General features: G+C 46.4%; 59 protein-coding genes, 1 rRNA gene and 1 riboswitch (1 of these 61 running past the window's edge). Of the genes, 47 read left to right on the top strand and 13 right to left on the bottom strand.

Features of this window, described 5'->3' with window-relative positions; translation table 11 throughout:
- Both HP548_RS11210 and HP548_RS11205 read left to right on the top strand, forming a co-directional pair.
- Window positions 1-193, top strand: partial view of a YcdB/YcdC domain-containing protein gene (locus HP548_RS11210; RefSeq protein WP_175381674.1) — the final stretch only. The gene continues 2,207 nt to the left of window position 1, outside the view; the window shows 193 of its 2,400 coding nt (coding positions 2,208-2,400); its start codon lies beyond the left edge, outside the window; it ends in the stop codon at window positions 191-193.
- A gap of 199 nt (window positions 194-392) precedes the next feature.
- Window positions 393-1,520, top strand: coding sequence for a transglutaminase domain-containing protein (locus HP548_RS11205; RefSeq protein ID WP_175381673.1), 1,128 nt, complete (start codon window positions 393-395; stop codon window positions 1,518-1,520).
- 165 nt (window positions 1,521-1,685) lie between these two features.
- On the opposite strand, the gene HP548_RS11200 is transcribed toward HP548_RS11205, so the two are convergent.
- Together HP548_RS11200 and HP548_RS11190 are read right to left on the bottom strand one after the other, a co-directional pair.
- Window positions 1,686-3,152: an amino acid permease gene (locus HP548_RS11200; RefSeq protein ID WP_175381672.1), complete on the bottom strand. Its 1,467-nt coding sequence runs from the start codon at window positions 3,150-3,152 to the stop codon at window positions 1,686-1,688.
- A 114-nt stretch (window positions 3,153-3,266) separates the two neighbouring features.
- Window positions 3,267-3,484: riboswitch (Lysine riboswitch) on the bottom strand.
- Window positions 3,485-3,626: 142 nt separating this feature from the next.
- Complete coding sequence (locus tag HP548_RS11190) at window positions 3,627-4,769, bottom strand: virulence factor (RefSeq protein ID WP_076291247.1); 1,143 nt, start codon at window positions 4,767-4,769, stop codon at window positions 3,627-3,629.
- 226 nt (window positions 4,770-4,995) lie between these two features.
- On the opposite strand from HP548_RS11190, the gene HP548_RS11185 reads away from it, so the two are divergent.
- A complete protein-coding gene (locus HP548_RS11185; protein ID WP_076291248.1) occupies window positions 4,996-5,436 on the top strand; it encodes a hypothetical protein in 441 nt (146 codons plus the stop codon).
- Window positions 5,437-5,476: 40 nt separating this feature from the next.
- Here HP548_RS11185 and HP548_RS11180 read toward each other — a convergent pair whose 3' ends face one another.
- Window positions 5,477-6,175 carry a response regulator transcription factor gene (locus tag HP548_RS11180; RefSeq protein WP_076291249.1) on the bottom strand — a complete coding sequence of 233 codons (699 nt, stop codon included), beginning with the start codon at window positions 6,173-6,175 and terminating at the stop codon, window positions 5,477-5,479.
- Window positions 6,176-6,555: 380 nt separating this feature from the next.
- On the opposite strand from HP548_RS11180, the gene HP548_RS11175 reads away from it, so the two are divergent.
- From HP548_RS11175 to HP548_RS11155, 6 genes are all read left to right on the top strand, one after another.
- Entirely contained in the window at window positions 6,556-9,363 is a 2,808-nt protein-coding gene (locus HP548_RS11175) for an ATP-binding protein (protein WP_175381671.1), read from the top strand.
- Window positions 9,364-9,690: 327 nt separating this feature from the next.
- Entirely contained in the window at window positions 9,691-11,037 is a 1,347-nt protein-coding gene (locus HP548_RS11170; RefSeq protein WP_076291251.1) for a cytochrome ubiquinol oxidase subunit I, read from the top strand.
- A complete protein-coding gene (locus HP548_RS11165; protein WP_076291252.1) occupies window positions 11,034-12,068 on the top strand; it encodes a cytochrome d ubiquinol oxidase subunit II in 1,035 nt (344 codons plus the stop codon). The genes HP548_RS11170 and HP548_RS11165 overlap by 4 nt, the downstream gene beginning before the upstream one ends.
- Window positions 12,065-12,274 (top strand): cytochrome bd oxidase small subunit CydS, encoded by a 210-nt coding sequence (gene cydS, locus HP548_RS34090; protein WP_409347651.1) that lies wholly within the window; start codon window positions 12,065-12,067, stop codon window positions 12,272-12,274. The genes HP548_RS11165 and cydS overlap by 4 nt, the downstream gene beginning before the upstream one ends.
- A 71-nt stretch (window positions 12,275-12,345) precedes the next feature.
- Window positions 12,346-13,410, top strand: a complete 1,065-nt coding sequence (locus HP548_RS11160; protein WP_076291254.1) for an MBL fold metallo-hydrolase — start codon at window positions 12,346-12,348, stop codon at window positions 13,408-13,410.
- 215 nt (window positions 13,411-13,625) lie between these two features.
- Window positions 13,626-15,251, top strand: coding sequence for an ABC-F family ATP-binding cassette domain-containing protein (locus HP548_RS11155; RefSeq protein WP_076291255.1), 1,626 nt, complete (start codon window positions 13,626-13,628; stop codon window positions 15,249-15,251).
- A gap of 164 nt (window positions 15,252-15,415) precedes the next feature.
- Here the strand turns inward: HP548_RS11155 and HP548_RS11150 are convergent, their stop codons facing one another.
- Window positions 15,416-15,604 (bottom strand): hypothetical protein, encoded by a 189-nt coding sequence (locus tag HP548_RS11150; RefSeq protein WP_063566591.1) that lies wholly within the window; start codon window positions 15,602-15,604, stop codon window positions 15,416-15,418.
- A 292-nt stretch (window positions 15,605-15,896) separates the two neighbouring features.
- On the opposite strand from HP548_RS11150, the gene HP548_RS11145 reads away from it, so the two are divergent.
- Complete coding sequence (locus tag HP548_RS11145) at window positions 15,897-16,787, top strand: cation diffusion facilitator family transporter (RefSeq protein WP_099858571.1); 891 nt, start codon at window positions 15,897-15,899, stop codon at window positions 16,785-16,787.
- A 105-nt stretch (window positions 16,788-16,892) separates the two neighbouring features.
- On the opposite strand, the gene HP548_RS11140 is transcribed toward HP548_RS11145, so the two are convergent.
- Together HP548_RS11140 and HP548_RS11135 are read right to left on the bottom strand one after the other, a co-directional pair.
- On the bottom strand, window positions 16,893-17,396 hold the full coding sequence (locus HP548_RS11140) for a hypothetical protein (protein WP_090954767.1): 504 nt from the start codon (window positions 17,394-17,396) through the stop codon (window positions 16,893-16,895).
- A 396-nt stretch (window positions 17,397-17,792) separates the two neighbouring features.
- Entirely contained in the window at window positions 17,793-17,957 is a 165-nt protein-coding gene (locus HP548_RS11135) for a DUF1328 domain-containing protein (RefSeq protein ID WP_017692264.1), read from the bottom strand.
- 219 nt (window positions 17,958-18,176) lie between these two features.
- Between HP548_RS11135 and HP548_RS11130 the strand changes: the two genes are divergently transcribed.
- The 11 genes from HP548_RS11130 (at window position 18,177) to HP548_RS11080 (ending at window position 30,464) form a co-directional block, all read left to right on the top strand.
- The gene (locus HP548_RS11130; protein WP_076291257.1) at window positions 18,177-18,689 is read left to right on the top strand and encodes a DUF948 domain-containing protein; all 513 of its coding nucleotides are present in this window, start codon (window positions 18,177-18,179) and stop codon (window positions 18,687-18,689) included.
- Window positions 18,690-18,776: 87 nt separating this feature from the next.
- Window positions 18,777-19,289, top strand: coding sequence for a hypothetical protein (locus tag HP548_RS11125; RefSeq protein ID WP_175381670.1), 513 nt, complete (start codon window positions 18,777-18,779; stop codon window positions 19,287-19,289).
- Between the two features lie 93 nt (window positions 19,290-19,382).
- Complete coding sequence (locus tag HP548_RS11120; protein WP_064640589.1) at window positions 19,383-19,727, top strand: general stress protein; 345 nt, start codon at window positions 19,383-19,385, stop codon at window positions 19,725-19,727.
- A gap of 391 nt (window positions 19,728-20,118) precedes the next feature.
- Window positions 20,119-21,288: a PP2C family protein-serine/threonine phosphatase gene (locus tag HP548_RS11115; RefSeq protein ID WP_099858573.1), complete on the top strand. Its 1,170-nt coding sequence runs from the start codon at window positions 20,119-20,121 to the stop codon at window positions 21,286-21,288.
- On the top strand, window positions 21,285-25,004 hold the full coding sequence (locus HP548_RS11110) for a response regulator (RefSeq protein WP_076291259.1): 3,720 nt from the start codon (window positions 21,285-21,287) through the stop codon (window positions 25,002-25,004). The genes HP548_RS11115 and HP548_RS11110 overlap by 4 nt, the downstream gene beginning before the upstream one ends.
- Before the next feature lie 71 nt (window positions 25,005-25,075).
- Window positions 25,076-25,948 (top strand): CheR family methyltransferase, encoded by an 873-nt coding sequence (locus tag HP548_RS11105; RefSeq protein ID WP_076291260.1) that lies wholly within the window; start codon window positions 25,076-25,078, stop codon window positions 25,946-25,948.
- A gap of 16 nt (window positions 25,949-25,964) precedes the next feature.
- A complete protein-coding gene (locus HP548_RS11100) occupies window positions 25,965-27,641 on the top strand; it encodes a response regulator (protein ID WP_064640586.1) in 1,677 nt (558 codons plus the stop codon).
- Between the two features lie 86 nt (window positions 27,642-27,727).
- Window positions 27,728-28,066 (top strand): STAS domain-containing protein, encoded by a 339-nt coding sequence (locus tag HP548_RS11095; protein ID WP_053778980.1) that lies wholly within the window; start codon window positions 27,728-27,730, stop codon window positions 28,064-28,066.
- Window positions 28,067-28,084: 18 nt separating this feature from the next.
- Window positions 28,085-28,537, top strand: coding sequence for an anti-sigma B factor RsbW (gene rsbW / locus HP548_RS11090; RefSeq protein ID WP_175381669.1), 453 nt, complete (start codon window positions 28,085-28,087; stop codon window positions 28,535-28,537).
- Window positions 28,534-29,307 (top strand): sigma-70 family RNA polymerase sigma factor, encoded by a 774-nt coding sequence (locus HP548_RS11085; protein WP_024631358.1) that lies wholly within the window; start codon window positions 28,534-28,536, stop codon window positions 29,305-29,307. The genes rsbW and HP548_RS11085 overlap by 4 nt, the downstream gene beginning before the upstream one ends.
- Window positions 29,308-29,435: 128 nt before the next feature.
- Entirely contained in the window at window positions 29,436-30,464 is a 1,029-nt protein-coding gene (locus HP548_RS11080) for a magnesium transporter CorA family protein (protein WP_257219605.1), read from the top strand.
- A 25-nt stretch (window positions 30,465-30,489) separates the two neighbouring features.
- On the opposite strand, the gene HP548_RS11075 is transcribed toward HP548_RS11080, so the two are convergent.
- The 4 genes from HP548_RS11075 to HP548_RS11060 all read right to left on the bottom strand — a co-directional run bounded on the left by HP548_RS11075 (window position 30,490) and on the right by HP548_RS11060 (window position 32,497).
- Window positions 30,490-30,855: a DUF5665 domain-containing protein gene (locus tag HP548_RS11075; RefSeq protein WP_024631356.1), complete on the bottom strand. Its 366-nt coding sequence runs from the start codon at window positions 30,853-30,855 to the stop codon at window positions 30,490-30,492.
- 81 nt (window positions 30,856-30,936) lie between these two features.
- The gene (locus HP548_RS11070) at window positions 30,937-31,344 is read right to left on the bottom strand and encodes a YtxH domain-containing protein (RefSeq protein ID WP_099858577.1); all 408 of its coding nucleotides are present in this window, start codon (window positions 31,342-31,344) and stop codon (window positions 30,937-30,939) included.
- Window positions 31,345-31,409: 65 nt separating this feature from the next.
- Window positions 31,410-31,667: a GlsB/YeaQ/YmgE family stress response membrane protein gene (locus HP548_RS11065; RefSeq protein ID WP_063566604.1), complete on the bottom strand. Its 258-nt coding sequence runs from the start codon at window positions 31,665-31,667 to the stop codon at window positions 31,410-31,412.
- 134 nt (window positions 31,668-31,801) lie between these two features.
- On the bottom strand, window positions 31,802-32,497 hold the full coding sequence (locus HP548_RS11060) for a phosphatase PAP2 family protein (RefSeq protein ID WP_099858578.1): 696 nt from the start codon (window positions 32,495-32,497) through the stop codon (window positions 31,802-31,804).
- 179 nt (window positions 32,498-32,676) lie between these two features.
- Between HP548_RS11060 and HP548_RS11055 the strand changes: the two genes are divergently transcribed.
- Both HP548_RS11055 and HP548_RS11050 read left to right on the top strand, forming a co-directional pair.
- Window positions 32,677-33,696: an asparaginase gene (locus HP548_RS11055; RefSeq protein WP_099858579.1), complete on the top strand. Its 1,020-nt coding sequence runs from the start codon at window positions 32,677-32,679 to the stop codon at window positions 33,694-33,696.
- A 143-nt stretch (window positions 33,697-33,839) separates the two neighbouring features.
- The gene (locus HP548_RS11050) at window positions 33,840-34,565 is read left to right on the top strand and encodes a pirin family protein (RefSeq protein WP_063566607.1); all 726 of its coding nucleotides are present in this window, start codon (window positions 33,840-33,842) and stop codon (window positions 34,563-34,565) included.
- Window positions 34,566-34,642: 77 nt separating this feature from the next.
- Here the strand turns inward: HP548_RS11050 and HP548_RS11045 are convergent, their stop codons facing one another.
- Window positions 34,643-34,867: a DUF1128 domain-containing protein gene (locus HP548_RS11045; protein ID WP_076291266.1), complete on the bottom strand. Its 225-nt coding sequence runs from the start codon at window positions 34,865-34,867 to the stop codon at window positions 34,643-34,645.
- Window positions 34,868-35,026: 159 nt separating this feature from the next.
- Between HP548_RS11045 and yyaC the strand changes: the two genes are divergently transcribed.
- The 5 genes from yyaC to HP548_RS11020 all read left to right on the top strand — a co-directional run bounded on the left by yyaC (window position 35,027) and on the right by HP548_RS11020 (window position 41,249).
- A complete protein-coding gene (yyaC, locus tag HP548_RS11040; protein ID WP_246318026.1) occupies window positions 35,027-35,569 on the top strand; it encodes a spore protease YyaC in 543 nt (180 codons plus the stop codon).
- 76 nt (window positions 35,570-35,645) lie between these two features.
- Complete coding sequence (locus tag HP548_RS11035; protein ID WP_076291267.1) at window positions 35,646-36,437, top strand: alpha/beta fold hydrolase; 792 nt, start codon at window positions 35,646-35,648, stop codon at window positions 36,435-36,437.
- A 241-nt stretch (window positions 36,438-36,678) separates the two neighbouring features.
- Window positions 36,679-37,368 (top strand): DUF6483 family protein, encoded by a 690-nt coding sequence (locus HP548_RS11030; RefSeq protein WP_099858581.1) that lies wholly within the window; start codon window positions 36,679-36,681, stop codon window positions 37,366-37,368.
- 91 nt (window positions 37,369-37,459) lie between these two features.
- Window positions 37,460-38,737, top strand: a complete 1,278-nt coding sequence (locus tag HP548_RS11025; protein WP_257219607.1) for a class I SAM-dependent methyltransferase — start codon at window positions 37,460-37,462, stop codon at window positions 38,735-38,737.
- Between the two features lie 268 nt (window positions 38,738-39,005).
- The gene (locus HP548_RS11020) at window positions 39,006-41,249 is read left to right on the top strand and encodes an O-antigen ligase family protein (protein WP_175381667.1); all 2,244 of its coding nucleotides are present in this window, start codon (window positions 39,006-39,008) and stop codon (window positions 41,247-41,249) included.
- Between the two features lie 187 nt (window positions 41,250-41,436).
- On the opposite strand, the gene HP548_RS11015 is transcribed toward HP548_RS11020, so the two are convergent.
- Window positions 41,437-41,784 carry a hypothetical protein gene (locus HP548_RS11015; RefSeq protein WP_064640579.1) on the bottom strand — a complete coding sequence of 116 codons (348 nt, stop codon included), beginning with the start codon at window positions 41,782-41,784 and terminating at the stop codon, window positions 41,437-41,439.
- A gap of 160 nt (window positions 41,785-41,944) precedes the next feature.
- Here HP548_RS11015 and HP548_RS11010 point away from each other — a divergent pair, with 160 nt between their 5' ends.
- From HP548_RS11010 to HP548_RS10930, 17 genes are all read left to right on the top strand, one after another.
- Window positions 41,945-42,559, top strand: coding sequence for a DedA family protein (locus HP548_RS11010; RefSeq protein WP_076291270.1), 615 nt, complete (start codon window positions 41,945-41,947; stop codon window positions 42,557-42,559).
- Window positions 42,560-42,561: 2 nt separating this feature from the next.
- Window positions 42,562-43,131, top strand: coding sequence for a thioredoxin family protein (locus HP548_RS11005; protein ID WP_175381666.1), 570 nt, complete (start codon window positions 42,562-42,564; stop codon window positions 43,129-43,131).
- 6 nt (window positions 43,132-43,137) lie between these two features.
- Window positions 43,138-43,770, top strand: coding sequence for an MBL fold metallo-hydrolase (locus HP548_RS11000; RefSeq protein WP_099858584.1), 633 nt, complete (start codon window positions 43,138-43,140; stop codon window positions 43,768-43,770).
- Between the two features lie 310 nt (window positions 43,771-44,080).
- Entirely contained in the window at window positions 44,081-44,371 is a 291-nt protein-coding gene (locus HP548_RS10995; RefSeq protein ID WP_175381665.1) for a hypothetical protein, read from the top strand.
- A gap of 99 nt (window positions 44,372-44,470) precedes the next feature.
- A complete protein-coding gene (gene sigY, locus HP548_RS10990) occupies window positions 44,471-45,007 on the top strand; it encodes an RNA polymerase sigma factor SigY (RefSeq protein WP_240343258.1) in 537 nt (178 codons plus the stop codon).
- Between the two features lie 2 nt (window positions 45,008-45,009).
- Complete coding sequence (locus tag HP548_RS10985) at window positions 45,010-45,345, top strand: YxlC family protein (RefSeq protein ID WP_175381664.1); 336 nt, start codon at window positions 45,010-45,012, stop codon at window positions 45,343-45,345.
- The gene (locus HP548_RS10980; protein WP_099858586.1) at window positions 45,338-45,574 is read left to right on the top strand and encodes a hypothetical protein; all 237 of its coding nucleotides are present in this window, start codon (window positions 45,338-45,340) and stop codon (window positions 45,572-45,574) included. Before HP548_RS10985 ends, HP548_RS10980 begins: the two co-directional genes overlap by 8 nt.
- 127 nt (window positions 45,575-45,701) lie before the next feature.
- Window positions 45,702-46,085 (top strand): hypothetical protein, encoded by a 384-nt coding sequence (locus HP548_RS10975; protein WP_024631336.1) that lies wholly within the window; start codon window positions 45,702-45,704, stop codon window positions 46,083-46,085.
- 303 nt (window positions 46,086-46,388) lie between these two features.
- The gene (gene gatC / locus HP548_RS10970) at window positions 46,389-46,676 is read left to right on the top strand and encodes an Asp-tRNA(Asn)/Glu-tRNA(Gln) amidotransferase subunit GatC (RefSeq protein ID WP_063566618.1); all 288 of its coding nucleotides are present in this window, start codon (window positions 46,389-46,391) and stop codon (window positions 46,674-46,676) included.
- A gap of 27 nt (window positions 46,677-46,703) precedes the next feature.
- Complete coding sequence (gene gatA, locus HP548_RS10965; protein ID WP_064640573.1) at window positions 46,704-48,161, top strand: Asp-tRNA(Asn)/Glu-tRNA(Gln) amidotransferase subunit GatA; 1,458 nt, start codon at window positions 46,704-46,706, stop codon at window positions 48,159-48,161.
- A gap of 26 nt (window positions 48,162-48,187) precedes the next feature.
- Window positions 48,188-49,627 (top strand): Asp-tRNA(Asn)/Glu-tRNA(Gln) amidotransferase subunit GatB, encoded by a 1,440-nt coding sequence (gatB, locus tag HP548_RS10960; RefSeq protein WP_099858587.1) that lies wholly within the window; start codon window positions 48,188-48,190, stop codon window positions 49,625-49,627.
- Window positions 49,628-49,746: 119 nt separating this feature from the next.
- On the top strand, window positions 49,747-50,211 hold the full coding sequence (locus HP548_RS10955) for a GNAT family N-acetyltransferase (RefSeq protein ID WP_175381663.1): 465 nt from the start codon (window positions 49,747-49,749) through the stop codon (window positions 50,209-50,211).
- 33 nt (window positions 50,212-50,244) lie between these two features.
- Entirely contained in the window at window positions 50,245-50,955 is a 711-nt protein-coding gene (locus tag HP548_RS10950; protein WP_099858589.1) for an MgtC/SapB family protein, read from the top strand.
- 146 nt (window positions 50,956-51,101) lie between these two features.
- On the top strand, window positions 51,102-51,695 hold the full coding sequence (locus tag HP548_RS10945) for a hypothetical protein (RefSeq protein ID WP_099858590.1): 594 nt from the start codon (window positions 51,102-51,104) through the stop codon (window positions 51,693-51,695).
- Window positions 51,696-51,721: 26 nt separating this feature from the next.
- Window positions 51,722-53,122, top strand: a complete 1,401-nt coding sequence (locus tag HP548_RS10940) for a DUF4097 family beta strand repeat-containing protein (RefSeq protein ID WP_175381662.1) — start codon at window positions 51,722-51,724, stop codon at window positions 53,120-53,122.
- A 175-nt stretch (window positions 53,123-53,297) separates the two neighbouring features.
- Entirely contained in the window at window positions 53,298-53,720 is a 423-nt protein-coding gene (perR, locus tag HP548_RS10935; protein ID WP_024631328.1) for a peroxide-responsive transcriptional repressor PerR, read from the top strand.
- Window positions 53,721-53,859: 139 nt separating this feature from the next.
- Window positions 53,860-55,590 (top strand): glycosyl hydrolase family 18 protein, encoded by a 1,731-nt coding sequence (locus HP548_RS10930; protein ID WP_083679076.1) that lies wholly within the window; start codon window positions 53,860-53,862, stop codon window positions 55,588-55,590.
- A 127-nt stretch (window positions 55,591-55,717) separates the two neighbouring features.
- On the opposite strand, the gene HP548_RS10925 is transcribed toward HP548_RS10930, so the two are convergent.
- Window positions 55,718-56,122 (bottom strand): YgzB family protein, encoded by a 405-nt coding sequence (locus HP548_RS10925; RefSeq protein WP_053778954.1) that lies wholly within the window; start codon window positions 56,120-56,122, stop codon window positions 55,718-55,720.
- A 122-nt stretch (window positions 56,123-56,244) separates the two neighbouring features.
- On the opposite strand from HP548_RS10925, the gene HP548_RS10920 reads away from it, so the two are divergent.
- Together HP548_RS10920 and HP548_RS10915 are read left to right on the top strand one after the other, a co-directional pair.
- Window positions 56,245-57,126 carry a nucleotidyltransferase-like protein gene (locus HP548_RS10920; protein ID WP_256716906.1) on the top strand — a complete coding sequence of 294 codons (882 nt, stop codon included), beginning with the start codon at window positions 56,245-56,247 and terminating at the stop codon, window positions 57,124-57,126.
- 463 nt (window positions 57,127-57,589) lie between these two features.
- A 16S ribosomal RNA gene (locus HP548_RS10915) occupies window positions 57,590-57,671 on the top strand; the annotation flags it as partial.

Here is a 57,671-nt window from a genome sequence, read left to right as displayed (position 1 = left end):
GGCAGATGCCAGTGCAGTCAACAACAAGGGAGCTGTCTCCCTCAGCATCAAGCTGGGATTGTTGCCTTCGATTGAAGGACGATTCATGCCTGCACGCAAAGTGACGGTTGCCGAAGCGGCTCAGGTATTGGAACGTCTGGCCAAGCTTCAGGGTAAGACGGATACCTTTATGAGCGGCAATCGTTTATATTGATTTGAGTTTGTTGCATAAATGCCCGGAAGAGTCATATGATGAGGATAACGGGTAGGTTAGGTTTGTTTTACTGAAGACAGGGGGACCTTCTACGGAGGGTCTCTTTTGATGCTTTTCGACAAAACTAGAAGCCTGCCGTCAATCCCTTTTGTGATACAATGAGGCATGAGAACTTTGCAAAGAGAGGTGGTATCCTTTCATGGGCAAGCACGGAAAACGAGTGATAACCTTGCTATTGGCTGGCTGTCTCGTCGCTGTGGCACTGCCACATGCGGTTGATCTGGATCAGCTGTACGCGGCGTCGGGAACATCGGACATATCCACGAATACGGATCTGCGCGAGACGTTGCTTAATGCGATGTCCCAGCGTACAGAGGAACTTGTTTTTACATACAAAGGCAATGTGAAAGGCCTCAAAAAACAGTTGCAGAGCTCCATTGACGAAGCAATGACCAGTGATCCTTATATTCAATATACCGTTAAAAGTTACGCATTTAATTATAAAGGCTCCAATGTATCCGCAGAGGTACATGTGAAGCTGGCATATCGGGAAACGAAGGAGCAGACCGATTATGTGAACCGTAAGGTGACCAACGTGCTCAAAGAGATTATATTGCCTGGCATGACGAATCATGAGAAAGTTAAAGTCATTCATGACTGGATTGTACTTAACCTGTCCTACGATACATCCTTGCAGAAATATACTGCATACGATGGACTTGTTACCGGCAGTACCGTATGTCAGGGGTATTCATTGCTGGCTTATCGCATGCTGGAGCAGGTAGGTATAGAGAACCGGATTGTGGAAGGAACGGCTGGTGAGCAATTACACGCCTGGAACCTCGTCAAGCTGGATGGTAAGTGGTACCATATGGATACGACGTGGGATGACCCTACTCCTGACCGTAAGGGCAAGGTAAGTCACAGTTATTATTTACTCAGTGATGATGAGTTGGCAAGGGACCATGTCTGGACAGCTAAAGGCAAGTATCCTACTGCATCTGCCCCCTATCGTGAAGCTTTACAAACTTTGGTGAAGTCGGGAGGCAGCAAGGCAACCGCGTACCAGAAGCTTTATCATACGCTGGAATACTCGCTCTATGATGAAAATGATGCAGTTAGTGGTCATTCCGCGCTAAAAACAAAAGTTCAGAGTGTGCTCAAGGATGGCGGAACCTCACTGACTTTTAGATACAAAGGTACTGAGACAGGACTAGTAGAGGATTTGCAGGATCTGTATCAGCTTGGCATGAAGTCAATATCGTATTACGTGTCCAACATGGAGGATACCGTCGATCTGCGTGTGAAGATTACCTGGACCATGTGACAGCAAACTTTGTATGAATGATTATAATAGGACACACCTTATGGTGAAAAAGGACGCTCATTCATGAGCGTCCTTTTTTGCTTGAGTGATAGCTATCCCGAAAATTGGACGAACCAAATAGGCACCCTTCTTTCCAGCGGAAAGAAGGGTGCCTATGAAATAACGTTATTCGTTTGTTGTTGTAAAATCACATTCCTGTAATGGTACAACTTTTGTTTTCTTAATAAATTTATAACCCAGCCATAAGATCAGGAACAGCGGAACGCTTAAGTAAGCGACGAGGGCTCCGCTCCAATCGATCTGATCGCCCGTGAACGCCTGATAGTTCTGTCCAATAATGACGATGATACATAACACAAAAGCAAAGATCGGCCCAAATGGGAACCAGCGTGCACGGTAGGGCAGATCGTTCAAATCTCGACCTTGGGCCACATACGCACGGCGGAAACGATAATGGCTGATGGCAATGCCGAGCCAGGTGATAAACCCACACATCCCGGATGCATTAAGCAGCCAGGTATATACAATACCATCACCGAATAGGGAGGCTAGAAAAGCGAGCATACCCACCGCTGTGGTCAAGAGAAGGGCATTCATTGGAATGCCCTTTTTGTTCAGCCGACCCAGGAAGCGAGGCGCTTTGCCATCCCGGGCAAGAGCATACAGAACACGACTTGAAGCATACATGCCTGAATTCCCGGCAGACAGTACAGAGGTCAGAATAACGGCATTCATGACGGAAGCAGCAATGGCCAGCCCCGCTTTTTCAAAGACAAGAGTAAACGGACTGACTCCGATGTTGTTCAGATCACCTTTAAGCAGATTCGGATGTGTGTAAGGAATGATCAGACTGATGACTGTAATCGCCAGAATGTAGAAGATCAGAATACGCCAGAACACTTGCCGAATAGCACGAGGGACATTTTCACGCGGATTTTCGCTCTCACCGGCTGCGACACCAATGAGCTCTGTTCCTTGGAAAGAGAATCCTGCAGCCATAAATACACCCAGAACCGCAAAGAATCCGCCATGGAATGGTGCCTCTCCAACAGTAAAGTTGCTGAATCCTACCGCTTCTCCACCGATAATGCCGAAGATCATGAGCACACCAACGGTAAGGAAGATGATCACTGTAGCGACTTTGATAATGGCGAACCAATACTCCGACTCTCCATACCCTTTAACGGACAACACATTTAGGGCAAAGATTAATACGAGGAACAACAGACTCCACAACATGGATGAACTGTCAGGGAACCAGTATTTGATGAGTACGGTTGCCGCAGCGAGTTCTGCCGCAATGGTGACGGCCCAGTTGTACCAGAAGTTCCAACCCATGGCAAACCCAAGGGCTGGATCGACGAAGCGGGCCGCATACGTATTGAATGAACCGGAGTCAGGCATGAAGGTAGCCAGCTCTCCGAGACTGGTCATTAGAAAGAAGACCATGATGCCGACGGCAACGTAAGCAATCAGTGCACCGCCGGGGCCAGCATTGGAAATAGCGGTTCCGCTTGCGAGGAAAAGTCCTGTACCAATGGATCCACCGAGTGCAATCATGGTCATATGCCGTGCGCGTAATCCTTTTTTCAGGGTAGGTCCTGTGTTAGTTTGGTTGTTGCGGTCTTGCATGGAAACACTCCTTCTTTCAGCGTACTAATGGGTTCAGAACAATGGAAATAACCAAAAGACCGCAGGCATTAGCCTGCGGTCTTTATTATCAATCGTCCGCACCTCGTCCCAGATGTTTAAGATAGCTCAACACAGAAGAAATCATACCCTCCGAGGAAGGCATCATACATCTGTGACAGTTCTGCACCTTTCGGCAACAGCCCCAGCCGCGCTGGACAACGTAAGGAACCGTCCTGCGGGCTTCGGCGGGTGCACCTTTCGGCTGAATTCATAAGCGGCTCCTTAGCGCCTCCTTCAGCGTACTGATCGCACCCGCGACCTCTACCTCATCATCATGGATGAGGTGTATCTATTGTCTATGAAATTATAAATCACAGAACGTAACACTCAATGTTCTGTTTAGTAAACAGACAATCAGTATAACCCCCATGGTATTCCAGTGCAATAACAATTGTTGGATATGAATCGAAAGGACTATTCCGACGTCTTGTTACGCCCAGCCATCTGCTGCCATACGGTTCCGGCTGCCTGTTCCCCGGATTCAATCCGTTCCAGTGCCATTTTGGCTTGCAGGCTGACTTCAAACTCAGGATCTTCGGCTGCCTTCCGCAGAGCTTGCTCAGCTTCTTCAGTTCCCACTTCGTATAGGAAACGGGCTGCACGCCAGCGTACAAGCTTGCTTTTATCCGATAACGTAGCTGTCATGGCTGCAGTTGCTGCAGGATCACCGATATCGGAGAGGGTATCTCCGGCAGTCCGACGTACAGCAGGTGAACTATCCTGCAGAGCTTCGTACAGCAGTTCCATCGCTTCCGGTGTACGGATATCACCTAGATATACAACAGCCAGTCGGCGAATCTGCATTTTACTGTCATGGAGTGCATGGGCAACGAGTGGCAGTCGTTCTGCTGTAGGCTCCATACCATCAAATGCAGCGTAGCGAACATTCCAGTCCTCATTATGCAGAGCCTCTTCAAGCTCGGCACCATCCAGCTCGCGGCGACGTTCCACGAACTCTTCGGAATTGGTGCCGTGCTCAATGGCTTGTTGAATTACGCGTTCCAGACGCTCAGGGGGATATGCTGCTTCCAGCTCCTGTTCAACTTCTCTTGCGATTTCAGGCAATTCCCCGTAGCGGACGCCGTAATCACTCAGTTTCCGTTCCTTGATCAGTGTTGCGCTGGCGACTTCAGTAACGGCTTTGACGAACCGATCCGAGAGCGAAATCCGCTCTTCCTTGGCGCCGGCTTTGACCCGAATTTGCATCGGCACACCTCTGAAGAATTGAACGAATACCTGTGCTTCACCGAAGTGTTCGCCAGAGGCGTCTTCAGATTCAATCCAGTCCAAATCGATTCCCTGTTGGCCAAGACGACTTTGGACTTCGCCAAGTATGACGGACCAATCCGCATTTCCCTTGCGGTCGAGCGCTACGAAGTCGGTTGTGTGGAATACACTTTTTACTCCGGGAATATGAAGCATCTGGCGAATAAACGCCGGAGCAGATCGTTCGTTATCCAGTGTATATGTTCTGCGGATCCCGTCCTCCAGACGTTCGTCCAGATGCAGCATCATCGTATTGGGACTGGGTGTTGGTTCAATTGAAACAATATTCATCGGTTCATAACCTCCTGTACCGGATTCATTTCTTAAAGTTCCCGCAATTAGCACGGGCATATCCCTATTTTACATGAATTGTCGCAAACTGCGAAATGGGTAATGAACCTTACACAGTTTGTGAAGAAGTACGAAGATAGTTAACACTTCTTTTATGTTCATACACGAACATTTTTAAATGAAGATTGGCACAATAAGAAGAGAGAATGAACTGGAGGTTATACCTATGGAACCCATTACCGTACTTTCGGACGGAAGTCGTGGTATTGATTATGACAATATGATTGCATTGTTGAATGAATGGATAACAGACGAGCAGAGGGAGCATGCAATGAAGAGAGAAAAGAATGTGAATAACGAGGAGGGGGAGGAATGGGGCAAAGCTCATTATTGTATTGTCGATTATCAGGACGCCGGGCAAGCCGTATCAGCAGCCAATGCCATTCGGGCATTTATGCCTCAGATTCCTTTGCTGGTAATTACGGATTTCCAATCCCTGATTCGCAAGCGCCATTTGCAGCTTATTACGGGTACGGGTCTGATAAAGATGATCCTTTGGCATGAGAAGGAACCAGACAGTCTGATCGTGGAAATCCAGCGGTGGCTGCATTCTTTTGCATACAAAACAAAAACAGCTCAGCCCTCAACTCAGTCGATGAGACGATGACAGAGAGAGGACATGAGCCATTATTTCATTGCGGCGTGTACTAAATGACGTATTTATATCCCGTTCCCCAAACCGTCTTGATGTACCTTGGATTTTTGGGGTCGGGTTCAATTTTTTTACGCAGACTGGAGATATGTACATCGATTGTGCGGTCCAGATATGCCCGTTCAGAGCCTTTAATTCGATCCATGAGTTCATTGCGGGTGAACACTTTGCCGGGATTTCGGTACAATTCCTTCATGATTTCAAACTCAATATGAGTAACCTCGATTTCAAGGCCATCCACAAACAAAGTTCTTCTGTACTCATTCACACTGACATGTCCGACAACTTCAGTAGGTTTGTCCTCTTTTATCGGTTTGTCCGGGTAGAAGATAGCCGATCTGCGCAGTAATGCCTTAATACGTGCATCAAGCTCTTTCAGACTAAAGGGTTTACAAAGGAAATCATCTGCACCATTATGTAACGCTCGGAGCCGATCATTCAGCATGGTGCTGGCCGAGATCATCAATATGGGTACAGTCGAGTGCTGGCGAAACGCATCTACCAGATCATTACCGTCTGTTTCAGGCAGCATCAAGTCAGTCACTACAATATCGGGCTGGAATCGTGGGAAAAGTTGAAGTGCTTCGCGTGCATGATGAACCCGTTCAGTTATGTAACCCTCCTCCTCAAGAAAGAAAGCAATCATGTCGGCCAGATTTTTCTCATCTTCTATAAGAAGAACTTTGATAGACATTGAGGTCACACTCCTGATGAAATGAATTTGTTAAGAAACTTCTAGAAAAATGGCGTAATTTGTGTGGGAATGCTGCAAAATTTTTAATGTTTGTATTCCAGAATATAGGATGCATATGTAGTAAGTTCTATAGAGTTGAGGCCAAACTTCAGTATTTTACCATGAATGAAGCTCATTTGCCGATCATTCAAAATTTCCCAAAGCTACATCGAGTAGTAATTACAGTATAATGTATCAGAACGGTTTCAGGGAAATAAAGTAGATCTTTTGAGCTTTAATCCATAGGAGATACCAACGTTGTTGTTGAATGCAAACATAGAAATCAATCATAAGGACGGATGCCTGTGGACTACATAAGGATAAATAAGGTGTTGGAGTGGATGGTAATCAAACTCCGTATTCCGTGGTTGGGTACGGCTATACTTATTATCCTGGGTACGCTGGGAACGATATTTCCTTTGACTCTTTTTTACGGGGTACAGCTCTTGTTTGGTACAGCCGCAACGTTTATTGCCTTGCGCTTACATGGAGCCGTATACGGATTCATTGCTTTGATAGCAATCTGTACCTTGGGTGTGTTATTCGGGGGTCTAGTCCCAAATAGTTTTTTTATGATTGGCGCTCATACAATTGAATTAATCTGGATGCTGGGGTGGCAGATCCGATGGAAGAATGGAAGTGTCATGAAGGCAAATGCTGCATTCTGGGTCGCGATGTTATTGCCAGTGACCTGTTATGGGTACATTATGGGCATGAATCTTGAAGAATTAAAATATACATACATGCATGTCGCTGTGACCAGTATGGTTAACGCGCTGATTGCAGGTATTGTGGTAGACTTCTGGATTACCAATGGCGAATTGAAGTCGAAACGAACAGGAACCATTCCGCTCACACGAATTGCATTTAAATACGTCGTATCCTTTGTAGTCGTTGTCTCTCTTGTTCTGTTATCGGCCGACAGTCGGAGACAGCTGGGTCAGATCAATAACTCCATCGTATCTAATCTAAAACACGCTGCGAATGCCGTGATCAAGGATTTGAATGAACAATATCTAACCGAAGAGAACATGCACCAGAGCATGGAGCGTTATCATCATCTGCTGGATGTAAATGTCATCGTTCTGGATCCAAATAATAAAGTTGTAGCTTCTGGATTGGATACGCTTCCGCAGGGAGATTACCTGGATATCAACAAGTATCGTTTACTCAAGCCAGGGGAGAACAGTATCCTATTCCATTCCGGGGATGCTTATTATAGCGATGTGCTTACTCACTGGAAACAGGCGTCGTTTATGTATGAAGCAGATATGACCACAAGTACTCCTTATCGAGTTTTTGTTGAGACCAACTCAGCCAATTATTACAAACGTATTGAGTCGATCTATCTGAATACGCTTCAGTCTCTGTTTATCATTTTCGTGGTTTCCATGATTGTGGCTGCTCCACTTAGCAAGAAAGTCGTAAGTCCAATGAAACGCCTCACACGCATGACAGGCTCCCTTCCCAGACTATTATTTCGTAATGGTAAGATGGATTGGCCGACCAGCCACGTCACCGAAGTGCAGATTCTAATTGGCAATTTGCGCAAAATGGCCGATGTGCTCCTTGAACAATTCGAGCAGATACGTCAGGACAAGCTTACGCTGGAAGACAGGGTCAGAGAACGAACCAAAGAGCTGAAGAATAGTGAAGAAATCAAACGGGCAATCATTGATTCATCTATTGATGCTATTATTGCTGTGGATTTAAACGGACTGATTATAGAGTTTAATCCCGAAGCCGAAAGAATGTTTGGATTGAAACGGGAAGAGGTTGTTTTAGAAAAAGAGGCCCCATCCCTTTTTCAGGGAGCGAGCTGTATGGAAATTAAGGAAATGCTGAAACAATGTGAGTATATTCAGGGCAAACGGCATGTCATCGTGGAAGAAATTTCAGGCATTCGCCGGGACGGTTCGGTTTTTCCGATTGAGTACAAAATTGTAGAAATTCAGCTGGGAAATAACGAAACGCTGTACAACTTATTTATCAAGGATATTACCGAGCGGACAAGAGCTGAAGAAGACCGTGTACGTCATGCGCTGGCTCTGGAGAAGCTGAATGCGGAGTTGTTTCATGAAAAAGTTGCCATCCAGGAACAGCGGGATATCAGCGAGCATTTCATTGAATCTGTTAGGGAAGGTCTGGTCATGTCTGATCGTTTCGGCACCATCACGATAGTTAACAGAAGAATTGAAGAAATGTTTGGCCTCCGAGATTTTTCGGGCAGATCTATCGTAGATTTAGCCAATGCCATTGATACTCTTGTGTTAACCGCTGATTTCAATTTGGTGGAGCAGACTCGTGCTTTTTTAAACGGAGAACTGGCCTTTGTAGAAACTGAATTTATATTCAATGATGTGGAAAAGAGTGTATTTTCCCTGTACATGAAGCAAATGGATGTTCCCGGTAAAAACCATGGATTTCTTCTGGTGTTCCGCGATCGTACAGAGGAAGAACGACTCAATCGGATGAAAAACGAACTGATCAGTGTGGTGTCCCACGAGCTTCGTACCCCTGTAGCGACCATTATGGGCTATGTGGAACTAATGATGATGTATGATCTTCCCGCTTCACAGCGTCAGGACTTCATGGAAACCATTTCTTCGGAAGGCGCACGGCTGAGCAGTCTGCTGGATGATGTACTTGATATTCAACGTCTGGACAATGAAGGCATGACCTACCATAAGACGTATGTACCGTTGCTTGAGTTGGTTGAGGGTGTTGCTGAGCAATGGAATATGCAATCCATTCAGCGTATATATGTACATGCGTTTAATGGAGACTTTTTTGCTTACGCGGACCAGAACCGGATGGTTCAGTTGCTGCACAATTTGGTTGGTAATGCAGTCAAGTACTCACCTGGAGCAGACCGAATTGATATTACGCTGTGGGAAGAAAAAGAATGGTTATGCATCGATGTACGTGATTATGGAATAGGAATTCCAGAGAACGTGCAGGACCTGTTATTTACGAAGTTTTATCGTGTGGACAATTCGGATCATCGTCAGATTGGCGGGACTGGACTGGGACTTTACATTTCGCGCAAAATTGTAGAGGACCACCAGGGAACACTTACCTTTATATCCGCGCCGCACAAAGGAAGCACGTTCAAGGTTCGATTGCCTAAGCAAGACGAACTTTTGTAAGGCAAGAGAAGCCTTTATCTAATAGGATGCTTTTATCCTGAAATAGATAAAGGCTTTTTTTGTTTTTCAAAATTTCCCGGATAAAAAAACAACTTCTTTTGCAAACTGTCTATAGAGCCATAATTTGCATGCCATGCAAAAGGAGGACGGCAGGTCTATGTTCCGTAAACAAGAGAAAACCCTTATTATCGTCTGCTTGGTTGCAGCCGTGATCGTGCTGTATGCCGTTGTCAAAAGTATTATCCGAATTATGAGTTATTGAGGCATATTGTCACACAGGCGATATGAAGTCGTACATAACGATTAAGTGAAAGAGGAGTGTAACCCATGTCATCCCTGGACCCTGTTCTGCTCAGCCGGATGCTGACCGGTCTAACCTTGTTTGTGCACATCATTTTTGCCTCCATCGGTGTAGGCGTTCCACTCATGATTGCCTTGGCTGAATGGCGCGGACTGCGCACCAATGATATCCATTACACCTTGCTCGCGCGCAGATGGGCGCGAGGTTTCGTCATTACCGTTGCCGTAGGTGTGGTTACAGGCACCTCAATCGGTTTACAGCTCAGCCTGCTGTGGCCGATGTTTATGCGGGTAGCGGGGCAGGCCATTGCCTTGCCGCTGTTTATGGAGACATTCGCTTTTTTTGTGGAGGCGATCTTTCTTGGAATCTACCTTTACACATGGGATCGTTTCAAAAAGAAATATACGCACATGCTGCTGCTGATTCCGGTGGCACTGGGATCCTCTGCTTCTGCGATATTCATTACAACAGTGAATTCTTTTATGAACCAACCTCAGGGGTTTACCCTGATTAATGGCATCATGAAGGACATCCATCCGATTGCTGCAATGCTGAATCCAGCTACTCCGACTAAGGTATCTCATGTGCTCGCCTCGTCATACACATTGAGTGCGGGTATATTAGCAGGTATCGCTGCATTCAGCTTGCTTCGTGGGCGAGATCATGTGTATTACAAAAAGGCACTTAAGCTCACAACGGTATGTGCGCTCGTATTTGCGGTCAGCACCGTCATGATCGGAGATTCTTCTGGTAAATTTCTAGCGAAATACCAACCGGAGAAGCTGGCAGCGGCAGAGTGGCATTTCAAAACGATGACGAAAGCGCCGCTGGTCTATGGGGGAATTCTTGACGAGAACAATGAAGTGAAATATGCCATCGAGATTCCCTATGCACTTAGTATACTGGCGGGAAACAGACCGGACACGGAAGTGAAAGGGCTTGAAGAATTTCCGGCCGATCTGAGGCCGCCGTTGTCCATTCACTATATGTTTGACCTGAAAGTAACGACTGGCGTGATCATTCTGCTAATTCCGGTGCTTTATGTGTTCCGTCGCTGGCTGCCGGGGCGCAAACCTTATCCCAAGTGGCTCTTGCTCGGTATCGTCCTGCTTGGGCCCTTGGCCATGATTGCCATTGAGCTGGGCTGGATGTTCGCCGAGGTTGGCAGACAGCCATGGATATTGCGCGGGTACATGAAGGTGTCGGAAGCAGCAACAACATCATCCTCAGTAGGCTGGATGTTGGTTCTGTTTATTCTGCTGTACCTAATCCTTTGCTTCTCAGCGATTCGGGTACTCAGCAAGCTGTTTCGTAACAAGGAAGCAGAGAAGGAACTGGAGTCTCTCGGTCTGGAAGGAGGGATCGTGCATTGAGCTTTGAAATAGCGGGCATCGCGATTTTGTGGACGTTTCTCTTTGGATATCTGATCGTGGCTTCGATTGATTTTGGAGCCGGATTTTTCAGCTTTTACAGCATATTAACCGGACACGAGAACAAAATCCATAACATTATTCAGCGCTATCTCTCACCCGTGTGGGAAGTGACGAATGTGTTTCTGATCTTTTTTGTGGTTGGTTTGGTCGGTTTTTATCCGGATAGCGCTTTTTATTATGGGACAGCGCTGCTTGTTCCAGGTTCATTGGCGATTGTACTGCTTGCCATCCGGGGCGTGTACTACGCCTATAATACCTATGGGAACCATGGGCAGAACAGCCGGATCTATATGGCATTGTACGGAGCAACGGGATTGCTGATTCCGGCGGTGTTTTCCACCATTTTGGCGATATCCGAAGGTGGAATTATTGAGCAGGTGGGCGATCAGGTGTTTTTTCGCTGGCGTGAGTTTTTGACGAATCCGTATACCTGGTCTGTTGTATTGCTTGCCCTGGTAAGTGTGCTCTATATCTCCGCGATGTTTCTTTCCTACTATGCTAAGCGGGCAGAAGATGAGACTGCGTTTGAAGTTCTGCGGGAGTATGCACTCCTATGGAGTCTGCCTACGATCTTTGCCAGCTTCCTGGCATTTTTGCAAATTAACAAACAGAATCCCGCACACTTTGAGCAGATGTTAAATATCTCATGGATGTTTATCGCATCTTTTATCTGTTTTGTGATCGCCGTCTCGCTGGTATGGAAACGTAAATATTTGGGCTGGTGCTTTATCGCCGTCATGCTGCAGTTTGCCTTTGCCTGGTACGGCTATGGGCGCTCACATCTTCCATACATTCTGTATCCGTACATTAATATTTACGATAGCTTTACGAACAAGACGATGGGGATTGCGCTCATTACGGCGTTCAGCCTGGGACTGCTGGTGCTCATTCCTTCACTTGTGCTCATTATGAAGCTGTTTCTGTTTGATGCCAATTATGTGCGAGGTAATGCTGGCAAAAAGAAAGGATGAGTCCGTTCATGCTTCCCAACATGCTGTTTGTCATGATTCCACGGTTACTTCTCAGCTCTGACGCGGGAGTGACGGGTATTCCCGGTATAACGGGTTTAAGTTTTTTTGAGACCTTTACGATTATGTACGCCCCACCATTGATTATCTGTGCTGCAATTGCGTTTTTGTTCGTCTACTTGGCGAAGTGCAAAAATCCAAAGGATTGATTCGTTGGTACGTACTTTCCAATTCGGGGTAATCTTTTGTTAAGATACGAGGAGGGGAGGAGGGCCCTTTCATGCCGAAAATCCGTTATAACAACATTGATAATGTAAGTACGGACAAAACGCTGAAGGAATTCAAGCAATGGAGGGAGCAACGGCGCAGCAAAGTTAAGGATTATTCCTACACCGTGCCCAAGCACCCACCTGAACTGGATTATCTGCACGCCAACCGGGCTGAAACCACGATTACCTGGATTGGTCATTCCACATTTTTCATTCAATATCATGGACTAAACATCGTGACAGACCCGGTCTGGGCCGAAAAAATGGGATTTCAGCGCAGACTCGGTGCCCCTGGCATTCCGATTCAGGATATTCCGCCTCTGGATGTCATTTTGATCTCGCATTCACACTATGATCATTTGCATCTCGCATCGCTGCGGAAGTTGGTCACAGCCAAAACACTGCTCATCGTTCCTGATGGTCTCAAACGCAAAATGGTGCGCAAAGGGTTCCATCGGTGTCATGAGATGAAATGGTGGGAACATATTACGCTTGGCGGGGTCAAAATAACCTTTGTACCTGCGCAGCACTGGACGCGCCGAACCCTATTCGATACCAATACGTCCCATTGGGGCGGTTATGTTTTGGAACAGAATCACCCGGCACTCATTCCATCGGAGGAGAGTGCTGCGACGAGTGAAGACGAAAATCATAAAAATTCCCGAGCAGCAGGAACGGATGATCCAATAGAAACTTCGGCTGATCATTCTCTCGGCGGTCCGCCAGTGATCTATTTTGTAGGGGATACAGGATACTTCCAGGGATTCAAAACGATCGGAGAACGCTTCGACATCGGTGTTACCCTGATGCCAATCGGTGCGTACGACCCGGAATGGTTCATGACATCCCAACATGTGACGCCGGAAGAAGCGCTGCAAGGATTTGTAGAAACGGGTTCCCAGCTTATGGTTCCCATGCATTATGGAACGTTTAAGCTGGCGGATGACACACCCAAGGAAGCACTTGATCGAATGGAAGCTGAACGAGAACGGCTGGGAATTAACGAAGAGCGCATTCGAGTGCTAGGACATGGCGAGACACTCCGCATCCGGCACGAAGAAAGTAAACAAGACTAACAAAAGTGATCTGGATATGCTAATGTAAGGGTATACCCGCATGAACGGTACATTTACCAAATCTTTAACGATTAAAAAGCGGCCAATTTTCGAATTTGCCGCTTTTTTGTGTTATAATATGGTGCCAGAATAGGCTTCGGGATATTGAATCCATGATTGATGCAAGTTGCTATTCATGCAGTATGCAGAATATTAAATAAAGGATGGTATGCTTAATGATTAGTACAAGCGGCATCACGCTCCGCTACGGAAAACGTGCACTTTTTGAAGATGTGAATATCAAGTTCACGCCAGGCAACTGTTACGGTCTGATCGGCGCCAACGGAGCCGGCAAATCAACATTTTTGAAAATTTTGTCCGGTGAAATTGAAGCAAACTCGGGAGAGGTGCACATCACCCCGGGCGAACGCATGGCCGTTTTGAAGCAAAACCACTTTGAATATGATGAGTATCCGGTTCTCGAAACTGTAATTATGGGCCACAGCCGTCTTTATTCCATCATGAAAGAGAAGGACGCGTTGTATGCCAAAGCGGACTTTACTGAAGAAGATGGTTTGCGTGCAGGTGAGCTTGAAGGTGAGTTTGCTGAGTTGAATGGCTGGGATGCTGAGCCGGATGCAGCGGCACTCCTAATCGGTCTGGGTATTGAACGTGACATGCATGAGAAGAAAATGGTTGATCTGAGCGGTAACGAAAAAGTTCGTGTCCTGCTTGCACAAGCCTTGTTTGGTCGTCCAAACAACTTGTTGCTCGATGAGCCTACCAACCACTTGGACCTCGAATCCATTCAATGGCTGGAAAACTTCCTCATGGACTATGAAGGTACTGTTATTGTCGTATCCCATGACCGTCACTTCCTGAACAAAGTATGTACACACATTGCAGATATCGATTTCGGTAAAATCCAGCTGTACGTAGGTAACTACGATTTCTGGTATGAATCCAGCCAATTGGCACTTGCTTTGCAACGTGATGCTAACAAGAAAAAAGAAGAGAAGATTAAAGAGCTGCAAGCCTTTATTCAACGTTTCTCTGCGAATGCTTCCAAATCGAAGCAAGCGACTTCGCGTAAGAAACAACTCGACAAAATCACGTTGGATGATCTTCGTCCATCGAACCGGAAATATCCGTTCATTAACTTCAAGCCTGAGCGTGAAGCGGGTAAACAATTGTTGACCGTTGATCGTATCAATAAAACAATTGATGGTGTAAACATGCTGAATGATCTCAGCTTTGTAGTGAATAAAGGGGATAAGATTGCCTTTGTTGGCCCGAACGGTAATGCCAAATCGTTGTTGTTTGATATCCTTATGGGTGAAACGGAAGCGGATAGTGGTGAATACACGTGGGGTATTACTACAACTCAGGCTTATTTCCCGAAAGATAACTCCAAATATTTTGACGGAGTAGATATGAGTCTCGTAGATTGGCTTCGTCAATATTCCAAAGATCAGGATGAAACGTACCTGCGTGGATTCTTGGGTCGTATGTTGTTCTCAGGCGAAGAATCCCTGAAAAAAGCAAGTGTACTCTCCGGGGGTGAGAAAGTTCGTTGTATGCTGGCGAAAATGATGCAAACAGGCGCCAACGCCCTGATTTTGGATGAGCCAACGAACCACTTGGATCTGGAGTCCATTACCGCACTGAACAATGGTATGATTGATTTTGACGGCACTATGCTGTTTACATCCCATGACCATCAGTTCATTCAAACCATCGCTAACCGGATTATTGAAATCACGCCAAACGGCGTTATTGATCGCCAAATGAGCTATGATGAGTATCTGGAAAGTGACGAAATTAAAGAATTGCGTAACAAAATGTATCCGGTAGAAGCTTAAGATAAGCTAATCTGTCTACATTGAGTATGGTTAACGTAGTTAACTATTCGTTTTAATATAAAAAAAGAACCGCAAGCTCTCCAGAGGAGGCTTGCGGTTCTTTTTTGGTCATACAGGGTGATCCTGTAACCATAGAAACATCTCATACAAGAGCTTCTTGCGGTCTAGGATCCGCCAGTACGGCGGCGCTGATTGTTAGGCTTTTTGTTGTTTTGGCTCTTCATTGCTTTAGGGCCGCCTTCAAAATAGGCACTGGATTGGTTACCGGTGTTTGCCTGTTCTTTCTTCTGTGCCAGTTTCTGGCGTATAGCATCCTGCAAACTGACCTTTTTCGGTTCGTTATTATCGCTCATCGTTATTTCCCTCCCGGTCTTACAGTAAGCCGTCCAAATTGGACGGGATGTACTCATTTTATACGTTTTACAAAAGCCCCACAAGGGCAACCTGATAAAATGCTGAAAACCTTCACTTTTTTGACTGGGCCAACATTTTTTCTCTTTACCTACAGCCCTGCGGTCTGGCAACTTTGTTTCGGCATCCCTACAGCAATGCAGCTTGGCAACACTGTTTCTATAGACCCACACGGTACGCATTTGGTAACATGGAACAACCGTAATACGAAACGTTAAAGGAGTGTCGCCCGGTTTGAACGCCTACGAAGAAATACGCAAAGGAGAGCGCGGAGCTTGGGTCAGTATTGTGGCCTATCTGGTCTTGTCTGCTTTTAAATTGATCTGCGGATATTTGTTTGCTTCCAGCGCTTTGCTGGCGGATGGTTTTAATAACCTTACAGATATTGTTGCGTCTGTTGCGGTATTGATCGGACTCCGCATATCCCAGAAGCCACCTGATTCCGATCATGCCTATGGTCACTTTAGAGCGGAAACGGTCGCTGCCCTAATTGCTTCATTTATTATGGCCATGGTTGGCCTACAGGTATTGGTTGAAGCGGTTCGTTCCTGGTATGAAGGAAACTTTGTAGCACCAAACCTGTGGTCAGCGGCAGTTGCCGTTGTCTGTGCGCTGGTGATGCTGGGCGTATATCGTTACAATCATCGTCTTGCCAAACAAATTAATAGTCAGGCTCTAATGGCTGCGGCCAAAGATAATCGTTCGGATGCCTGGGTCAGCATAGGTGCTGCGATCGGAATCATCGGTGCACAATTTGGCCTTCCTTGGTTGGACAAAGTAGCTGCAATTGCTGTAGGTCTGTTGATTTGTAAGACAGCATGGGAGATTTTCCGTGATTCAACACATCGTCTGACAGACGGATTTGATCAGAAAGAACTCACTGACCTAAGATCATCTGTGGCGCGAGTTCCTGGTGTGGAAATGATCAAGGACGTGAAAGCACGTGTGCACGGCAGTCATGTACTGGTGGATGTGGTTATTGAGGTGGATGGAGGACTGAGCCTGATCGAAGGTCATCAGATCTGTGACCGGGTTGAAGAACGCTTGAAACGTTCACATAATATTATGCATGTACATGTGCATGTAGAGCCGAAGATGGAAGAAGGCACGACGGGAAGCCCTTGAAATCGGGAGGGACAAACCGGAAATAAACATATTTGAAATGAAAAAGAGGACAGCCGCTGCCTGCGTGCTGTCCTCTTTACTTATCGTTAGAACGATTATACGATACTATTGAATAGCAACGTGGATCCAAGCTTTACCTTTCCACGTATACACTTGTACCCATTGACCACCATCGAATCCATCTACAACTTCACCTGTCGTATCAATGACTTGGGAACCCAGTGCACCGATTGGTTTGCCATTAGGTGCATCATAGAACCATGTGCGCTCCAACAGGTTGAGCAGCATTGTAGGGACCAGAACCTCATCTCCTGCTTTCACAACAGGCTCATCAAAGATTTTGTCATCCTTTGTTGAAGTTGTTGTTTCAGTAGTCGTTGAAGTACCTTCTGTACCCGTTGTGTCTACTGTTGTGCCAGTTACGGTCTCAGCTGTGCCTTCTACAGTGTCTACAGCAGGTTTGTTCACTTCAACAGCCGGCGTTGTTGTGGTTGTGGGAGTTCCCGTTTCTGGAGCTACCGTTCCGGTAACCGCTTCCTCAGCACCTGCGGCAGCAGCCATGGAACCCATCAAAGTCAGAGCAGCGGCAAAACTTACGATTTTTTTCATTTGTTTTTCCTCCTCGGTTAGGTATGTAGTTTGTTGTCCTGTGTTAAAAGTAACCAAGCAAGCTTACTTATGAATCACAAATTATAACAATATTTTCTTGGATTCTCCAGTGTCAACTGGAGCATATGTGGGTATAAGGAGAGCCTGTAAATATCATACTTCGGTGGGAGAAAACCGGGTTGGCTATGTCATAATGGTCCTGTTTTTATGATGTAATCGGGGAGAAGCGATGGAATAGACCAGAAGGGAGCGTAATACATAATAGAGATAAGTCGTAATGTGCGGGGGGAGAATTGTTGCAAAAAGAGATTATGAACGCACAAAAGCCTACCGGCTTTTGCAAGCTCGATAGGCTTTTGTATGTATCGAATGCTGTTCATAATTTGGAAGCGTCATTCATCGCATTCGGCTGCGTCCCGTAATCAGGGAGATGACGAACAGTACAACAAAGATGAAGAAGAGTACTTTGGCAATCGAAGCAGCTGCCTCAACAATACCGAAGAATCCAAAAATACCTGCAACAAGAGCAATAATTAGAAATAGTACCGACCATTTCAACATGGGTATCATCCTTTCGTTTATAGAACTTGGTAGCGAGAAGTGTTCGTCTCACTGCCGTGTGTAGTTGTTCTTTAACCGAGGCCTATCGGGTTGAAACATTGCGATATTTTACCAGGAAGAGTTGTTTTTACAGTTCATATCCTATTTGTTTCGCCTCGGAATGGGTCGGGTAACTAAGCAATAACAAAACCGATTTATACTGGAAAGTGAGGTTCTTTTATGATCTATCAAATTAGTGTGGCTTTAATTGCAATTGCATTTGCAGTACTTGTATTCTTCTTAATTCGTACCTTGAAGTCCGCTCAGGGTTCACTCGACAATGTGTCACAGACACTGCAGGAAGTTCAGAAGACCATTGATGAGCTTAGTTATGAAGTCAAACAGACAGTAAGGCATGCCAATGATATTACAGTTGATGTGCAGCACAAGATGAAACAAATTGATCCTGTTATGGAATCTGTACAGAATCTGGGTGAAGTGCTGAACGAAGTGACGGAAGCAGCAAAGCAGGTGTCATCCACTTTGATGGCCAAGTTTCAGACGAAACGCAGCAGCACTGAACAGAGTAAGCGCTCAGAAGTAGCGAATGTAGTACAGACACCGCCTGCTACACCGACAGATCGGACACTGCAATCCTATGAAGCTACATATCATGATGATGCCAAAGGAAGCAAAAGCTGGCTGAAATATGTGGATGTAGCTGCTAATGTATGGCAACGTATGCGGAAATAGCATGACCGTTTTGTAATGAATAGAAGTCTTCAGAGCGGTGATGAACCTGATGAAAGGGTGAGAATCATGATGAAACTACTGCTTGTTATGTTTAGCGTAATTTCTCCCTTTTCCGTTCAACCGGCAGCGGTACCCGCTGCTCATGATATGCAATGGACGGTAGTGGAAGAGGAGACACCAGAGATTATTCTGGCTGCTGATCGATCCGGACCTGTCCAGCACTTTCGGACTCTGAATGACATTTCTCTGGATGACAGCATCGATGATATTTTAGTCAATAAAGGCCAGCCGATTCATAAGGAACATGATCCATACCTGGGTTGCCCTGAGTATCAATTCAAAGATGTAACGGTTGGGCTCTGCGAAGATACAGGAGTGGTCAATTATGTGCATATTGATGCTTCCGAGAAACGTCTAAAGCTTAATCAGGAATGGATTGATATGAACATTGAGGCCATTCGAGATGTTTTGGGCAAGCCGTATTATGTAGCAGAGGATGGAGAAGTATTTCTTCGAGGAAGCCAGGCGCTGAAAGTATATATGAAGCCAGGCTCCAATTATATTGAAGGAATAGACCTCTTTGATGAATCGGTTTCCTAGGATTGGATAATTCACAAGCGTTTCAACCTGATATCGTATGGTTATATACTAAGTAGCTCGATAAAGAAGATCAATCAGAGGAGAGTGGAAACGATGAATTCAACCAATGCGCAAGCTTATGCAAAAGTGGTAGAAAACGGAGTCCAAGCGGTAGAAGCGGTGAAAGAATTGCAGATTACCGGATACCTTGCTGATCATATCTTCGTTCTAGCCCATGAAAAGGATCGTACAGATCGAATTGCCGATACGGCAGATGCCAAAGAGATTGGTATCAAGGAAGAAGGGGTATTTGATTCCTTGGCGAACCTGTTCCGCTCCCGCGGTGATGAACTCCGGGCCAAAATTGTTTCGATGGGATTCACCGAAGCTGAGGCAGATTTTTACGAGAGTGAACTCGATAAAGGCAAAGTACTTGTGATTGCCAAAAAGAAAGAATAGCTTAGACGATCCAAAGCGTAAGCTGGATCCTTCTGAGAATGGACAAGCTTCAGAATCGAGTATTTTGCATCATTCAAAAGAGCTTTCAAGTTGATGAACGCAGAATGCTTAACCAAAAACATAGATAAGGAATGGGGATATCCCCATTCCTTATCTATGTTTTTGCAAGTTTGGAAGCGGGATCAGAACGCGGCAAAAACAGGGTAACCAGCGGGTGAATTCTCCTGCGATGGTGCCATTTACTGATAGAAGTTTTCTGATAATACGATTATAGTTATACTAGGAATTATTATGTCTACCGCTGTGTTGTATGCGAAATTTGTATAATTAAGGTTGTTAGCTGACCTGATAAGAATCGACAAACCCGGACGCCACAGATAAGGAGATAGAAATGAGAATACTTATTGTTGACGACAATCCGACGAATGTCATTATCATTCGAGAAATTCTGAAAAAAGAAAACTATCGTGACATTGTAACGGCAAGTTCTGCGATGGAGATGTTTGAAGTCCTTGGGATTGGTGAGGAAAACAATGAACTTCGTCCCAAGCCGTCGGATATTGACCTGATTTTGCTAGATATGATGATGCCGGAGATGGATGGAATCGAAGCATGCAGTATTGTGCAGAAATTTGAAAATCTCAAGGATATACCTATTATTATGGTAACCGCGATCGGAGATTCCAAAAAATTGGCCGAAGCGCTGGATGCAGGTGCATCCGATTATGTGACCAAACCAATTAACAAAGTCGAATTGATGGCCAGAATTCGTCTTGCGCTTCGCCTAAAACAGGAGAAGGACTGGCATAAAGAGAGGGATCAGCGGATTCAGGATGAACTGAAACTTGCGGCTATGGTACAGAATGCTGTGCTAAGCCCAGCAATTGAAGATCCGTTATTCCACGTTAATGCTATTTACAAACCTTCGTTTGAACTTGCGGGTGATCTGTATTCCTGGTACCCGCTTGGTGAAGGCAGATATGGAGTCCTGTTGCTGGATATGATGGGGCATGGGATATCTTCATCCCTATTTACCATGTTCATTGCTTCCGTCCTGAAAGACACGGTTACAACGTATGTAGACCCGGAGAAGGTTATTCAGGAGCTGAATCGACGCTTTAATCAGTTGCATCTGGAAAAACAGCTGGTGCAGTACTATTTTACAGCGATATATCTGGTCGTAGATACACGAATGAAGAGGATTGATTATGTTAATGCAGGCCATCCGCCAGCACTCTTTTTCCGTCACGACGGAAGTGTGACAACGTTTGACAGCGTCTGCTGTCCCGTTGGTCTGTTTGACAAGATGGATATTGAACCACAGACCATTCACTACGAAGGCGATGGGCACATTGCACTTTATACGGATGGGCTAACCGAAGCCGTTCAGGGCGATCAGGAAATGCAGCAGGCGTTTCTGAAGGAAAAACTGGCGGGTTCCCACCAGTGGGATGAAGCATCCATGCAGGCGTTGTTCTTCGATGATGAAATTCCGCAGGAACGGGATGATGATAAATGTTTGGTGTGGATTACCTTAAATAAAGGGGTCGAAGCTGAATGAAGATCAGAAATAAACTGCTGATTGGCTTTACCGCCCTGATGGCCATCATGATCGTACTTACGTTTGTGAGTTACGAACGGCTGAATAGCAGCAATCAACAGATCGATCAGATGTATCAGGAGCGATACCTCAAAGTCAGATATACTTCTTCTGCACGTGGAGAAGTCAATGATATCGCCAAAGTGCTGGCTAACTTGTTGCTGAATCCCAACAATTCGATTAGTGCCGCAGATAGTGATTTGAAGGCCATGCAGGAAAAGGGCGAACGCTACCTTGAGGAAGTGCGGGATCGGGCAGACAGCGCACCAGAGCACCAACTGGTAGATCGTGTGAATACGGCCTGGGAAGCTTACAATGCTTATGCCGCGAGACAAGTCAGCTTAATGTCCCAGAATCGGGTGGAAGATGCCAATAACTACCGGAATGCAACCGGCTTGGCGGTGCAGAAGGAAGCTGTAGACAGCTTGAATGCCCTGTCCCGTTTTCAGGACCAGGAGATAGATACCGAGATTAAAGATGCGAATGCAGCCTATATGCGCGCGGTTCAGATTACAGTAGCCATTATGATTGCCGGATTGTTACTAGCATTGGGTGTCATTATGTGGGTGCTGCCAAGTATTACACGGGGTCTGAATACCGTATCCATGATGATCACCAGCTTTGGAAAAGGCCGTTATCGAACCATTCGCCGCATTCAGGTGAAGTCTACCGACGAAATTGGTCAGATTGCCAGCGTGTTCAAGGATGTCTCCAATGATTTGGAAGAAAAACTGGAAGTCGAAAAAGCTTATTTGCAAGCACAGCAAGATCAGAACTGGATGAGTTCCAACATTGCCAGAGTTCCAGAATTGTTGCGTGGTATAGGGTCGATTCGTCAGATCTCGCAGATGTTTATCAGTGAATTCACACCTGTACTTGGAGCTCAACTGGGTGTCGTATACCTAATCGATGAAGAGAAACATCCAGACGAATTGAGACGTTATGGTGCTTATGCATTTGAAGAGAATGAAGATGTTGGCAAAGAGGTATATCGTATCGGCGAGGGACTAATCGGCCAAGCCGCATTGGATATGACGCCAATTATTCTCGAAAAAACGCCAGAGGATTATGTGAACATCGGATCAGCAACGGGATCATCGCGTGCTTCTGGTGTGATGATCTATCCTGTCGTATTTGAGGATGAACTGATTGGCGTTGTCGAACTGGCATCGTTTGAAGGATTCACAAATTTGCATACTCAGTTATTCTCGCAGCTGATTATGAATTTGGGTGTCATTCTCAACAACGTTCGACGCCGTTTGCGGGTGGAGGAACTGCTGCGTGAATCCCAGGCGCTCACGGAGGAATTGCAGGTGCAATCCGAGGAGCTACAGACACAGCAAGAGGAGTTACGCCGTTCCAATGAAAATCTGGAAGAACAGACGGGAGCCCTCAAACGTTCAGAAGAGCTGTTGCAGCGTCAACAGGAAGAATTGGAGCACTTCAATACCGAGCTGATTGCGAAGACTCGTGCACTGGAAGAACAAGTGCGAGAAGTGGAAGAGAAGAACGACGAAATTGAGAAAACCAAAACACAGTTGGAACAGCAAGCCATGCAATTGTCGATGACAAGCAAGTACAAGTCGGAGTTCTTGGCAAATATGTCGCATGAATTGCGTACACCACTTAACAGTCTTTTGATTCTGTCTCAATTGTTATCGGAGAACAAGGATGGAAACCTGAGTGTTAAACAGCAGGAATATGCCCAGACGATCTATATGTCTGGTGCAGATTTGCTGAAAATGATTGATGAAATTTTGGATCTGTCCAAGGTGGATGCGGGCAAAATGGATATCAATTATGAAACAGTGCGAATGGAAGAACTAACCAGCTTTGTTCAACAGAATTTTGGCCCAATGGCGAATAAAAAAGAACTCAACCTGAACATTGAGTTCGACAGCAATTTGCCGGAATGGGTATATACCGACAGCCATCGCGTCAAACAGATTTTGCGGAATCTGTTGTCGAACGCGTTCAAGTTTACCAATCGAGGATCTGTTAGCCTGATTGGACGAAAAATGAAAACAGAAGAGCTTCCTGGGTACCTGAATACGAACCAGGAATATGTAGGCTTTACCGTGAAGGATACCGGGATTGGAATTCCATCAGACAAAACGGATCTGATCTTTGAAGCATTCCAGCAGGTGGACGGTACAACCAGCCGCAAATATGGCGGAACGGGCTTGGGATTGTCCATAAGCCGCGAACTTGCCCGACTGCTTGGGGGTGCTATCAAGGTAGAGTCTTCCGAAGGTGTGGGCAGTTCCTTCACCTTGTTCCTGCCGGATAATCACGAAGATGAGGTTCAGGTGGATGACGCGGTAAGAGAAGCCGCAGTTGCTTCTGAGATTGAAGCCTTCGGGAGAGACTCACAGACGATGCGTTCGGGTAGACAAACCGTGCTCACACCTGACCCGGATAGCACTTCGTTTATGGAGCTGCCTCAAACTGATTTACCTGTGTTGGCACAGCTGGAGGATGATCAGGAGAACCTAGTGGAAGGTGACAAGATTCTCCTCATCATTGAGGATGATGTGAATTTTGCGCATATTTTGATGGATATGGCGAGAGGTAGAGGATTTAAGGCTATTGTGGCGCTTCAGGGAGACAAAGGACTCGAAATGGCCCGTCAATATTTGCCGGATGCGATTATCCTTGATATTCAGTTGCCTGTCATGGATGGCTGGGCGATACTGGGTGAACTGAAAAGCAGCTCGGCGACACGTCATATTCCGGTACATGTCATCTCGGTTATTGATGATATGAAACAAGGTTTGATGATGGGAGCCATTGCCTATCTGAAAAAACCTTCCAGTAAAGATTCGTTGGATAAAGCTTTCTCGCATATCGAATCCTATACAGAGAATCAATTGAAACGTCTATTGATTGTGGAAGATGATGAAATACAGCGGAAAGCAATTATTGAACTGATTGGCCATGATGATGTCGCTATCACAGCAGTGTCCACTGGCAGTGAGGCTTTGAATGAATTGCACAGTCAACGCTATGATTGCATGGTGCTGGACTTGATGCTGACAGATATGACTGGATTCGAGCTGCTTGACCAGATTCGGGACGACCAGTACCTGAATGATCTGCCGATTATTATTTATACAGGCAAAGAGCTCGACAGCAAAGAAGAGATGAAGCTTCGCAAGTACGCGGAATCCATTATCATTAAGGACGTGAAGTCACCTGAACGTCTTCTTGATGAGACGACATTGTTCTTGCACCGGGTAGAAGCTAACCTGCCGGAAGATAAGCGTCGAATTCTGCAGAAACTGCATAACAAGGAAACCTTATTTGAAGGTAAGAAAATACTTCTTGTGGATGACGACATCCGTAATGTATTTGCCCTTTCAAGTGTGCTTGAAGGCTATCGCATGGATGTGACATTTGCGGAGAACGGCCGTGAAGCTCTGGAGATTCTGGATAAGAACCCAGAGATCGATCTGGTATTAATGGATATGATGATGCCGGAAATGGACGGTTATGAGGCCATGACACGGATCAGACAGATACCGAAATTCGAGAAATTGCCAATTATCGCCTTGACCGCAAAAGCAATGAAAGATGATCGTGGCAAGTGCATAGAGGCTGGAGCATCCGATTATGTAAAAAAACCGATCCAAACGGATCAATTGTTATCCTTAATGCGGGTATGGCTGTATTCGTAACCCGATAGTTTGGGTAATGAAAGACAATACATCTATTACGCAAGTAACAAATGAAGAAGTGGAGAGAATATATGACACCGTGGGAACCTACCGAGGCGGAGGCAGAATCGATCCGCATGCCGCAAGATGAAGAGCGTGAACTGATCGAGATCGAATTGCTGTTGGAAGGTATGCACCGTTTATATGGATATGATTTCAGGAACTACGCGTTACCGTCTTTAAGACGGAGAATCTGGCATTATGTACATGCCGAGGGACTGAAGACCATTTCCAGTTTACAGGATAAGGTGCTTCATGACCGTTCTGTATTTGATCGTTTTGTACAGAATTTGTCCATCCCTGTAACGGAAATGTTTCGTGATCCAACCTTGTTTCGGTTCTTCCGGGAACAGATTATTCCTGTACTGAGGACTTATCCATATATCCGGATATGGCATGCTGGCTGTTCTACAGGAGAAGAAGTCTATTCCATGGCGATTATGCTGCATGAGGAAGGACTGTATGACAAAGCAAGAATATATGCAACAGATATGAATGATCGCTCATTGCAGCAGGCCAAGGAAGGCGTATATGGCATTGAGAAAATGAAATTATATACTACAAATTATTTGGAAGCCGGGGGCACCCGCGCGTTTTCGGAGTATTACACCGCGAAATATAATTCCGTTATATTTCATCCTTATCTACGGAAAAATATTATTTTTGCCGAACATAATTTGGCAACAGACCGGTCATTTAACGAGTTTAATGTAATCTTCTGCCGTAATGTCATGATTTATTTCAATGATGAACTGCGGAATCATGTGCACGGACTTTTTCATGAAAGTTTGAGCCACTTCGGCATCCTTGTTCTGGGGTCTAAAGAATCGATACATTTTACGGAATTCAGCGATGCCTACGAGCCGTTAGACCGGACGGAAAAAATATACCGGAAGATTAAATAGGGGGTTAGGCTTAGTCATGGGGCTCAATGAACCAATCCACATATTATTGGTAGATGACCGCCCCGAGAACCTGCTCGCTCTCGAAGCGGTTCTGGAATCGGAACAGTACAAGCTCGTCAAGGCAACCTCCGGGGAAGAGGCACTTCGCTGTTTGCTGAAAGACGAATTTGCGGTCATTGTACTGGATGTGCAGATGCCTGGGATGGACGGAATTGAGACAGCAAAACTAATCAAGGCACGTGACAAGTCCAAGGACGTGCCGATTATTTTCATCTCTGCAAATAGCAGAGAGGCAGAGCATTTATTTGCAGGTTATTCCGCTGGGGCCATTGATTATATGGTCAAGCCGTTTATCCCTCAGATTTTGAAATCCAAAATCGAGGGCTTTGTAGAAATGTTTATCACGAATAAACGTTTGAAAACACAGACGATGCTGCTGCATCAGAAGACGCAGGAACTGGAGAAAATGAACCAGCAGCTCGTTCAGGCCAAAGAGGAAGCGGAAATCGCTGCAAACGCGAAGACTGAGTTTCTTGCCATGATGAGTCATGAGATTCGTACGCCGATGAATGGCGTTATCGGTATGGTTGATCTGTTGATGGAAACCGATCTGAAAGAAGATCAGAAGGAATACGCGGACATTGTACGTCGCAGTGCCGATGCACTCGTTACAGTGATTAACGATATCCTTGATTTCACCAAGATGGAATCCGGCAAAATGGAGCTGGAAGAGCATCCGTTCGAACTTGTGTCCTGTATACGTGAAGTACTGAGACTCTTCGCGGTTGAAGCTGGCAAAAAGAATATTGAGCTGGAATATTTCCTGGAAGATTCGGTACCCGAACTGATCTATGGAGATATGGCAAGGCTGCGCCAGGTTTTATTGAATCTGATTGCCAATGCCATTAAGTTCACGGACCACGGTGGCGTGTATCTGATCGTATCCGTTAATGAGGAAAAAGACGGGCGAATGACGCTGGAGTTTGCTGTAAAAGATACAGGAATAGGCATAGCGCCAGACAAAGTAGATCGTCTATTCCAGCCGTTTTCCCAACTGGATACATCCATGACGCGTAAGTATGGTGGAACTGGACTGGGGCTGGCTATATGCAAAACGCTCGTTGAAATGATGGGTGGAAAGATATATCTGGATACGTCGGAGCTGCGTGGTGCTACGTTTGTATTTACCATTCAGGCGCAGCGGTATGTCGAGACTGAGCTGACGACAGGTATGGGGGAAGATCAGCTTACGGACATTAAAAAAAATTATGAAATGCATCCAAGTGTATTAATCGTTGATGATCACCCTATTAATCAGAAACTAATGTCTATTATGCTGGGCAAGCTAGGACTCGTCGCAGATATCGCCGAAGATGGCAAGAAGGCGCTGGAGATGGTTTTGGCGAACCGCAATTATGATTATATATTTATGGATTTGCAGATGCCCGTGATGGATGGATTGGAATGTACTCGCAGAATTCGTGAGAGCCTTCCTCAAGACCAGCAGCCAGTTATTGTAGCGATGACCGCCAATGTCATGGATGGTATTCAGCAGCGATGTTCTACTGTGGGTATGGACGATTACATCAGCAAACCTGTGAAAATGGGCAATGTGAAACAGAAGTTGTCCCGATTTCAGGAAGAAAGGCAAGGGTTCAAATCCAACACCTCGGCCATAAATCAGGCCAATTGAAATATTTGCTAATTCGATTACTGTTTCATATGTGCTGTAGATGGGTTATTAGGTAAAGAAACCATTGATCAGGAGAGAGATGTCTAATGAATACAAATAAAAATGAAAAATTCAATGCAAGAACAGAAACACATGACGGCGTGTGCACGGTGTATCTGACTGGCGAACTGGATTTGTCGGTTGCTCCTGAATTCCGTTTGGTAATGGAGCCGTTAGTGGACAACAAGGAACAAGATTTGATCATTAACATGCAAGACTTGAAGTACATCGATAGTACAGGGATTGGTATCCTGTTATCTGTTCTGAAAGCACGGCATGGAATGGAAGCTCGCTTTGAAGTACAGGAAGTTCCTGCGCAAATTCAGAAACTTTTTGATATGACGGGTATTGCCAAATTCTTTGTCTCACAGAAGAATTCCCAATAGGAAAGGATCGAAAAAGGAATGAATGCAGAAGTTCAAAGAGTCACCCTTAATTTACCGGCGACAGCTGATTACGTTGATATTGTAAGACTCAATCTTTATGGTGTTGCGTCCAAAATGGGATTTTCTTATGAGGACATTGAGGATATGAAGGTTGCTGTATCCGAGGCCTGCAATAACTCTGTACTGTATGCTTACTCACACGAAGGCGGCATGGTTGAGGTTGTGTTCGAAGTGAATAATGACACGCTGGCTATTACCGTCAAAGATGAAGGAGCCAGCTTTGAGAACATCAACCCGGCGGTATCCCGTGCAGGCCTTCACGACAAAGAGCTGACAGATGCCCAAATCGGTGGACTTGGTTTTTACCTGATGCAAGCTCTGATGGATGATGTCAGTGTGGAAAGTGAGACGGGCAAAGGTACGAAAGTAGTACTCGTAAAACGTCTTGCAAGAAGTGAGGAGAAAGTATGAATGAAAAAGTGACTCCCCCAGAGTCCATGTCTGAAGCAATAGGTTTGATCTGGGAATACCAGCAAACCCAGGATAACGAAATTGCAACAGTTCTTATCCGCAAATATGAACCGATGGTGAAGATGGCAGCAGGTAAAATTGCGCGGAATCGACCCGATCTGTATGAGGATTTGTATCAGACCGGGCAAATGGCCCTAATTCGTTTGCTTAAGCAATACGATATTAATCTGGGTATTCCGTTTGAACCTTATGCCATGAAGAGCATGATCGGTCATATGAAGAATTATTTAAGGGACAAGTCCTGGTACATTCAGGTGCCCCGCAGAATTAAGGAAAAGGGAGCACTTGTCCAGCATGCTATTGATGAATTGACAGTGAAGCTGGAGCGTTCACCAGGTGTGAACGAGATTGCTGAATATCTGGACTTAACCCCTGAAGAAACCATCGAAGTTTTGGCTGGTCGGGAATGTTATCACTATGTGTCACTGGATTCTCCGCTATCACAGGATGAGAGTGCAGCCACTTTAGGCGAACTGATCAGTTCTGATGTGAATGACTTCGATTCGGTTGAGAAGCGGATGGACTTGCAACAGGCATTGGGACAATTGAAGGAACAGGAACAAAAAGTGCTTATTTTAGCATTTCAGGATGGTCAGTCGCAGCGGGCAATTGCTCAGAAATTGGGAGTCTCCCAAATGAGTGTATCCCGTATTCAGAAGCGAGCCACTGAGAAATTAAAACAGATTATGTCGAATGCTTCATTATTATGAGATGTAGATCGGTGACGATATTGAGCACGGCATAGAGAAGGACACGTGATTCCAATGGAATGCATACGTGTCCTTTTTTTGGGATCAATGATTTTTAATGAACAGTATGAATGCAGGAGTGGATGTTTGTGATTGTGGATAAAGTCAAGCTGGAAGCGCGTCGGGATAAGCTTACCTACTCAGACCATTGGGAATGGTGGGATTGGGTGGCACCTGATCAGGAGAGTATGGCTGATGCCTTGGAGGAACTCACGAGCGCATTTCCAGAAATGCAGTACTGGCTTCGCAAAATACCGGAGGTAGAGTCCAACTACCTGTCCGTCCGCTTCATGAACGGCACGGAGCCCGTGATATTCGGGTCATTATTATATGCGGTCAAGAATGAAAGAAACGATCAACGTAAAGATAATCAGATGTTTTTCTATGTGGATCAAGAAAGACTGGTTACCTTGAATGTAGATGACAATACCAGAGGTATTATGAATACAGGTGAACGTGCAGCCATGTTACAACAATGCAGTGAAGCCCGGGACGGCATGTTTGTGCTCTTTCGGGCGATATTGCATTATTACCATGTGGGTATGGATCATTTTGAGATGAATCTGAGGGAATTGGAGCGGACGATGGAATCCCGTAATGCACGCACGTTGATGGATCAGATTCTTGCGGCCAGATTTGAGCTGTTGTATTGGAGTAACCTATTCATTCCGTATTCCGAATTGATGGCTGCCGCCAGGGAGGCTTACCTGGATGAATTGAAAGAGAATCGCTTTTTCCAGCAGCTTCAGCACCGGATCGAACGGATGGAGCGTTTGTTCAAACATTATGAGACAGAGATTGATACACTGATCTCCATTGATAATGCCATTTCAGGAGTACGGGGCAATGAGATTATGAAGACACTGACCCTTGTAACCTCGGTATTCACGCCCGCAACGGCTGCAGGAGCCATCTGGGGAATGAACTTTGAGAATCTGCCTTGGATCGACAAGACATGGGGTGTTGTACTCGTCCTTGCGCTTATAATCATTAGCATGATTGGCATGTATGTATGGATGATGATGAAGGGCTGGACAGGGGATCTGCTCAAAGTGAAGTCCTCCCAACCGTCGGCCAAAGAAACAGAGAAGCGTGCCAATGGCAAACGAAGGCGATGACTTTGTCAGCCTCACCCTGTGCCTTTTATTTTTTATAATCTTCAATGTATCCCAGTAAGTCCGCAATATATTGTCCCACAATCGGCATGTTTACGAATTGACTGAGAATAAAAGCGAGCAGACCAAGAACGACGAAGGTCCCTACTGTCAAACCCAAACCACGCGCCATACCAGCGGTGAAGTTGGTAATGATACGTTTTTTGGGACTGCTGTAGTTTTCGATAATATCCTTGATTTGAGATTTTTCCAGACTGTCTGCAATCTGATCCAGTCTTGTGTTCAGACGTTTGACCTCATGTCGCAATTCAAAAGGGTGTTCGCTGGTATCATACTGTTGTGCAGGTTTTCCTCCGGTTATAGGCGTATTGCCGTTCATTGTGACTTTACTCATGTTCTTCCTCCTTTAATCTCGCAGTGGATAAAAAATAGCCAGCTGGAATACAGCTGGCTATTGGTCACTCGATCCAAAGCCTTACAGGCTGGTCGAGTTCAATTCTTTACGTGCATCTTCCTTCGCTTCTACAGAAGCGGCAGCCACTTCGTCTGACGCTTTGGATGCTTCATTCGCCACATCAGCGGAAGCTTTTCTTACGGAGTCCATAACGTCATTACGGCCTTGGTTTACCGTTTTTGCAATATCAGAAGTTTTGGAAGAGACCGTTTTAGCCAGTTCGGAAGCTTTATCACCAACAACCGCTGCAACTTCTTTTGTGCGATCTGTAACGATCCCCACTTTCTCGGAAAGGTCACCACGCAATTCGCGTCCTGGTTTAGGGGCAAAGAGTAGTGCTGCAGCTGCTCCCAGCAAACCTCCGATGAAAATTCCTTTGGCGAAAGTGGAACCGCTTTGTACAGGATATTGTTCTTCTGCTTTATTCATGTCAAATCACTCCTTCTTCAAATTTAAGAAACGGATACGAAACAACGAACACCTTGTTGGACCGATCAGGCAGCCTGTCTGAACAGTCTGGACACAAGCCCCAGCAAAAAGACAAAGACCGCTGTTCCAATGATGGCAGGAATTACGGCAAAGTTACCGATGACCGGTCCCCAGTTACCAAGCAAGAGTGCTCCCAGCCAGGCTCCGGCAAATCCGGCAACCATTGCACCGATGATTCCTCCAGGCATGTTATGACCGGCAAGTGCATCACCGATTACACCGATAATGACTGCCATAACAATGCTGATAATGATACCCCACATAACAACCGCCTCCTTTGTGCTTGATGTAGGATGGTGTCTGTTCGCGTTTGCTTACTTCGTATATAAACGCCGTGCTTCCAGGTGAAACAATCAATGTAGAGAGATCTGTACTGGAAATTATAGGATAGTGCAATTCAGACGGAACGTTGAATCCCTTTAATCATACAGAAGATCCAAGCCAGTCCAGCAGCAAATCCGGTGAAAACGTCAGTTGGAAAATGTACACCCAGCATGATACGGCTGAGGCCGACTAGAAATATAAATGTAATTCCGCAAAGGACAGGTAGTGCAGCTCCAGACAAACGTTGATGTCGTTCAATTGCCCAGATGACAAAGAGCATGCCATAAAACCCCATCGAGATCATCGCATGGCCACTTGGAAAACTATATCCGTGAACAACCAGTAGATGTTCCAGCTCAGGTCTGCTGCGCCTGAATATTTCCTTCAATAAGGTGTTGAGAATCCACATCATGGCAAAACTGCTGAGTAACGCATAACCATATATGAGGAAACGGGGACGACGCTGCCACAAGAAAAGAATGGAAAAACCGATAGCTGCGATGGCAGAAAGTCTGAAAGAACCGAGCGCAGTAATGAATGAAATGAAAGGTAGCAGATAAAGACGTGAATTCGAGTTCAGATAAAATAACTGCTGAATCTGGTCATCCAATGAAACGATAACATCGTTACCCAGTAACGCTCCCAGAGCTGCCAGTAAGAAGACAACCGAAACGCTGGCTATCATTCCAACACCAACCCAGTTGAGCAGTGGACGTACCGAAGTTTTGCGAGCTAACCCGGAAGTGGGTAATTGCGTTTTGCGCAGCATATATGAGTATCTCCTTCAGTGAGGGTAGTAGGTAGATAAAGATTGATAAAGGATTACCCGAAATGTCTGTCGAAAAAACTGTAAAAACGTCGCTTTTGTACTATACTATTTAAGATATCCCATGCGGCGTCGTGACGCAAAGCAGAGATGAATTCGGGAGTATAAAGGAGAGAACTCGCATGGAGAGTGCCCTGTTAATTAAAGAATACCGTGCGGGCGTTATGGAATGCGCCCATTACGGACACATAAGCATTACGGATGAGAACGGCAATGTTGTATATTCAGCCGGCGATCCTCATTTTAGATCGTTTACCCGTTCGTCCGCCAAGCCTTTTCAGGCTATTCCGGGAATTCGTGCTGGTATTGCCGGGCATTATGGTCTGACAGCTCAGGAGATTGCCATCATGTCTTCCTCGCACCGTTCGGAACCGATGCATATTCAGGTGCTGGAGCAGATAGAAAGCAAAATAGGATTGGGGGAGGAGTGCTTGATTTGCGCACCGAGTTATCCCCTCAATGAAGAAAGCCGAAATCAATGGCTGCGCGCCCAAGGAGAGAAACGTCGTATTCTACACAACTGCTCCGGTAAACATCTGGGCATTCTCGCATACACTCAGATGAAACAGGCCGATTTGGGAAGTTATGCAGAGCCAGAACATCCGGTACAGCGTGAAATTCTCGAGACCATGGCCTATATGGCAGGGATTGAACAGAAAGAGATTAAACTTGGGACGGATGGCTGCGGCTTTCCGGTATTTTCGTTGCCGTTATCGGCATTGTCGAACGCATATCTGAAGCTGGCTTGCCCGGATCTGATCGAGGACCCATCTACACGTTCGGCGGTAGAGACCATTACTGGAGCCATGAACGAATATCCGTTAATGGTAGGAGGAACGCAGCGAGTGGATTCCGTGCTGCTTGAAGATAGCAATATTGTAGCCAAAGGTGGCTTCAAGGGTGTGTTTGGTTTTGCCCTGAAAAAGGAACGCCTCGGAATTACGTTCAAAGTGCTTGACGGTTCGGAAGAAGAATGGGCCTATATTGCCCAATCCATTCTGGAGCAGATTGGATATAGCAATCGGAAAACCATTGAACGACTGGCAGAAGTATATCCACCTGACATTCGGAACGACGCCGGTAAAGTCGTAGGGCGGGCAGAGATCGAATTCAAGCTTCACTCACCTGAAGAGAGCGTATAACCATATGCAAGGGGCGTGATTAGAATTCCCGGACCACGGGTAAAGATGACATACCAACTGGTATTGATCTATAGAATTCTAAATATACACGCAAGAACTGCTGCGATAGTGCGGCAGCTCTAAACTCTTGGAGGTGGATGAACATGATTAAAGTAGTGACATCGGAAGAAAGGCACACGTCGGATCGAGGTTGGATACACAGTGAATTCAGCTTTTCCTTTGCGGACTATGATGATCCAAGCAATGCCCATTTTGGTTGTCTTCTGGCTCATAATGACAACACACTGATGCCGCAAGAAGGCTTTAAGCGACATCCACATCATGACTTGGAGATTGTTAGTTATGTCATATCAGGTACGTTGAAACATACGGATAGCATGGGAACGGAGCAATTGTTGGAACCGGGAACGGTTCAGGTCATGAGTGCGGGTACTGGCGTAGAGCATTCAGAGACTAACCCGTCAGAGGATGAACCTGTACGCTTTCTACAGATGTGGTTCCTGCCATCCCAGCGCATGTTGAAGCCCTCGTATACTAATCGTCGTGTAGAGGCTCAGGAGCATCTGAACCGTCTTTGTCCGATTGTATCAGGGCAAGGGGGAGAAGGAGCAGAGGGAGCATTGCCTATTTCACAGGATGTGACTTGCTATCTATCCCATCTGGAATCTGGTCAAAAATTAATGTACCCTCAACATGAAGATAGGCGTACACATCTCTTCCTTATTAGTGGTCATATCGAGATTGTATGTTCGGATGGCAACTTCAATCTCAAGCCGGGTGATGCTGCACGAATCCGCAAAAGCTGTGATCTGCAAATTACAGGTACAGGCAGCGAGACTGCTGAATTTGTATTGGTGGATTTGCCTTAACGAAAAAACAAAAATAAGAGGACCTGTTCCCACTGTGATGTGGAGAACAGGTCCTCTTTTCCATGGGCAATGCCGCCCTAGGATTTGCGGAGATTACCCAGTTCGGAAGCGACAGCTTCCACTTCAGAGATACTCAGATGTTCCTTGCTCAGGACCATCTCATACAGGTCAAACAAATCTTCATACTTCTCAAGTGGGAAAGCCGAAGCTTGCATGGCAGCTCCACTGGCCATCCGCAGCTTCGTTTTGATCGCTTCAATCATATATTCCATGTTGGCTGCGCTTGCTTGCGTTAAATCCATCGTTATGTCCATCCCTTCCGTATCGGAAACTGTTGTCATTGTATCATGATTGGACAGGCCCAGGCCAATGCTTTTGCGGCGAAATCAAGCATCGGGTAAAATGAGGAATATAACAATAGAGTCTTAGGTAGGAAGTACATGTGTAAAGGAGGTAAGAGATTGGGAGTATATAAGCGGGAATTGGTTAGGCATCAAAGTAGGGAAGCCCGCCAAAATGTGCAGGGAGAAGACTTGGTATTGTTTTTTAAGCACATCTATAAGCTTCATTCACCGGATGAAATCACCTTTGTCTGTATCGGGACGGACCGTTCCACCGGAGATGCTCTGGGCCCACTGACAGGCAGTCTACTGGAGGAGTATGGAGTGAATCATGTTATAGGGACGCTGGCTTCTCCTTGTGATGCGGATACGCTGGAGAAGATGCTGGCGCGTGTCCCGTCACATCATGCCATCATCGCCATAGATGCTTGTCTGGGTCCAAAACAGGCAACAGGTACATACTATCTTGCGGAACATCCACTTATTCCGGCAAAATCGGTTGGAGGCAAGCTGCCGCCAGTTGGTCATTACAGCGTGGCTGCTGTAGTGAATGCTAATGGACCGAGACCTTATTCCATTCTACAGATGACCTCGCTTCATTTCGTTATGGGCATGTCCAGATCGATTGCGGAGGCGGTCGCTGAAGCAGTGAAATACAGATAAACGTTTCATTAATGATATGCAGGCTTAATAATATACAACTTGAATTAATTTAATTCGCGCAGAGAGAGGGATTTATATGGAAAAAGTGATGTGTGACGGAACGACGATTTGTTATGCCGAACAGGGTAAGGGAGAAGCACTCATTTTGCTCCACGGATACTGCGGCAGTTCATCCTACTGGGATGAAATAGTGCCTGAGCTTGCACGCAGCTATCGTTGCATCGTACCCGATCTGCGTGGACACGGTAAAACGGACGCACCAGTAGGTAGTTATACCATTGATCAGATGGGCAATGACGTATTGCAATTAATGGATGAGCTAAAGGTGGACAAGGCTTTTCTGCTCGGTCACTCCATGGGCGGATATATCGCACTTTCTATCGCACAGCGCCACCCAGAACGATTGAATGCCTTCGGCTTGATTCATTCCACAGCCTATCCGGATAGTGAAGAAGGCAAAGAAAAACGCCTTCGTGCAGTATCCACCATTCAGACGGAAGGCATTGTTCACTTTGTAGATGGGCTGGTTCCCGGTTTGTTTGCACCAGAACATGTTGAATCGCTATCGTCACAAGTGACACGTGTGAAGGAAATTGGTTACCAGACAGCGCCGCAAGGGGCAACTGGAGCTGCACTGGCTATGCGTGAACGGCCGGACCGCCGTGATGTATTATCAGCTACACCGCTTCCTGTCCTGTTGGTTGCTGGTCAGAAGGATGCTGTCATTCCGCCGGAACGAACATTCACAAGTGACAAGCCACATATTACACAAGCCGTGATTCCTGGAGCAGGACATATGAGCATGTATGAAGCTCCGGAAGAATTAATTCAGGTCATTAAACAATTTTTGACGGGATTATCGAAATAATAATGGTACATGAATAGAGTATCCGATGATTTCGCCTCCTTGGCGGAGCGTCGATACCTTGCTAAACCCCTGCACCGTTTCGCTCAAGAACGGCAGGGGTTTTAGTTGTTTAGGGCCAGAGCATAGGGCGAGCTATAGACCATGTTTTGGCTTTTTGTCATGGCATGAATTAAAATGATGAGAATGGATCTTGCAAGTGAAACTGGAATGTACACGATCGAACGATGAGGGGGCACATAGCATGTTCAGGAAAGATTATCTGCTCCGCATGATGGAGGAAATGACAGAAGCGATCGGCAAAGTATTTACACTTAAACAACAGCGAAAACACACGGAGGCTCTGTCCGAGCTGGACGAGCTACTGCGTAGGCAGTTTGGACTGAATTTATCTCTGCTGAACTCACTGCCGGCCGAAGATGTCATTGAAATGTTCCGTTTTCGCGGCGTCATTGAAGTGGACAATCTGCAACAAGCCGCCAGGCTAATTGAAGAAGAGGCGTACATTTATAATGAAAAGGCCAAAGTAGAGGGCATAGATGATCAGGAAAAAATGGAGTCGGAGAATGAAGCACTTATTCGTCTGATGAGAGCACTTCATTTTTACCTGTACGCACTGAATAATGGGGCTAATCCGAAGCTGCTGGATGCACCAGATCGTGTGGAGGGAATATTGGAGCAGACGAAACAATACGAACTTCCGGCACGAACGGAAAAGCAGCTTGCCCTGTATCGTGAACAGCAGGGGCGTTATGATCAGGCTGAGAATAGCTGGTACAGACTGCTGCAGGTAGAAGACAGCCATCCCATTCAGTATCGGGGTGAGGTACAGGCTTTCTATGAAAGGTTAAGACAACTGGAAGATGAGCAATTGCTACAAGGTGGCTTGCCTCGTGAAGAAGTGGAAGAGGGGCTTGCCGAGCTGAACCGTTAAACCGATGAATAGGCCCGTTTACTTGGAGAGGGAACGGAATTGTGTTATGGTAACGGTTGACCAAACCAAACCGAAAGTGAGATGTACCCCCGTGGATTCATTGCGAAAGCTTATACAAGACATCTTTGAACAGAATTCGCTGATTACAGCGACCTGGAGCCAGCTGCGCAGACGGGACAATGTCTCGTATACGAAAGTGCAAGTCAAGCCGGTAACGCTCAAGAATCAGCTTCATTATCAATTCGCATTTCATTATACCAACAAAGTGCTGCATGAGAATTTGACTCCGGATGAAGCGGCAGAGCGCATGACTTTGCTATGCGAAGAGACGTTTCGTCAAGGACTGCTCTGTACTACAGACGCAGACTATCAAATTTTGATCAGCAAAAAATATAAAGTGTCCATCCTGACCAAGTCGGCTTCCAAAACTGCGGTGGACCTCTCGCATAATCGCAAAAAGCAATATGTGCTGGAAGATGGAGTTCCCGTTTCGTTCCTAGTCGAGCTGGGGATTATGAGCGAGGAAGGCCGCGTTTTGGCTCGTAAGTACGACAAGTTCAGACAGATCAACCGTTTCCTCGAAATGGTACAGGATGTCATCCCGCATCTGCCGGAGGGCCGTCCATTGACCATTGTTGATTTTGGTTGCGGAAAGTCTTATCTCACCTTTGCTTTATATCACTATTTGTCCGTACAACAGCGCAGATCGCTCAAAATTATTGGACTCGACTTAAAAGCCGATGTTATTGAACACTGTAATGATCTGGCAAACAAATTGCATTACGGTGATCTGAAGTTCCTCGTTGGGGACATCGCTGACTACGACGAGCTCAATGAGGTGGATATGGTCGTAACGCTGCATGCCTGTGATACAGCAACCGATGCTGCTTTGGAGAAAGCTGTTCGTTGGGGCGCTTCCGTTATTCTATCTGTACCCTGCTGTCAGCACGAACTATTTGACCAGATTGAATCCAACGTGATGAACCCGTTGTTGTCACACGGTATTCTGAAGGAACGCTTCTCCGCTTTGGCAACGGATGCCATTCGGGCCAAGCTGCTCGATCTGATGGGATACAAAACGCAGTTGCTCGAATTTATCGACATGGAGCATACGCCGAAAAATATATTAATCCGTGCCGTACGAGGCCAGGCTGGACAGACTGCTGACATGTGGAAAGAATATACTGCATTCCGTGATTTCATTCACGCAGATCCTTATTTGGAGCGGGCATGTGCGGACTTGCTTCCAGGTGACGGCAAGCTGAAAGAAGCTGCGCCGAACCATGGGGCAGATGCGAGCCAAGAGAATTCAAATGAGGAATCGATCAAAGGTGTCTCCCAAGATGCCAGCCACTGTGATCACTGTTGAATGTACGGGATAATGAAGAGTGAAGCATGATGTGTGACGGCAGAAGGTAAAAAGGATAGATACATGATTGAGTTATTTGATCCTTTGAGACGATACAGATCGTCTGTCATCGCCGTTGACGGGACATACTGGTAAGAGGGTCCCGTGAAAATATATATAATGTGCCAAAGGCATGAAATCAGGCAGAAGACCCTATTGGGAGCTTCTGCCTTTTTTGGTTTGAAATTAATTAAGAAGAATACGGAGACGGGAGAAAGGAGGGAGGCGCATGAAGGAGGCGAGATCAGATAAGAAGACTAATCGGAGCAAGATTAGTGATACAGATAGGCTGGACAAGGTGGACGGAGGAAATCAGGAAATTGTATTTTCCGGATTATCAGAAACGGCATTAACGACAGTTTTAGGTTTAATTGCAGTGGCTTTACTGTTGGCAGGATGTCTATGTAGGGGATTGTTTTATGCTACGGACGTATATCCCATGGTACTCATGGCATCAGGAAGTGTACTTATTTGGTTTGTTTTGTTCATTATGTGCTTTAATGCACCGAAGACGAGAGGGCAGTTAGGGATTGCTCAGTGGTTGGATTACCTCAAACGACTATATGAGGCGATTATGCAGTATGCTCACTTCCGCTGGATGCTTTGGCCCCTGGCGATAGCAGTCTGGTTTGGCCTGCATGTAGTGATGGGCACTGTCAGTGTACAGGGAAGCTTGGAGGCGATGCTGCGCTGGAGCCTTCTGGCGATATTTGCATTGCTAACGGTTATGTTGGCCGCACGCGCGAACGGAGCGCGATGGTTTGCCTGGGGCTGGCAAATGGCAGGCGGCCTGCTTGTGCTAAGCGGAGTGCTTGCCGCGTGTGGTGTGCTGCCGCTGCCTTATGGGGTCATGCGAACCGCTGACCCGGAGATCAGCTCCGCCGGAGCCCGGCTCGGCGGATTGCTGCAGTACCCCAATGCGTACGGTGCCGTTGTTGGCATGTACGCATTGGAGCGGCTGGCTGCCGCCGCGCGCGCCATAGCCCGGACGTTGTCGGCCGGGCGGCTCATCGCGGCAGTGCTGCCGCTCATGCCCGCGCAAGCCGCGCTCCTGCTGAGCGAGTCGCGCGGCGCTTGGCTGGCGACCGGCTGCGCCGCAGTCGCCGCCTTCGCTTTGCAGCGGCGCGGTGCCCGCGTGCCGCTGCTGCTGGCCACAGCCGCGCCACTGGCGTGCGCGGCCTGGCTCTACCGCCAGCTGGCTGCTGCCCAGCTGGCGCCTGCACCCGTGCCCGGCCTGCTGGCACTGGCCGGGGCATGGGCAGCTGCGCTGCTCGGCACGCTGCTGCTGTGCCGTTTGTGGCACAGCGGCGCTCGTGCGCGCGCCGCTGCCCTCACGGCAACAGTGCTGGCGGGAATCACCGCCGCCACTGTTGCCGTGGCCTCCACCGCCGACCGCATGGCGGCTGGTGTCGGCACAGGGCTGTCCCGCCTTCAGATGTGGCGGGACGCCCTAAAGCTTTGGACCGAGGCCGCATGGCTGGGCCACGGGGGAGAGACATGGCGCAACATGTTTCGCGCCATCCAATCCTCGCCTTATGTCGGAGGCGAGGTCCACAACGGCTTCCTCGATCTGGCTCTCGATACAGGCGTGATCGGGTTGCTGCTCATCGCCGGATGGTTCTTTTTCACTCTGCGGACGATGTGGAGGCAAGCACCTCAGCTGCTGCCTTCGGTTATTATTTTTGGCCTCCATGGCGCAATGGACTTTGACTGGAGCTTCACCTTCCTCTGGATGATATTCATTTGGCTGGGGGGCTGGGCCCTCTCGTCGCCAACTCTACAGGAATCCGCGGCTGACAAAAAGCGTTCTCGTTTTCTCCGTCCGTTAAGCCCGTGGCCTCAACGGATATTAACCGGACTGTTCGTCATGTTTTGGCTTGGCGGCACAGTCTGGCTTGCTGGACAACAGGTGGCGGCAGAACAACAATATCGTCTAGCCATGTCAAAAGATTCAGGAGATGCTGAGCGTAAAGCGCTGCTTACTGCGGCGTACAAGTTCAACCCCTACAGACCGGATATCGCCATCTCCCTGTCCCGTACGCTTCCAGCGAAAAAAGCTGAATCGATATTGGTGCAGAGCTTGTCCTGTTCCCCTGTTTCACCCCAACTCTACAGAGAGCTGGGGCGGTTGGCCGCTCAATCGGGTAGAGGAGAATCGGCTGGGAACTATTTTGAACATGGCCTGGCCCTAAATCGTTTTGACGCGTCCAGCCAGTCCCAAGCCTTGTATTGGATGGAACAGGCATCACGGAGGGAACTGGCGGCAGGTTATGCTGAACGAGGGAGGCAGACCGCTGCTGCTGGAGTAAAGATATACGAACGTTATAGACAACTGGCTGAAGAAGTGGCAGCAGGGGAGGAGAGAAATGATCGGCGTTTTGGGCTTGGAGAAGAAGCATCACATTATGGGGATAATCTGCGCCTCCTTGCTTTGGATCCACTTGCTTCAGAAGTGACCAGAAAGAGTCCCTGAATATCTGACCTCACGTAACGCCGATGGTGAACAAAATCCATGAAAACATTGATTCAATATTTAACATGATGAACGATCTCGCATGGATCCAACGAAAGTATTGCCTTACGCCTCAGTTCAGGTTATTCAAAAATCGAGCAATATGCTGTACGATTAGCTGTTCGACTACCTGTTAGTTGCTCTCAACCTACAGGCGGTATCCGCCAAATGCATTCTTGAAGGCAGCTTGCAGCGGTTCTACCTCTACACCCCATAGAGTCGCAATCTCTAGGCTGACATCCGCGTTCCACCATTCGCATAATTTTTTGCGATTATCCCGATTTTCTCCGATCCAGAGCAGATTGGCGATGACCTTCCCATAATACAATTCTTCCGCTTGCTTCATCAGCTCGGGGGAGATATATACCTTTAACTTTTTGGCTGTTCGATACAGCTCTTTGCTGCATGCTCTTCGGATACCTCGGGCAGAAGGCAGCTTCTGGCCTGGGGTGTTATGTTTGACCGGGGGAGTACCGGGTGCTGATTTGAATGACATCTTCTCACGCTCCTCTCCCGATACCATATGCAAATGGCTGCCTGCGGGACACTATCCCAGACGGGTGAAGTAGCAACAGCTAGAGGCCTGTGATAAAATAGGGACGAACATCCATGGTGCGGAAGGGCACTGCCAATCAGGATGAAGAAAGAGGGTCGAGATGGACGTTATTCATAACATTGTCAATCAATTATTCGATTGGATTCAGAGTCTTGGATACTTTGGAATTATGCTTGGACTAATGCTTGAAGTTATTCCGAGTGAAATTGTACTGGCATATGGAGGTTTTCTCGTTTCACAAGGCCATATTAATTTTTTCGGTGCAATGATTTTTGGTACCGTGGGCGGTGTCATAGCCCAGCTATTTATTTACTGGATTGGCCGTTATGGCGGAAGACCTGTACTTGAACGCTACGGAAAATACATATTGATCCAGAAAAAGCACATCGACCATTCCGAAGAGTGGTTCCGCAAGTATGGGACAGGTGTCATTTTCACGGCGCGTTTTGTTCCGGTCGTAAGACATGCCATATCGATTCCTGCCGGTATTTCCAAAATGCATACGGGTCGATTTATTTTGTTGACAACCCTCGCTGTTATACCTTGGTCTGCATTGTTTATATATTTAGGGATGATACTTGGAGATCAATGGCAACATATCAATGAGAAAGCGGCACCTTATATTATGCCGATTCTGCTCGTTGCTCTCGCACTTATGATTGTTTATGTACTTATTAAATGGATGAATGCTCGTAAAAAGAAGGGAAGTGTCTAGTTATGGGAAAACCAAACTTGTCTCACAAATTCGGTAAAGGTCTGCCACCGAAAGAATTCATTGAGAGCATGACGAAGAACCAAAGTGAGTTCCAGGCAAACTATGACAGCTTTGCATGGCCAAGCGAGGATGATCGTGAATTTTTCGAAAGCCTGAATCACCGCGATGATTTGCGTGTGTTAATTTTGGCTGCTGACTGGTGTGGCGACGTGGTACGCAATGTTCCAGTCGTGTTCCAGGCGCTGGAAATCTCCGGCATTCCGACTGAAGTTCTAATTTTGGAAAATCACCCTGAAGTGATGGATGAGTTCCTTACGATGGGCGGACGCTCTGTCCCTGTCGTTATTTTTGCAGATACGGGCGGACATGTACTGGGTCAATGGGGACCTCGTCCACAACATGTGCAGGAAGTTATGGTTGAATTCAAACGTAACAACCCAGATCGTGAAGCGGCAGATTATCAGGATAATTTGGCTATTGCACGTCAAGAGATTGGTAAACGTTATGGGGAAGGAACGGAGTCCAATGCAGCTATTATTCGTGAGTTGCGTGAACTGATTTCGGGTTACTGAGCCGATATGCTTAACATTCGTACATTTTCTTTGGGACCGCTCCAGACCAATGCGTATCTGTTGCAGGGTGATGATCCAGGTAAAGCGGTAATCATTGACCCGGGAATGAATCCAGGCCCATTACTCAAAGCTATTCAAGACCTTGAGATTGAAGCGATCCTGCTCACTCACGCGCATTTTGATCATATGGGCGGCGTGGATGAAATTCGCAAATTGAAAGGCTGTCCCGTTTATTTGCATGACTTGGAGAGTGATTGGCTCACAACGCCGAAATTGAATGGTTCTTTGAACTGGCCTCAGGCTACCCCGCCGTTATCGACAGATCCAGCTGAATATGCCTTGGACGAAGGTCAGGCGTTGAACTTTATTGGTCATACATTCAAAGTGTACCATACACCAGGACACTCACCAGGCAGTGTAAGTCTGCTATGTGGTGAGGATCTGTTTGCTGGAGATGTTCTGTTCCGTATGGGTGTAGGCAGAACGGATCTGACAGGAGGCCGTGAACGCGATCTGATTGATTCAATTCAGAACAAATTGTACACCTTCTCGGATGAGGTCAAAGTGTATCCAGGTCATGGTCCCAAAACGACAATCGGTTATGAGAAGAAGAACAATCCTTACGTGTCTGCAAGATGATCCGACAATTTATGTGAAGAAAGTCTGGACAAGTGACAACTTTTTCATTAGAATAGCAATTAGTTGTTACAAGCGTTAAAGCACCATCTAACTGAAGCAATACAAAGAAACACCCTAACTTGCGAAGCACGCAGACTGTGGTCTATACCCGGTTTGCGTTCTTTTTTTGTTTTCACCCAATTTTTTTTATCAAAGTTACATCCGTTTAACCCTACATACAGTTCGTTGACAAGTATCTACAGAAGATCGTTCTAGTCCATTTAGCAAGTCGAATTATAATGTGCATGAGATGATAATAGTCAGAAGAATGATGATAGAAACAATAGCTAATGAGAGCGAGGAATTAGAAGTGGAGAAAAAGCGAGTGATCCAGTTGGGACAACGTTCCGAGAACCTGATCATCGAAGAAAACCGACGAGCAATGGAAAGTGGCAGAATAGAAGCAGTTACCCAGCGTCCTCAACTACATAATTACATGAACAATGAGATGAATCCAATCAAGGATCAACAGCAGAATATATGGAGAAGTCGTTTATTAAGCAGCGGAGCCCGTAACCAACCGTGGTTCGACAAACTGCAAGATTACCGAAATGAAGTCTGATTGCCCGGGAAATTGTCGGCTTCAGATTTTTTTTTGGATTGAATTGAACGTTTTTGCAGAGCCTGTCGTAATAACATAAGACTGAGCGGAGAGCAGGTGATGATTCAGATGGAGGCAGCCGAACTGGAAGAGGTACAGAGAGCGATACAGGGAGATGACAGTGCGCTGGCAGAACTGCTGCAGCGCCATTACGCTTTTGTGTATAAGTATCTTGTCAAAGTAACGATGGACCCCAACGTTGCTGAGGAGACGGTGCAGGATACGATGATTCGATGTATGGAAAATATTCATAGATACGATGGCTCGTCTGCCTTTTCGTCATGGATGATTACGATTGCCACCCGTATATATATCGACAAGACTAGGCGCAGACGAAGAGAACAGATTTGGCTGGAAGCCATTCGTAATCAGGCTGTACGGAAATTGCGGTGGCAATTTGAGAGCCGGAATGAAGAATGGACAGATGTCATGGATGCCATGACAAGGTTAACCCCAGAACATCGTATTACTGTCCTGTTGAAGCATTATTATGGCTATGGCTATGATGAAATTGGTGAAATGCTGGGTATTCCATCCGGAACGGCGAAGTCTCGAACTGCCTATGGTCTTCGTCAATTGAGAAAGGAGCTGGGTTGAGCATGAGCAGATCTGAGGAACAGGATGAACAAGAGATTCTGATGCGAATGCAACAACAGATGAAAGTGCTCGATGATGCGTATGAACCTGTAAACATTCCTTCATTAGCCTCCATTGAAGCCCAAGTCAAGGAACGAAAACAAATGAAACGACGAGCCAATCGGATCGAAATGATTTTGTTTTGGATTGTGGGACTGTTCATTATTGCTTTTGGTGTCTTGTTGTTCCATTCGGCTCCAGCTCTATATTTGGGTATCCAGGCTATAAGCTTGTGTGCAGCGATTGCCGTGGCAGTAATCTGGTCAGGGCGACGCCGGAAGGAGACTCGTCATGAATGATCTGCATTATTCTTTAAATGAGATTCCTCTCATATGGCTTATTCTGATTGCCATTCTCTTGCTAATACAGGGAACATGGATCTTTCAGGATGCACGCAGACGTGGCCGTTTCCCCTGGTTATGGGGATTGTGGGGCATTACCGGGTTCCCAACACCTTTGATCATATATTGGTTTATTGTGGTGAGAGCAGATCGCAGACCACCTAAGCGAACGTCGGGCAAATCATAGAGTTAATGGCTTGAAAAAAAAGATTTTGCACAAATGTTTTGTTTAATTCTAGTAATCGTAGACATCGCTATTCTTTTCTAGTAGACTATACAAATAATAAAAAGATAGACTACCAGGAGGTTAGACGATGCTGCGATTAGGAGAGAAGGTTGTCATCGTCGCGGATGCGTTTGAGCAGAATCTTCCTGTGGGGGAATATGGTTTCATCATCGCTTATGACCGGAATCCGGACAATGCGTTCGATTACGTGCTTCGAGTGCCGCAGGTGAATCGGAACTTTTTTGTTCCATCCGGCGACGTCGATCTAGAAGAGGTTCTGCTGAAGCAGGAAGCTGAGCGGGTCGAGCGAGAAGCGTTGATAGATTACGCCCTTGCGACACACAATGAGAAACTGTTTCATCATCTGATGAACGGAGATTTTCAAGCTGTGGAAGAGGAAGAAGAAACCGCGAACGATGTTATGTCACAGGCGGATTTTATAAAGCAGGTTAACCTGCGTGCATGGATTTAGAATTTTAAGAGTCGGCTGATGCCGGCTCTTTTTTGATTAGATTGGAACATATGAATCTTGAATCCCCTCATTATCCTGGTTTTGCACGTAAAAATTCAGTTAATTAGGTTTTGAAATTTGTATTAAAGGAGGACTCCACCGTTTGGGGTTATTTTGCATATTCGGTAACTCGGGTCATTTGCATTGAATTGTCGAACTATCTCACCTATAATGAAAAAAGTTATCTTGGACTTTAGCCCGTTAAACGGTCGATTCGTTTTCGGCGGTTTCAGGAATTAGAACGAATGAAGGAGGCATCCGGAAATGAGTATTTCGAATAATGACGTTCAGCATGTGGCCAAGCTGGCCCGGCTTAATTTGACTGCTGAAGAAGAGCAGACCCTGACAGGACAGCTGAACGCGATTTTAAAATATGCTGAGAAGCTGAATGAACTGGATACAGAGAACATTGAGCCAACCACTCACGTGCTGCACGTCAGCAATGTGATGCGTGAAGATGAGACGAAGGAAAGTCTGTCGATTGAACAGGTCATGCGCAATGCACCAGATGAAGAAGACGGGCAATTCAAAGTGCCTGCTGTAATGGAATAACGGATAACCGGAAGGAGGACGAATTACGTGAGTTTATTTGAACAATCGTTGCCGGAGATACATAACAAGCTGCACGCCAAGGAGCTGTCGGTCAGCGATCTGGTGAATCAGGCATATCAAAACATTGGTGAACGGGATGAAAAGGTTAAGGCTTATCTGGCGTTGGATGAAGAGCAGGCACGTGCACGTGCACGTCAACTGGATGATCGTCTCGTCAGCGGTGAGGAGAAAGGTTTGCTTTTCGGTCTGCCTGTCGGCATTAAGGACAACATCGTTACGAACGGACTTCGCACAACATGCGGCAGCCAGTTTTTGCGCAATTTCGACCCGGTGTATGATGCAACAGTTGTCGAGAAGCTGAAAGCGGCGGATACCGTGACGATCGGGAAGCTGAACATGGACGAATTCGCCATGGGTGGGTCCAATGAAAATTCAAGCTTCTACCCTGTACGTAATCCATGGGCACTCGATCGTGTTCCGGGCGGCTCAAGTGGTGGATCTGCTGCGGCTGTTGCGGCAGGAGAAGCTTATTTCACATTGGGATCAGATACAGGCGGCTCCATCAGACAGCCTGCATCCTATTGCGGCGTGGTTGGCTTGAAACCGACCTACGGACTCGTTTCCCGCTTTGGTCTGGTTGCATTCGCATCTTCTCTGGATCAGATTGGACCTTTGACGAAAAATGTCGAGGACTCTGCCTATGTGCTGCAAGCCATTGCTGGTTATGACGCCAAAGATTCGACATCCGCGAAAGTGGATATCCCGGATTACTTGAGCGGACTCACAGGGGATGTCAAAGGGCTTCGCATTGCTGTTCCGAAGGAATACATTGGTGAAGGCGTTGATCCTCAAGTTAAAGAAACCGTCCTGTCAGCCCTGAAAGTCCTCGAAGGACTCGGCGCAACATGGGAAGAAGTATCCCTACCGCATACCGAATATGCGGTAGCTACGTATTATCTGCTCGCTTCTTCAGAGGCTTCTTCGAACCTGGCTCGTTTCGACGGCGTGCGTTATGGTGTTCGTGCAGACAATCCGGAGAACTTGCTGGATTTGTACCACCAATCCCGTAGTCAAGGTTTTGGTCCCGAAGTGAAACGACGCATCATGCTTGGAACCTATGCACTCAGCTCAGGTTACTACGATGCGTATTATTTGAAAGCTCAGAAAGTGCGTACGTTGATCAAGCAGGATTTCGACGACGTATTTGCCAAATATGATGTCATCATTGGGCCAACTGCGCCAACAACGGCATTTAAACTTGGTTCCCAAGTCGATGACCCACTTACGATGTATCTCAATGATATTCTGACTATCCCTGTCAGCCTGGCTGGTGTACCTGCAGTTAGCATCCCTTGTGGATTCTCGGATGGACTGCCTGTCGGCATGCAGATTATCGGTAAAGCTTTTGATGAAACGACCGTACTGCGCGTAGCGCATGCGTTTGAACAAAATACGGAATTCCACAAGCAGCGTCCGCAGCTGTAGACTGCCCGGAACGGAGGAATATAGAAATGTCCGCATCTAAATATGAAACGGTCGTTGGACTTGAAGTCCATGTCGAGTTGCATACAAACTCCAAAATCTTTTGCGGCTGCTCCACTGCCTTTGGAGCTCCGCCAAATACACATACTTGTCCGGTCTGTCTCGGACATCCAGGCGTATTGCCTGTATTGAATCGCCAAGCTGTAGATTACGCGATGAAAGCAGCCATGGCCCTTAACTGCACCATTGCTGATGTCAGCAAGTTTGACCGCAAAAACTACTTCTACCCCGATTCTCCGAAAGCTTATCAGATCTCACAATTCGATCAACCGATCGGTGAGAATGGCTGGATCGATATTGAAGTTAACGGTGAAACGAAGCGAATCGGGATTACGCGTCTTCATCTGGAAGAAGATGCAGGGAAGCTTACCCACGTTGACGGCGGTTATGCTTCATTGGTCGATTTCAACCGTGTGGGTACTCCGCTCGTAGAGATTGTGTCCGAGCCGGAGATTTCTTCTCCGGAGGAAGCTCGTGCATACCTGGAGAAATTGCGTGCCATCATGCAGTACTGTGATGTATCCGACGTGAAGATGGAAGAAGGTTCATTGCGTTGTGATGCCAACATTAGTTTGCGTCCGCATGGACAGGAGAAGCTGGGAACGAGAGCCGAACTGAAAAACATGAACTCCTTCCGTGGCGTTCAGCGCGGTCTGGAATACGAGCAGTTCCGCCAAGCTGAAATTTTGGACGACGGCGGTGAAGTGGTTCAGGAAACTCGTCGCTGGGATGAGGCTCAAGGGAAAACACTGTCGATGCGTGGTAAAGAGCAGGCGCATGACTATCGTTATTTCCCAGATCCGGACTTGGTGAAGCTGCATATTGATGCAGCCTGGAAAGAACGGATTAGAGCTTCCATACCGGAGCTTCCGGACGAGCGTAAAGCCCGTTATACGGCTGATTATGGACTGCCTAATTATGATGCAGAGGTTATTACCTCATCCAAAGCGGTCGCTGATCTATTTGAAGACAGTCTGAAATACACCAAGGATGCCAAAGCCGTATCCAACTGGATTATGGGCGATTTGCTTGGTTACTTGAATACCAGCAACCTTGAATTGACTCAGGTGCCACTGACTGGCCAAGGTCTGGGTGAGATGATTGGATTGCTTGAAAAAGGTACAATTAACAGTAAAATCGCCAAAACGGTATTTAAGGAAATGCTGGAGAGCGGCAAGCTCCCGCAGCAAATCGTCGAAGAAAAAGGTCTGGTCCAGATTAGTGACTCAGGTGCCATTCTCGCCATTGTGGAGCAGGTTGTTGCGAACAACCCGCAATCCGTGGAAGATTACAAGGCTGGGAAGCAGAAGGCCATTGGTTTCCTCGTTGGTCAAGTCATGAAAGAAAGCAAAGGCAAAGCCAATCCGGGACTAGCCAATCAACTGCTTACAGATGTACTGAACCGCTAATCCATCCGGTGAGGCCGGACAGAAAGAGGCTCGTCCCTGTGACAGCCTCTTTTTGTTAGGGGCACAAGTTTGATTTTATTGTCCAGGATTCCGTGATGTATTAAGGAGATGAGGAAGGTATGAAGATTCAATCTTTGTCATTGAGTGATGTGGAGACCGTAGGTCAGCTCTGGCGACTGCAGCATGTAGCTTATCGACTCGAAGCCGAAATCATCGGTTTTCAGGAAATTCCGCCTTTGATGGATACGATGGAGACCCTGCAGAACTGTGGAGAGATCTTTTATGGCTATTTGGACACGGATGGTGAATTACTTGGTGCGGTCGCAGTAGATGAGGAAGAGATCAATACGTTGACGATCACACGCATGATGGTGCACCCTGATCATTTTCGTAAAGGAATTGCTGCTGCTTTGATGACGTATGTGTTTGAACAGTATCCGGATCTTCCGCGTTATATCGTTTCCACAGGGACGCTTAACCAGCCAGCCGTGAATTTGTATACCAAATTCGGTTTTAAGCCCGTGGAAGTTGTACAGATTGCACCTGGAGTGGAATTAACGACATTTCATAAGAATAAAGATTAATGATGTGAACAACTTGGAGGAGGAATACCGGCTTTGGGCAATCCCTGGTTAATAGATGAGTGGCACATTTTATTGCGATTATTACTGGCTATGCTGCTTGGAGGGCTTGTAGGCCTGGAGCGGGAGCGTTCCAATCATGCTGCTGGTCTGCGTACCCATATTTTGGTATGTCTTGGATCTGCACTAATCATGATGTTGTCTATTTATGGTTTTAAAGATTTTGCAAATGAATTAAACGTAAGGATTGATCCAGCCCGTCTGGCTACAGCCGTTATTACAGGCGTTGGGTTTCTCGGAGCGGGCACGATTCTTTTTACTGGCAAGTCAATCACCGGACTGACAACGGCAGCTTCCATTTGGGTTGTGGCAGCCATCGGACTGGCAACAGGCGCGGGATTCTTTTTTGCCTCCATCGTGTCAACAGTCTTGGTATTACTTAATCTCTGGGTATTCAACAAGTTGGAACTTAGGTATATACGGGGAAACAAACTACATGTTGTTACACTTCATACCTTGTCTGAGCCCGGTTTTCTGGAACAGGTATCTTCATTTATGGAGCAGGAGAAGATCAAAATCCGTAAAATAACGGTTAATGAGCAGGATTTGGCTTATGCAGAAATGATATCGGTTGAACGCAAAATTGAAATTGTGTTGCATGTCTACATGCCACATGAGTTCAGTGCAGTGCAGCTCGTATCCAAGTTAAGACAGTGGGAACATGTAACGAAAGTGTCGGTCGAATAAATGAATTAAACCCTCTGAGGCCTTTAGTGCCGGAGGGTTTTTGCTCATAACCATATTTCTTCCAGTTACTCTCCAGGCTCTTTAGGGTACTATCTAACCAAATGCATGAAGAGCGGGAACATCAGCCCGGAAGAAAGGAGTCGTTTATGAAACGGAAACGTCAGTCGAACCATAATTCGAGCGGAAAGCGCGGAAAACCTGTCCGAAATCGGACCCACAAGTTTATTGCCGGGTTACTAAGTGCAATTATTCCGGGTCTGGGCCATATTTATCTCCGACTATACATGAGAGGTCTGACTTTCATGATGCTTGTGCTTCTAGACCTGTCAGCACTTTTGTATTTCTCAACTATTGGAATACAGATCAATGTACCATTGCTTATCCTACTGGCATTGTTTATTCCGGTGATTTACTTTTACAATGTATTCGATGTATTGCAATCTGCGGACTGGGTGATGATGCGCAGGAGAAGAGCGGTTACGCACAATAGCTCGGACAAGCCCATCCCTAACGAACGTTCTGCAGGGGAAGCTATGATGGTGTGGGAGAGAGGCATTTCGTTTGGATTACTTCTGATTGTTGGAGGATCGCTGCTGGTATTGTTCTTTCGCAAACCGCGTTGGTTTAAAGAGTTAATCGCTGTGTATGGCGGATATACTTTTGCTGTTTTGATGATCGCAGGAGGACTAATCCTTTTCGGACGGGAAATCTGGGTCATGCTTCGCAAAAAGAAAATCTAGTGTGAACTATTCAAGGAGGGATAGCCATGAACCGTAAAGTCCGGGTCGGCCGCTATACGGCTGCCGCCTTACTCGTAGCTGTCGGTGTGTTGTTGATTTTGGATAAACGGTGGGGAACGGACTATGTATATGAGATGGTCGATTGGTGGCCCCTCTTGATCGTTGTGTTAGGTGTAGAATACATACTGTTGTTCTTAGTGACACGTCGAAGAGGGAATGCAGCTTCAGACAACCAAAGTGAGAAAATTAAAATGCGCTTCAGACCCGATGCGAAAGGAATCCTGACGTCCCTTGTCCTGACGGCATCTGTTTTTATCGTTTCTGAGCAGGATCATTATATGCATTTGTGGAACAGGGTGAGTCTTAATCTAGGAGCAGCATCCATGGACTATAGTCAGGCAGCAGGATATATGGAAGATAAGGGCACGATTCGGGTGCCTGTAGGTATGGATACGTCGGACCTCGTTGTTGAGGGAGTGAACGGGGATATCTCGGTACAGCGGGGGGACACAGAAGAGATTGAGGTGCGTACGGTAGTATGGGTGGATCAGACAACTGAAGTGCAGGCCAAAGCAGTGGCGGACGCTTCCTTTGTTGAGGCAGACGGGACAAAAGTGATTCATATCAAAACTACAGGCAAAACGTATGGAGAGAACGAGAAAACACAGCCGCGGATGAATATCACCATAACGATCCCGGATGATCGTCGTTTCAATCTCGATATTCGAACGTCCAATGGAGCCATATTGTTGAATCGTCCGGAAGCCATTAGTACCATTTTGGCTGAGACAGGAAATGGACGGATACGAATTACGAATGCGGTAGGTGATATTTCTGGTAAAACCCTGAATGGTGATGTTGTTGTGACAAATGCGATCGGAAATGTGGACTTGAACAGTAATCGAGGCGATATGAAGGCCCGTGGGGTTTCTGGAAATGTGAATCTGACTACACAAGTCGGAAGTATTAGCATCACGGACTCCGTCGGAGAGATCACGGCGGATACCCGAAACGGCAATATCAGTGTAGACGGCGCAAGTTTGGCAGTCAAAGCTCAATCCCTCAATGGCAGTATAAGTATTGTATCCGCCAAAGTAGGCGGTGACTGGGACGTTTATAGCGCTGTAGGTGCTATTAACATTTTGATTCCGGAGCGGGGGGATTATAGTCTCAGTGGTTCCAGCAGTTATGGAGATCTGCAAACGGATCTGCCGTTTAAAGTGAAGAATAAAACGATTGAGGGCCAGCTTGGTGAAGGAGAATATACGGTTAAAGTTGAGGGAAACAGTGACCTCACTATTGATCGTAATCCTGCAGTACCTCCTGTTGGAACGAATTCACTGGATTCGGAAGATACGGATGATAACTTGGAACAAATGACCGAAGACGGACAGAATTCCCAAGAACAAACGTCCGAAGTTCCCTGACTGACGCGTTGACAATAAACTTGCAATCGCCGTACAATAAATATAAACTGGCAAGGTTACACGGCAGGGAAAATGTAAAGTCGTTGTTCCAGCCGAGGATCAACTCTGAATGAAGAGGACATGTGATCACACATTCTGTCTCTGCAGAGTAATGAAAGGTAAGGCGGTGGGTTTTATGGCAACACGTGTCCAACATGCGTTGGAGCATCTGAAAACGACCGGTGTCCGTATTACACCCCAGCGTCATGCCATATTGAACTATCTGATGGAATCCATGGGGCATCCAACAGCCGATGAAATTTACCGTGCGCTTGAACCCCAGTTTCCCAGTATGAGCGTGGCGACTGTATATAACAATTTGAAGATGTTTCTGGAAGCCGGCATGGTTCGGGAATTGACATACGGAGATAATTCAAGCCGCTTCGATGCCAATGTGACGGATCATTACCATGTTATCTGTGATAAATGCGGCAAAATTGAAGACTTCAGTTATCCTTCGTTAAAGAGCGTCGAGCTTCAGGCGGAGTCAAGTACAGGATTCGAAGTACATGGGCACCGATTGGAAGTATATGGTGTTTGTAAAAGTTGCAGGGATTAAGAGAGTTGAATTACAATATTAACGTGCAGAATTCAGATTGGATTCTTCACGTTTTTTGTTTTTAGGACGATAGAATGGATATAGTCTCAGCAGCAGTTTAGCTATTTCATGATTCAGCATGATTAACGGAGGTAGACGTTTGAGTAGAAAAAGCAGATATACACGTCAGAAGCGCCGCTCGTTCTGGCCTGGATTTTTGGCTGCCTGTGTTGTCGCAGGCGGTGCTTATTGGCTAATAACGAATGTTTGGCTTAATCAGATTCATGAAGACCCCGACTGGATTGGCATGAATCAACCTATTTTTGTGGACGGACAATTAATGGATGGCGAGGCGTCAGGAACGGGAGATCAGCTTAAATTGCCTGTATCGGTACTACAAGAGGCGATCGATTCCGGAATACGTTATGAAGCTGACACAGGAGATATCATTATTGCAACACCGCAGCGAGTACTCCATATGAAGGAAGGTAGTACGAAGGCGGAACTTAATCATCGAGATTATCCCATGACGGTTAAACCAGAGGTGGTTGGCGGAGAAGCTTATATTCCGCTCAAACCTTTAAAAGAAGTATATGGAATAGCTATACAGGAAGATGCTACAACGGGTGCCGTGCTGCTGATGCGTGGAGGTGACACCATTCAGTATGCGGAGATTAATACATTGTCTTCCAAGGCAGACAAAACCGTTCCTCTATACAAACGCGGAGGGGAATCTTCTCCCATCATTGCCGATATGGAGCAGGACGCGCGAGTAAGGGTATGGCAGACTGGTGATGATCAGAGCTTTGTTCAGTTGGATAATGGTTATGCCGGATATGTGGCTAATAAGTATGTCACTCTTACCGAGAAAAAGGAACTGGACAAGCCTAAGTTCACCCTGACCGCGGCGGAGAAAAAGTGGCAGAATAAACCGGTAAACCTGGTTTGGGAAGCCGTATACAATCGACAGCCTGATGTGTCTTCGATTGGTAAGATGCCTGGAGTTAATGTGGTCAGCCCCACGTGGTTCCATATTACAGATGGACAAGGCAACGTAAAAAGTAAAGGGGATAAAGCATACGTCAACTGGGCTCACCATTCCGGCATGGAAGTGTGGGGCTTGATGGATAACAGCTTTGATCCGGATATTACGAAAGAAGCCGTGGCCTCATATGAGACACGTACGCATATTATTGAGCAGATGCTGGAGTATGCACAGACGTATCATTTGGACGGTATTAACATTGACTTTGAAAATGTCTATACAGATGATGGACCGAACATCACTCAATTTGTCCGCGAAATTAAGGCGATGGCTCGCATACATGGCTTGATGCTCTCGGTTGATGTGACGCCGAAATCGAACAGTGAGATGTGGTCTGCTTTTCTGGATCGTCGCTCGTTAGGCTCTTTTGCCGATTATATTGTCGTTATGGCATATGACGAACACTGGGCTGCAAGTCCAAAGGCCGGTTCGGTTGCCTCGCTTCCTTGGACCGAGTCTTCTATGAGAAGGATCCTGGAAGAGGATGAAGTACCATCGAACAAATTGATTATGGCTGTGCCTCTATATACTCGAATCTGGACGGAAGAGACTAATGATCAAGGAGAAGTAAAAGTGTCTTCCAAAGCGGTAGGCATGAGCACCATCGCAGATCTGATTAAGGAAAAGAAACTCAAACCTGTTCTGGATAAACAAAGCGGACAAAATTATGTGGAATATTCCGAAGATGGGGCCACTAAGAAAATTTGGATAGAGGATGCCGTTTCGCTTCAGGCACGTGTTGATTTGGTTGCTTCGTTGAAATTGGGTGGAGTAGCTGCATGGAATCGAAGCTTCGCCAATGCATCGGCATGGGAAACGCTAAAACAGGCAGGGTATTCGAAATGAAATAAACATGAAATAGCTCAATTGAACTTATATATTAATTAATTTAATGTCTTTTTGAAATTCAAAAAAAGGTCCGGTGAAGATACCGGGCCTTTTTTCTGTCTCTGGGCTTTGATGAAAAGAGCATCTAGCTGTTGGAACTCATGCCATGATCTGTGTCGGAAGGGGATGGAGGTGTGGAATGCGCTTTCAGTTGTGAACTGGTTGTATTGGCCTGATTAGGGTCCAGGGTAAGGATGGTATGACAGAACATACAACGATCCGTCTTGCCGAGCATTTTGGTTAACTTGCCACATTCCGGACAGTCTACTTGTACTGCGCTGGTGGAAAGCATACCAGCCCAGAAATAAATGGCCAGACTAGCCATCATGGCAATCAGGCCGATGACGAGTCCCACAGCGGCAAATACTTTGCCGGCGTGTCCCCAGAACACAATTCCGGCAGTTCCCAGTACCATTAGGCCCATGCCTAGCATGGTAAGTAGTAGTCCCCAAGTGCGAAAAGCATTAATTTTTGCAGATTTAAAAATCATGAAAAATGCTCCTATCGTATGAGTAGTATCGGACCTGGATAAGAAGGAAACCTTAGTCTGCATGTAGAATTACATTATAACTGACTTGGCGCTTATCTGCCATGAATTGTATGGAGGGAATCGTGGAACTAAAGAACCTTGCTTTTTTGTCCGAACAGTCGGAAGAGACAGGGGCAGTTGGGGCTATCGCTTATTCCCACCCGGGAGAACGATTCCACGGCTCCCTAATCCAGGATTTTGAATTGCTTGTACTTGTTGTGCATAATACCGACCAGTTGATATCCAAGGTTGGACACTACAAATATGGTGATCTTCGTTATCAAATGATCTATGTCAGCCGTCATGAGCTGCAGAGCAGTGTAATCACGGGGGATAACAATAACATCATGCAGTGCCTGATTGAAGGTGAGATCATCTGGGAAGCAGATAATGCCTTGAGCGATTTGCGAGAGGAACTATCTGCTTTTGGAACCGAATTGCGTGAGCAAAAGCTGCTGCATGAGTTCGCCAGCTTTTTGAAAATGTATGTGGAAGCCAAACGTTACATTCAAGAGGGCCATGTTGTTGATGCCTATTACAATGTACTTGAGGCTCTGGGGAACTGGGCTAGAATTGTACTTATTGAACAGGGGATCTACCCGGATCATGCCGTCTGGACACATGTGCAGAGTTTGGATCGTGCTTTGTGGAAGCTCTATCAGGAGCTTACAGTAAGTTCAGAGACTCTGGAACAGAGAGTTGAGCTTGTGCTGCTTGCTTGTGAATTCTCAGTGATGTCCAAAATGAGCGATTGCTCCGGTTTACTTCTGCGTGTGCTTGGAAGTCGAAGGGAGCCGTGGAGTATGGATGAACTTGTCCATCATCCACAGTTGAGATTTGTACGGGAGGATCTACCGCTCATCCTTCGCAAGCTGGTGTTTCGTTCTATAGTAAAAGAATCGGCAGGCTGGCCATCCTTTATAGGAGGAGATGGACGGGAAATCCGCTATTGGATTGAGGCGTAGATACTCGAGAAGACTGTCATTAAATGGCTTATAATGTGGGAGGGGAAACCTTCCTTTTTTGTTTGATTAATAATTTATAAAAAGAGGTTGACTCTTATTCAGGAAATATGATACATTATATTTCGTTCCTCAAACGAGCTTATCGTCAACAATTGATAAATTCTGCAGAGGAATTAGTGAAGAACAAAAGCTTCAAAAAAAGAAATTAAAAAAAGTTCTTGACGAAAACAAACGAAATGTGATACATTATTTAAGTCGCCGCCGAAAACACGGTTGAGACGAAAAGAGAGTAACACAAATCGAGTTTGATCTTTGAAAACTGAACAACGAGTGAGTAACGATCTTGCTTGCAAGATCGACGCTGAGAAATTGGTACAAGTCTTCGGACTGTATGATTTCAAAGCAAAAATGAGATTTTTAATCTCGTCAGTTTCAAAATGAGCTTATCGCTCTTTTCAATACTTTATTGGAGAGTTTGATCCTGGCTCAGGACGAACGCTGGCGGCATGCCTAATACATGCAAGTCGAGCGGACTTGAAGAGAAG

Origin of the sequence: Paenibacillus taichungensis, assembly GCF_013359905.1 — a bacterium.
Classification (GTDB): Bacteria; Bacillota; Bacilli; order Paenibacillales; family Paenibacillaceae; genus Paenibacillus; species Paenibacillus taichungensis.
This window is presented reverse-complemented; position numbering and strand designations above follow the sequence as displayed.

What these genes read in the sequence shown, in the direction of transcription:
- HP548_RS11170 (WP_076291251.1), top strand. Translation starts at nt 9,691, where the DNA reads ATGTCATCCCTGGACCCTGTTCTGCTCAGCCGGATGCTGACCGGTCTA.
- HP548_RS11175 (WP_175381671.1), top strand. Translation starts at nt 6,556, where the DNA reads ATGGTAATCAAACTCCGTATTCCGTGGTTGGGTACGGCTATACTTATT.
- HP548_RS11100 (WP_064640586.1), top strand. Translation starts at nt 25,965, where the DNA reads ATGGGGCTCAATGAACCAATCCACATATTATTGGTAGATGACCGCCCC.
- HP548_RS11185 (WP_076291248.1), top strand. Translation starts at nt 4,996, where the DNA reads ATGGAACCCATTACCGTACTTTCGGACGGAAGTCGTGGTATTGATTAT.
- HP548_RS11030 (WP_099858581.1), top strand. Translation starts at nt 36,679, where the DNA reads ATGTTCAGGAAAGATTATCTGCTCCGCATGATGGAGGAAATGACAGAA.
- HP548_RS11010 (WP_076291270.1), top strand. Translation starts at nt 41,945, where the DNA reads ATGGACGTTATTCATAACATTGTCAATCAATTATTCGATTGGATTCAG.
- HP548_RS11075 (WP_024631356.1), bottom strand. Translation starts at nt 30,855, where the DNA reads ATGAGTAAAGTCACAATGAACGGCAATACGCCTATAACCGGAGGAAAA.
- HP548_RS11160 (WP_076291254.1), top strand. Translation starts at nt 12,346, where the DNA reads ATGCCGAAAATCCGTTATAACAACATTGATAATGTAAGTACGGACAAA.
- HP548_RS10925 (WP_053778954.1), bottom strand. Translation starts at nt 56,122, where the DNA reads ATGATTTTTAAATCTGCAAAAATTAATGCTTTTCGCACTTGGGGACTA.
- HP548_RS10945 (WP_099858590.1), top strand. Translation starts at nt 51,102, where the DNA reads ATGAAACGGAAACGTCAGTCGAACCATAATTCGAGCGGAAAGCGCGGA.
- HP548_RS11140 (WP_090954767.1), bottom strand. Translation starts at nt 17,396, where the DNA reads ATGAAAAAAATCGTAAGTTTTGCCGCTGCTCTGACTTTGATGGGTTCC.
- HP548_RS11190 (WP_076291247.1), bottom strand. Translation starts at nt 4,769, where the DNA reads ATGAATATTGTTTCAATTGAACCAACACCCAGTCCCAATACGATGATG.
- HP548_RS11020 (WP_175381667.1), top strand. Translation starts at nt 39,006, where the DNA reads ATGAAGGAGGCGAGATCAGATAAGAAGACTAATCGGAGCAAGATTAGT.
- HP548_RS11200 (WP_175381672.1), bottom strand. Translation starts at nt 3,152, where the DNA reads ATGCAAGACCGCAACAACCAAACTAACACAGGACCTACCCTGAAAAAA.
- sigY (WP_240343258.1), top strand. Translation starts at nt 44,471, where the DNA reads ATGATTCAGATGGAGGCAGCCGAACTGGAAGAGGTACAGAGAGCGATA.
- HP548_RS11060 (WP_099858578.1), bottom strand. Translation starts at nt 32,497, where the DNA reads ATGCTGCGCAAAACGCAATTACCCACTTCCGGGTTAGCTCGCAAAACT.
- HP548_RS11055 (WP_099858579.1), top strand. Translation starts at nt 32,677, where the DNA reads ATGGAGAGTGCCCTGTTAATTAAAGAATACCGTGCGGGCGTTATGGAA.
- HP548_RS11035 (WP_076291267.1), top strand. Translation starts at nt 35,646, where the DNA reads ATGGAAAAAGTGATGTGTGACGGAACGACGATTTGTTATGCCGAACAG.
- rsbW (WP_175381669.1), top strand. Translation starts at nt 28,085, where the DNA reads ATGAATGCAGAAGTTCAAAGAGTCACCCTTAATTTACCGGCGACAGCT.
- HP548_RS11125 (WP_175381670.1), top strand. Translation starts at nt 18,777, where the DNA reads ATGTTTAGCGTAATTTCTCCCTTTTCCGTTCAACCGGCAGCGGTACCC.
- HP548_RS11105 (WP_076291260.1), top strand. Translation starts at nt 25,076, where the DNA reads ATGACACCGTGGGAACCTACCGAGGCGGAGGCAGAATCGATCCGCATG.
- HP548_RS11135 (WP_017692264.1), bottom strand. Translation starts at nt 17,957, where the DNA reads ATGTTGAAATGGTCGGTACTATTTCTAATTATTGCTCTTGTTGCAGGT.
- HP548_RS11115 (WP_099858573.1), top strand. Translation starts at nt 20,119, where the DNA reads ATGAGAATACTTATTGTTGACGACAATCCGACGAATGTCATTATCATT.
- HP548_RS11110 (WP_076291259.1), top strand. Translation starts at nt 21,285, where the DNA reads ATGAAGATCAGAAATAAACTGCTGATTGGCTTTACCGCCCTGATGGCC.
- HP548_RS11155 (WP_076291255.1), top strand. Translation starts at nt 13,626, where the DNA reads ATGATTAGTACAAGCGGCATCACGCTCCGCTACGGAAAACGTGCACTT.
- cydS (WP_409347651.1), top strand. Translation starts at nt 12,065, where the DNA reads ATGAGTCCGTTCATGCTTCCCAACATGCTGTTTGTCATGATTCCACGG.
- HP548_RS10980 (WP_099858586.1), top strand. Translation starts at nt 45,338, where the DNA reads ATGAATGATCTGCATTATTCTTTAAATGAGATTCCTCTCATATGGCTT.
- HP548_RS11180 (WP_076291249.1), bottom strand. Translation starts at nt 6,175, where the DNA reads ATGTCTATCAAAGTTCTTCTTATAGAAGATGAGAAAAATCTGGCCGAC.
- HP548_RS11130 (WP_076291257.1), top strand. Translation starts at nt 18,177, where the DNA reads ATGATCTATCAAATTAGTGTGGCTTTAATTGCAATTGCATTTGCAGTA.
- HP548_RS11005 (WP_175381666.1), top strand. Translation starts at nt 42,562, where the DNA reads ATGGGAAAACCAAACTTGTCTCACAAATTCGGTAAAGGTCTGCCACCG.
- gatC (WP_063566618.1), top strand. Translation starts at nt 46,389, where the DNA reads ATGAGTATTTCGAATAATGACGTTCAGCATGTGGCCAAGCTGGCCCGG.
- HP548_RS11050 (WP_063566607.1), top strand. Translation starts at nt 33,840, where the DNA reads ATGATTAAAGTAGTGACATCGGAAGAAAGGCACACGTCGGATCGAGGT.
- HP548_RS11150 (WP_063566591.1), bottom strand. Translation starts at nt 15,604, where the DNA reads ATGAGCGATAATAACGAACCGAAAAAGGTCAGTTTGCAGGATGCTATA.
- HP548_RS11205 (WP_175381673.1), top strand. Translation starts at nt 393, where the DNA reads ATGGGCAAGCACGGAAAACGAGTGATAACCTTGCTATTGGCTGGCTGT.
- HP548_RS10940 (WP_175381662.1), top strand. Translation starts at nt 51,722, where the DNA reads ATGAACCGTAAAGTCCGGGTCGGCCGCTATACGGCTGCCGCCTTACTC.
- HP548_RS10955 (WP_175381663.1), top strand. Translation starts at nt 49,747, where the DNA reads ATGAAGATTCAATCTTTGTCATTGAGTGATGTGGAGACCGTAGGTCAG.
- HP548_RS10995 (WP_175381665.1), top strand. Translation starts at nt 44,081, where the DNA reads ATGATAGAAACAATAGCTAATGAGAGCGAGGAATTAGAAGTGGAGAAA.
- HP548_RS10985 (WP_175381664.1), top strand. Translation starts at nt 45,010, where the DNA reads ATGAGCAGATCTGAGGAACAGGATGAACAAGAGATTCTGATGCGAATG.
- HP548_RS11015 (WP_064640579.1), bottom strand. Translation starts at nt 41,784, where the DNA reads ATGTCATTCAAATCAGCACCCGGTACTCCCCCGGTCAAACATAACACC.
- perR (WP_024631328.1), top strand. Translation starts at nt 53,298, where the DNA reads ATGGCAACACGTGTCCAACATGCGTTGGAGCATCTGAAAACGACCGGT.
- HP548_RS11000 (WP_099858584.1), top strand. Translation starts at nt 43,138, where the DNA reads ATGCTTAACATTCGTACATTTTCTTTGGGACCGCTCCAGACCAATGCG.
- gatB (WP_099858587.1), top strand. Translation starts at nt 48,188, where the DNA reads ATGTCCGCATCTAAATATGAAACGGTCGTTGGACTTGAAGTCCATGTC.
- HP548_RS11065 (WP_063566604.1), bottom strand. Translation starts at nt 31,667, where the DNA reads ATGTGGGGTATCATTATCAGCATTGTTATGGCAGTCATTATCGGTGTA.
- HP548_RS11120 (WP_064640589.1), top strand. Translation starts at nt 19,383, where the DNA reads ATGAATTCAACCAATGCGCAAGCTTATGCAAAAGTGGTAGAAAACGGA.
- HP548_RS10975 (WP_024631336.1), top strand. Translation starts at nt 45,702, where the DNA reads ATGCTGCGATTAGGAGAGAAGGTTGTCATCGTCGCGGATGCGTTTGAG.
- HP548_RS11085 (WP_024631358.1), top strand. Translation starts at nt 28,534, where the DNA reads ATGAATGAAAAAGTGACTCCCCCAGAGTCCATGTCTGAAGCAATAGGT.
- HP548_RS11070 (WP_099858577.1), bottom strand. Translation starts at nt 31,344, where the DNA reads ATGAATAAAGCAGAAGAACAATATCCTGTACAAAGCGGTTCCACTTTC.
- HP548_RS11095 (WP_053778980.1), top strand. Translation starts at nt 27,728, where the DNA reads ATGAATACAAATAAAAATGAAAAATTCAATGCAAGAACAGAAACACAT.
- HP548_RS11045 (WP_076291266.1), bottom strand. Translation starts at nt 34,867, where the DNA reads ATGGATTTAACGCAAGCAAGCGCAGCCAACATGGAATATATGATTGAA.